At 30.7% G+C, this 54944-nt stretch carries 61 protein-coding genes and 2 pseudogenes (1 of these 63 only partly in view); 4 read left to right on the top strand and 59 right to left on the bottom strand.

Translation table 11 applies throughout. The features are described from left to right. The 26 genes from BUB36_RS05090 to BUB36_RS04970 all read right to left on the bottom strand — a co-directional run. Nucleotides 1-881 (bottom strand): phage portal protein (locus tag BUB36_RS05090; RefSeq protein ID WP_073147672.1); only part of this gene is annotated, 881 nt, incomplete at its 3' end. Nucleotides 882-954: 73 nt separating this feature from the next. Continuing rightward, nucleotides 955-1365 (bottom strand): hypothetical protein, encoded by a 411-nt coding sequence (locus BUB36_RS05085; RefSeq protein ID WP_073147670.1) that lies wholly within the window; start codon nucleotides 1363-1365, stop codon nucleotides 955-957. Between the two features lie 223 nt (nucleotides 1366-1588). Then, on the bottom strand, nucleotides 1589-3136 hold the full coding sequence (locus BUB36_RS05080) for a terminase large subunit (RefSeq protein WP_073147668.1): 1548 nt from the start codon (nucleotides 3134-3136) through the stop codon (nucleotides 1589-1591). Nucleotides 3137-3155: 19 nt separating this feature from the next. Then, nucleotides 3156-3623 carry a phage terminase small subunit P27 family gene (locus BUB36_RS05075; protein WP_073147666.1) on the bottom strand — a complete coding sequence of 156 codons (468 nt, stop codon included), beginning with the start codon at nucleotides 3621-3623 and terminating at the stop codon, nucleotides 3156-3158. A gap of 115 nt (nucleotides 3624-3738) precedes the next feature. After that, nucleotides 3739-3927 (bottom strand): hypothetical protein, encoded by a 189-nt coding sequence (locus BUB36_RS05070; RefSeq protein WP_073147664.1) that lies wholly within the window; start codon nucleotides 3925-3927, stop codon nucleotides 3739-3741. A 79-nt stretch (nucleotides 3928-4006) separates the two neighbouring features. Next, nucleotides 4007-4783 carry a virulence-related protein gene (locus BUB36_RS05065; RefSeq protein ID WP_073147662.1) on the bottom strand — a complete coding sequence of 259 codons (777 nt, stop codon included), beginning with the start codon at nucleotides 4781-4783 and terminating at the stop codon, nucleotides 4007-4009. A 99-nt stretch (nucleotides 4784-4882) separates the two neighbouring features. Continuing rightward, nucleotides 4883-5200, bottom strand: a complete 318-nt coding sequence (locus BUB36_RS05060) for a DUF6329 domain-containing protein (protein WP_073147660.1) — start codon at nucleotides 5198-5200, stop codon at nucleotides 4883-4885. A gap of 108 nt (nucleotides 5201-5308) precedes the next feature. Next, the gene (locus tag BUB36_RS05055) at nucleotides 5309-6553 is read right to left on the bottom strand and encodes a site-specific DNA-methyltransferase (protein WP_073147658.1); all 1245 of its coding nucleotides are present in this window, start codon (nucleotides 6551-6553) and stop codon (nucleotides 5309-5311) included. Nucleotides 6554-6590: 37 nt separating this feature from the next. Then, nucleotides 6591-7103 (bottom strand): hypothetical protein, encoded by a 513-nt coding sequence (locus tag BUB36_RS05050; protein WP_073147656.1) that lies wholly within the window; start codon nucleotides 7101-7103, stop codon nucleotides 6591-6593. 229 nt (nucleotides 7104-7332) lie between these two features. Then, nucleotides 7333-7710, bottom strand: coding sequence for an HNH endonuclease (locus BUB36_RS05045; RefSeq protein ID WP_073147654.1), 378 nt, complete (start codon nucleotides 7708-7710; stop codon nucleotides 7333-7335). A 184-nt stretch (nucleotides 7711-7894) separates the two neighbouring features. Then, nucleotides 7895-8065, bottom strand: a complete 171-nt coding sequence (locus tag BUB36_RS19605) for a hypothetical protein (protein ID WP_165613032.1) — start codon at nucleotides 8063-8065, stop codon at nucleotides 7895-7897. 260 nt (nucleotides 8066-8325) lie between these two features. Further along, nucleotides 8326-8742 (bottom strand): DUF1492 domain-containing protein, encoded by a 417-nt coding sequence (locus BUB36_RS05040; RefSeq protein WP_073147652.1) that lies wholly within the window; start codon nucleotides 8740-8742, stop codon nucleotides 8326-8328. 2 nt (nucleotides 8743-8744) lie between these two features. Then, a complete protein-coding gene (locus BUB36_RS05035) occupies nucleotides 8745-8975 on the bottom strand; it encodes a hypothetical protein (RefSeq protein ID WP_242655720.1) in 231 nt (76 codons plus the stop codon). After that, nucleotides 8975-9385, bottom strand: coding sequence for a DUF7768 domain-containing protein (locus tag BUB36_RS05030; protein ID WP_073147650.1), 411 nt, complete (start codon nucleotides 9383-9385; stop codon nucleotides 8975-8977). The genes BUB36_RS05035 and BUB36_RS05030 overlap by 1 nt, the downstream gene beginning before the upstream one ends. A gap of 241 nt (nucleotides 9386-9626) precedes the next feature. Further along, entirely contained in the window at nucleotides 9627-11519 is a 1893-nt protein-coding gene (locus BUB36_RS05025) for a DNA primase family protein (protein ID WP_073147648.1), read from the bottom strand. A 246-nt stretch (nucleotides 11520-11765) separates the two neighbouring features. Beyond that, a complete protein-coding gene (locus tag BUB36_RS05020; RefSeq protein ID WP_073147646.1) occupies nucleotides 11766-12443 on the bottom strand; it encodes a BRO-N domain-containing protein in 678 nt (225 codons plus the stop codon). Then, nucleotides 12440-14137 carry a hypothetical protein gene (locus tag BUB36_RS05015; protein WP_084111721.1) on the bottom strand — a complete coding sequence of 566 codons (1698 nt, stop codon included), beginning with the start codon at nucleotides 14135-14137 and terminating at the stop codon, nucleotides 12440-12442. The genes BUB36_RS05020 and BUB36_RS05015 overlap by 4 nt, the downstream gene beginning before the upstream one ends. A gap of 2 nt (nucleotides 14138-14139) precedes the next feature. Beyond that, complete coding sequence (locus tag BUB36_RS05010) at nucleotides 14140-14592, bottom strand: DUF669 domain-containing protein (protein ID WP_073147644.1); 453 nt, start codon at nucleotides 14590-14592, stop codon at nucleotides 14140-14142. Nucleotides 14593-14623: 31 nt separating this feature from the next. Further along, the gene (locus tag BUB36_RS05005) at nucleotides 14624-16213 is read right to left on the bottom strand and encodes an AAA family ATPase (RefSeq protein ID WP_242655719.1); all 1590 of its coding nucleotides are present in this window, start codon (nucleotides 16211-16213) and stop codon (nucleotides 14624-14626) included. Beyond that, nucleotides 16156-16521 carry a VRR-NUC domain-containing protein gene (locus BUB36_RS05000; protein ID WP_073147640.1) on the bottom strand — a complete coding sequence of 122 codons (366 nt, stop codon included), beginning with the start codon at nucleotides 16519-16521 and terminating at the stop codon, nucleotides 16156-16158. Before BUB36_RS05000 ends, BUB36_RS05005 begins: the two co-directional genes overlap by 58 nt. After that, nucleotides 16518-17681, bottom strand: a complete 1164-nt coding sequence (locus BUB36_RS04995) for an SNF2-related protein (protein WP_084111719.1) — start codon at nucleotides 17679-17681, stop codon at nucleotides 16518-16520. Before BUB36_RS04995 ends, BUB36_RS05000 begins: the two co-directional genes overlap by 4 nt. Before the next feature lie 80 nt (nucleotides 17682-17761). After that, entirely contained in the window at nucleotides 17762-17989 is a 228-nt protein-coding gene (locus BUB36_RS04990) for a helix-turn-helix domain-containing protein (RefSeq protein WP_073147638.1), read from the bottom strand. A gap of 29 nt (nucleotides 17990-18018) precedes the next feature. Next, a complete protein-coding gene (locus BUB36_RS04985) occupies nucleotides 18019-18795 on the bottom strand; it encodes a BRO-N domain-containing protein (RefSeq protein WP_073147636.1) in 777 nt (258 codons plus the stop codon). Nucleotides 18796-18810: 15 nt separating this feature from the next. Further along, a complete protein-coding gene (locus tag BUB36_RS04980; protein ID WP_073147634.1) occupies nucleotides 18811-19056 on the bottom strand; it encodes a hypothetical protein in 246 nt (81 codons plus the stop codon). A 20-nt stretch (nucleotides 19057-19076) separates the two neighbouring features. Further along, a complete protein-coding gene (locus BUB36_RS04975) occupies nucleotides 19077-19400 on the bottom strand; it encodes an HTH domain-containing protein (RefSeq protein WP_073147632.1) in 324 nt (107 codons plus the stop codon). A 354-nt stretch (nucleotides 19401-19754) separates the two neighbouring features. Then, nucleotides 19755-21623 carry a helix-turn-helix domain-containing protein gene (locus BUB36_RS04970; protein ID WP_073147630.1) on the bottom strand — a complete coding sequence of 623 codons (1869 nt, stop codon included), beginning with the start codon at nucleotides 21621-21623 and terminating at the stop codon, nucleotides 19755-19757. A 535-nt stretch (nucleotides 21624-22158) separates the two neighbouring features. Here BUB36_RS04970 and BUB36_RS04965 point away from each other — a divergent pair. Continuing rightward, nucleotides 22159-22700 (top strand): annotated as a pseudogene (locus BUB36_RS04965) (HTH domain-containing protein); the annotation flags it as partial. Nucleotides 22701-22716: 16 nt separating this feature from the next. Here BUB36_RS04965 and BUB36_RS04960 read toward each other — a convergent pair. The 10 genes and pseudogenes from BUB36_RS04960 to BUB36_RS04920 form a co-directional block, all read right to left on the bottom strand. Continuing rightward, nucleotides 22717-23256: pseudogene (locus BUB36_RS04960) on the bottom strand (IS3 family transposase); the annotation flags it as partial. A gap of 1027 nt (nucleotides 23257-24283) precedes the next feature. After that, a complete protein-coding gene (locus tag BUB36_RS04955) occupies nucleotides 24284-24535 on the bottom strand; it encodes a hypothetical protein (protein WP_073147626.1) in 252 nt (83 codons plus the stop codon). Between the two features lie 32 nt (nucleotides 24536-24567). Next, the gene (locus BUB36_RS20130) at nucleotides 24568-25281 is read right to left on the bottom strand and encodes a hypothetical protein (RefSeq protein ID WP_242655718.1); all 714 of its coding nucleotides are present in this window, start codon (nucleotides 25279-25281) and stop codon (nucleotides 24568-24570) included. Between the two features lie 326 nt (nucleotides 25282-25607). Next, nucleotides 25608-26012 carry a hypothetical protein gene (locus BUB36_RS04945; protein WP_073147624.1) on the bottom strand — a complete coding sequence of 135 codons (405 nt, stop codon included), beginning with the start codon at nucleotides 26010-26012 and terminating at the stop codon, nucleotides 25608-25610. A gap of 27 nt (nucleotides 26013-26039) precedes the next feature. Continuing rightward, nucleotides 26040-27287: a hypothetical protein gene (locus BUB36_RS04940; protein ID WP_073147622.1), complete on the bottom strand. Its 1248-nt coding sequence runs from the start codon at nucleotides 27285-27287 to the stop codon at nucleotides 26040-26042. Between the two features lie 343 nt (nucleotides 27288-27630). Continuing rightward, a complete protein-coding gene (locus BUB36_RS20345; protein ID WP_278247804.1) occupies nucleotides 27631-27759 on the bottom strand; it encodes a hypothetical protein in 129 nt (42 codons plus the stop codon). Between the two features lie 140 nt (nucleotides 27760-27899). Continuing rightward, entirely contained in the window at nucleotides 27900-29267 is a 1368-nt protein-coding gene (rlmD, locus tag BUB36_RS04935) for a 23S rRNA (uracil(1939)-C(5))-methyltransferase RlmD (RefSeq protein ID WP_084111715.1), read from the bottom strand. A 227-nt stretch (nucleotides 29268-29494) separates the two neighbouring features. Next, entirely contained in the window at nucleotides 29495-30139 is a 645-nt protein-coding gene (locus BUB36_RS04930; RefSeq protein ID WP_073147618.1) for an HAD family hydrolase, read from the bottom strand. 314 nt (nucleotides 30140-30453) lie between these two features. Further along, complete coding sequence (locus BUB36_RS04925) at nucleotides 30454-30879, bottom strand: thioesterase family protein (RefSeq protein WP_073147616.1); 426 nt, start codon at nucleotides 30877-30879, stop codon at nucleotides 30454-30456. Between the two features lie 153 nt (nucleotides 30880-31032). Continuing rightward, entirely contained in the window at nucleotides 31033-31740 is a 708-nt protein-coding gene (locus BUB36_RS04920; RefSeq protein WP_073147614.1) for a PrsW family intramembrane metalloprotease, read from the bottom strand. A gap of 522 nt (nucleotides 31741-32262) precedes the next feature. Between BUB36_RS04920 and BUB36_RS19600 the strand changes: the two genes are divergently transcribed. Further along, nucleotides 32263-32433 carry a hypothetical protein gene (locus BUB36_RS19600; protein WP_165613031.1) on the top strand — a complete coding sequence of 57 codons (171 nt, stop codon included), beginning with the start codon at nucleotides 32263-32265 and terminating at the stop codon, nucleotides 32431-32433. Nucleotides 32434-32544: 111 nt separating this feature from the next. Here BUB36_RS19600 and BUB36_RS04915 read toward each other — a convergent pair whose 3' ends face one another. From BUB36_RS04915 to BUB36_RS04870, 10 genes are all read right to left on the bottom strand, one after another. Continuing rightward, nucleotides 32545-33102 (bottom strand): DUF6648 family protein, encoded by a 558-nt coding sequence (locus BUB36_RS04915; protein WP_073147612.1) that lies wholly within the window; start codon nucleotides 33100-33102, stop codon nucleotides 32545-32547. 92 nt (nucleotides 33103-33194) lie between these two features. Then, a complete protein-coding gene (locus BUB36_RS04910) occupies nucleotides 33195-33521 on the bottom strand; it encodes a DUF1904 domain-containing protein (RefSeq protein WP_073147610.1) in 327 nt (108 codons plus the stop codon). Between the two features lie 12 nt (nucleotides 33522-33533). After that, nucleotides 33534-34223: a metallophosphoesterase gene (locus BUB36_RS04905; RefSeq protein ID WP_073147608.1), complete on the bottom strand. Its 690-nt coding sequence runs from the start codon at nucleotides 34221-34223 to the stop codon at nucleotides 33534-33536. Nucleotides 34224-34227: 4 nt separating this feature from the next. Further along, nucleotides 34228-34965 (bottom strand): tRNA lysidine(34) synthetase, encoded by a 738-nt coding sequence (locus tag BUB36_RS04900; protein WP_073147606.1) that lies wholly within the window; start codon nucleotides 34963-34965, stop codon nucleotides 34228-34230. An 81-nt stretch (nucleotides 34966-35046) separates the two neighbouring features. Continuing rightward, a complete protein-coding gene (locus BUB36_RS04895; RefSeq protein WP_073147604.1) occupies nucleotides 35047-35853 on the bottom strand; it encodes a GTP pyrophosphokinase in 807 nt (268 codons plus the stop codon). Between the two features lie 123 nt (nucleotides 35854-35976). Then, entirely contained in the window at nucleotides 35977-36669 is a 693-nt protein-coding gene (locus BUB36_RS04890; protein ID WP_084111711.1) for an HAD family hydrolase, read from the bottom strand. Between the two features lie 298 nt (nucleotides 36670-36967). After that, nucleotides 36968-37975, bottom strand: coding sequence for a type I glyceraldehyde-3-phosphate dehydrogenase (gene gap, locus BUB36_RS04885; RefSeq protein WP_073147602.1), 1008 nt, complete (start codon nucleotides 37973-37975; stop codon nucleotides 36968-36970). Nucleotides 37976-38464: 489 nt separating this feature from the next. Beyond that, nucleotides 38465-39430: a TIGR01212 family radical SAM protein gene (locus BUB36_RS04880; protein ID WP_073147600.1), complete on the bottom strand. Its 966-nt coding sequence runs from the start codon at nucleotides 39428-39430 to the stop codon at nucleotides 38465-38467. Nucleotides 39431-39674: 244 nt separating this feature from the next. After that, nucleotides 39675-40085: a universal stress protein gene (locus BUB36_RS04875; protein WP_073147598.1), complete on the bottom strand. Its 411-nt coding sequence runs from the start codon at nucleotides 40083-40085 to the stop codon at nucleotides 39675-39677. Nucleotides 40086-40218: 133 nt separating this feature from the next. After that, a complete protein-coding gene (locus BUB36_RS04870) occupies nucleotides 40219-41490 on the bottom strand; it encodes a M14 family metallopeptidase (RefSeq protein WP_073147596.1) in 1272 nt (423 codons plus the stop codon). 170 nt (nucleotides 41491-41660) lie between these two features. Here BUB36_RS04870 and BUB36_RS04865 point away from each other — a divergent pair, with 170 nt between their 5' ends. Beyond that, entirely contained in the window at nucleotides 41661-41903 is a 243-nt protein-coding gene (locus BUB36_RS04865; RefSeq protein ID WP_073147594.1) for a hypothetical protein, read from the top strand. Between the two features lie 253 nt (nucleotides 41904-42156). Here BUB36_RS04865 and BUB36_RS04860 read toward each other — a convergent pair whose 3' ends face one another. The 5 genes from BUB36_RS04860 to BUB36_RS04845 form a co-directional block, all read right to left on the bottom strand. Next, entirely contained in the window at nucleotides 42157-42567 is a 411-nt protein-coding gene (locus BUB36_RS04860; protein ID WP_073147592.1) for a hypothetical protein, read from the bottom strand. Between the two features lie 140 nt (nucleotides 42568-42707). Continuing rightward, nucleotides 42708-43751 carry a 23S rRNA (adenine(2503)-C(2))-methyltransferase RlmN gene (rlmN, locus tag BUB36_RS04855; protein WP_073147590.1) on the bottom strand — a complete coding sequence of 348 codons (1044 nt, stop codon included), beginning with the start codon at nucleotides 43749-43751 and terminating at the stop codon, nucleotides 42708-42710. Between the two features lie 29 nt (nucleotides 43752-43780). Beyond that, nucleotides 43781-43912, bottom strand: coding sequence for a hypothetical protein (locus tag BUB36_RS20340; protein ID WP_278247803.1), 132 nt, complete (start codon nucleotides 43910-43912; stop codon nucleotides 43781-43783). Then, nucleotides 43909-44658 carry a phosphatase gene (locus BUB36_RS04850; RefSeq protein WP_073147588.1) on the bottom strand — a complete coding sequence of 250 codons (750 nt, stop codon included), beginning with the start codon at nucleotides 44656-44658 and terminating at the stop codon, nucleotides 43909-43911. Before BUB36_RS04850 ends, BUB36_RS20340 begins: the two co-directional genes overlap by 4 nt. A gap of 254 nt (nucleotides 44659-44912) precedes the next feature. Then, nucleotides 44913-45257: a PilZ domain-containing protein gene (locus BUB36_RS04845; RefSeq protein WP_073147585.1), complete on the bottom strand. Its 345-nt coding sequence runs from the start codon at nucleotides 45255-45257 to the stop codon at nucleotides 44913-44915. A gap of 472 nt (nucleotides 45258-45729) precedes the next feature. Between BUB36_RS04845 and BUB36_RS04840 the strand changes: the two genes are divergently transcribed. Continuing rightward, on the top strand, nucleotides 45730-45975 hold the full coding sequence (locus BUB36_RS04840; RefSeq protein ID WP_073147583.1) for a hypothetical protein: 246 nt from the start codon (nucleotides 45730-45732) through the stop codon (nucleotides 45973-45975). Nucleotides 45976-46237: 262 nt separating this feature from the next. Here BUB36_RS04840 and BUB36_RS04835 read toward each other — a convergent pair whose 3' ends face one another. The 8 genes from BUB36_RS04835 to BUB36_RS04805 all read right to left on the bottom strand — a co-directional run. Next, entirely contained in the window at nucleotides 46238-46585 is a 348-nt protein-coding gene (locus BUB36_RS04835; protein WP_207550758.1) for a hypothetical protein, read from the bottom strand. 183 nt (nucleotides 46586-46768) lie between these two features. Beyond that, on the bottom strand, nucleotides 46769-47587 hold the full coding sequence (gene larB / locus BUB36_RS04830) for a nickel pincer cofactor biosynthesis protein LarB (protein ID WP_330390416.1): 819 nt from the start codon (nucleotides 47585-47587) through the stop codon (nucleotides 46769-46771). A gap of 7 nt (nucleotides 47588-47594) precedes the next feature. Beyond that, entirely contained in the window at nucleotides 47595-47762 is a 168-nt protein-coding gene (locus tag BUB36_RS20125) for a hypothetical protein (RefSeq protein WP_330390415.1), read from the bottom strand. Nucleotides 47763-47774: 12 nt separating this feature from the next. Further along, nucleotides 47775-48593 carry a nickel pincer cofactor biosynthesis protein LarC gene (larC, locus tag BUB36_RS04825; protein ID WP_073147579.1) on the bottom strand — a complete coding sequence of 273 codons (819 nt, stop codon included), beginning with the start codon at nucleotides 48591-48593 and terminating at the stop codon, nucleotides 47775-47777. A 99-nt stretch (nucleotides 48594-48692) separates the two neighbouring features. Further along, nucleotides 48693-49865 (bottom strand): aldo/keto reductase, encoded by a 1173-nt coding sequence (locus BUB36_RS04820; RefSeq protein WP_073147577.1) that lies wholly within the window; start codon nucleotides 49863-49865, stop codon nucleotides 48693-48695. Between the two features lie 403 nt (nucleotides 49866-50268). After that, nucleotides 50269-52263, bottom strand: a complete 1995-nt coding sequence (locus tag BUB36_RS19215; RefSeq protein WP_073147575.1) for a glycosyltransferase — start codon at nucleotides 52261-52263, stop codon at nucleotides 50269-50271. Between the two features lie 60 nt (nucleotides 52264-52323). Beyond that, complete coding sequence (locus BUB36_RS04810) at nucleotides 52324-54114, bottom strand: TPR domain-containing glycosyltransferase (RefSeq protein ID WP_165613030.1); 1791 nt, start codon at nucleotides 54112-54114, stop codon at nucleotides 52324-52326. Nucleotides 54115-54415: 301 nt separating this feature from the next. Beyond that, on the bottom strand, nucleotides 54416-54944 hold the 3' portion of the coding sequence (locus BUB36_RS04805; RefSeq protein WP_073147571.1) for a DUF6385 domain-containing protein. Its footprint extends 212 nt past the window's final position; the window shows 529 of its 741 coding nt (coding positions 213-741); its start codon lies off the right edge, out of view; the stop codon is at nucleotides 54416-54418.

Below are 54944 nucleotides of genomic sequence, written 5' to 3'. Positions count from 1 at the left end.
GCATGTTCTAAATCTCCAATAAGATGAGGAGGTACTCTATAAATTCTACATATTTCATTTATCTGAAATTTTCTTGTCTGTAGAAACTGTGCATCCTCTGGTGGTATTCCTATTTCATGGTATTTCATTCCTTCTTCTAGTACAGCTACTTTATGTGAATTTCCTACACCCCTATATACCTCTTCCCACTGTTTTCTTAGTTTTTCAGGATCTTTTAAAACCCCCGGATGTTTAAGTATTCCTCCTGGTCTTGCTCCATTTCCAAAGAATCTTGAACCAAATTCCTCAACTGCAAGGGCTAATCCTACAGCTTCCCTAGCAGCAGATATTGGAGATATACCAGTAAGTCCATTAAAAGAAAGTCCTGGTATATGAAATATTTTCTCTTTAGGGTAAATTATCTGTTTGCTGTCAATAAAATATTTATATTTAATTTTCTTAGTTTCTTTATCTCTTTCTACTACCATCTTATCTGGCTGTAGGGGATAAATCTCTACTATATTACCTGCTCCATCTCTTACTATTTCAGCGTATGCATTTCCCCATAGTAGAAGGTGAGTCATCATTGTTTCCCTAAAAGAAAAGCTGGTCATTTCTTCATTAGGTAAATCATGAAGGATTAAATACAACGGGTGATTTATAGCCTTTTCCTTTCCTTTAGTTTTTCTAATATATAAAGGAAGAGGTAAGCTGGCCAATGTTTCTGCAATTACTCTAACACATGCATAAACTGCTGTTGATGTTATAGCGTTGTATTCAGATACGTTTTTTCCAGCATTAGACTGAAGTCCAATATCTTCAGACATTAAAAAAGCCTTGATTTTATCATCAAGACTTATGTTTCTTCTTTCAAATAGTTTTGATATAAAAGGAATTTTCAATGATTCACCTCCTCTTCAATAAAAAAAACAAAGTGATAAAGTTATTTCTTCATCGCTTTGTTTTTTTCAAAAATTATTTATTACCTAACATATTTCTATAACCAAAACCTTTAACATTTTGAGGATTTTCTTTTAATCCTTGTCTAAATCCTCTTCCTCTACCAAATCCTATACCTAGTCTTTCATTTTTATCTCTATTTTGTCCTGGTGTTGTACAATTTTCCATTCTTTCAGTAATTAATTTCTTATAGTTCTCACCAGCTTCTTCCGTTAATTTTCCTTCTCTTACCATTTGATCAATTATATTGATCTTTTCCTTTAATAATTCTTCAACTGAAAGATTTGATCTGTAAAGCATCATACCATTTCCTCTTCCAAAGGTAGTACTTGTATCTACTGTACTATCATCTGCTGCGAAGGCAAATCCTATACTACCTAATACTAAAGCAGCTCCTAAAGTTAATGTTAATAGCTTTTTCTTCATATCTCACATCTCCTTTTTTTATTTTTATTTGTTTTGTTGATTTCATTATATAGATGCGTTATGAAGAAAATATGAAGAACTAAATTTTCTTTTATATTTTAAATTTGAAAAAAGGAATTCTATTAACCAATATATATTATAAGGACAAATTTAAGATTAATAAAAATAATTTTGATATGAAGGATATTTTCAATGAATGCCTTCTCTCTTTGAATCGAGATAATTAAATCATTATAATCCCTCTCTCATCATACACAGACTCCCTATTCTCATTCCTTATAGCTCTATCAAGTGCCATAATCATCGCAACAGCACCATCAATTTTTTCTGTACTTTTCTGTTTATCAGGCTTTATGTTTCCTGCTGGGTCAGTTCTGACATGTATGTTATCCATCATCCACTGTAAAACTGGATGTCCACCATGTGCTATTTTCTTTTCTAAGGTAAGTTTCATAAGTTCTTTTGTTGGTGGAGACATATCTTTATAACCTTGTCCAAAGGGAACTACTGTAAACCCAAGTCCCTCTAAGTTTTGCACCATCTGTACAGCCCCCCAGCGGTCAAAGGCTATTTCTTTAATGTTGTACTTAGTACCTAGTTCTTCTATAAATTTTTCAATAAATCCATAGTGTATTACATTTCCATCTGTTGTTTTAAGGTAGTCTTGCTGCTCCCATATATCATAAGGGACATGGTCCCTTCTAACTCTAAGCTTTAAGTTTTCTTCAGGTATCCAAAAGTATGGTAGTATATAGTATTTATCATCTCCTGGTATTGGTGGAAAAACTAATACAAAAGCTGTTATATCAATACTACTTGAAAGGTCAAGTCCACCATAGCATATTCTCCCTTTTAGCTTTTCAGGATTTACTTCGAAGGAGCACTTATCCCATACATCCATAGGCATCCATTTGATATTTTGTTTTAACCACATATTTAAACGTAGCTGTTTAAACAAAGCTTCTTCTACTGGATCTTGTTTTGCTTGCTGAAAATGCTCCCTTACCCTTTCAATCTTAATAGTATGGCCTAAACTAGGATTAGCTTTGTACCAGTTCTTCTCATCTGTCCAATCTTCTCCTTCTTCAAGACCGTAAATTATAGGAAGAAATGTAGGGTCTACTCTTCTTCCCGATAAGATGTCTTTTGCTTTTTGGTGCATGTCCCAACCATAACCCCTTAGCTGATCACCTGCAGTAGTAAGATATATAAACAAAGGTTGTTCCCTTGCATCTCCTGAACCAGTTGTCAGCATTCTAGCAAGGTCTGCATTGGGATAAGTCCAAATTTCATCCAGTATTACACAGGAGGGGTTAAGACCTGATTTAGATTTTACATCAGAACTTAGTACCTGATAAAAACTACCGGTTCTTGGATAAACAATTCGTTTGGTTGACATTACAGTTTTGGTAACTTTAGATAATATTTTATTCCCTTCAACAAAATTTACACTTGTGTTAAAAATAATACTGGCTTGTTGCCTGTCACAAGCAGCTACATAGACTTCTGCATTGGACTCTCCATCAGCTGTGAGCATATAAAGAGCGATGGCTGCTGCAAGTTCAGATTTTCCATTTTTCTTTCCTATTTCTACATAAACATTTCTATACTGCCTTGTGCCATCTTCTCTTACAGTTCCAAAAGCTTTTTTAATTAAATCTATCTCCCAAGGAAGGAGGATAAAGGGCTTACCTGCCCATTTTCCCTTAGTAAGCTTTAGCTGCTGGATAAATTGAATTACTCTGTTTGCTTTTTCTTCTAAATAAGGCATCTCCCCACCTCCATCGGTTTTATATATTTAGGAGTTCAGCCATAGGGTCGTACTCGGCCTTTTCTTCTATATCCACTCTTATTCTTGCCCTTGCAGAAGGTGTAAGCCCAAACTCAGAGCAGAAATCCTTCATTATTTTAAGGTATGTCTGAGCTATGGATACCTGTGGTACCTGCTGGATATATCCTGATGGTGTTTTAAAGATAGTACCATGCTTTGATAAAAACTCCTCTGCTTCCTTCCACCTTGCATAAGCTTGACAATATCCTGCAAAAGCTGCTGCGTCTATTTGTGTTAGTACTCCAATAGTCTCTAAAATTTTGGCCATTCGTTTCCATTCTTTTTTTGCTTCAGGTTCAAGCCATGACGGACATCTTGGTGCCTTCTTCTCTGGCTTGGGTTCGTTATTATTAAGTGGCCTTTTTCCTGGATTTCCTTCAAGTACCTTTAGGGCAGTTGGTTTTGGTTTTCTTCCTCGTGTCGCCATGGTATCACCTCCATTTCCCCTGCATTTGCCCTGTAAGGGGTTTTTATCTTTATTTCAATGGATTATGCCTATAACATGAAAAAGAGCCTTTGTGGCCCTTTTCCTCTTTACTTTGTTAGCTTTCTACTTCCTTTCCAAATTCATCTATTAGGCTTTCATCTAGTTCCCAAAATCTGATTAGTTCTTCATACACTTCTTTAATCTTATGTATATCTTCTTTTGCATCATCACCAAGCACACACTTCTTTTCCTTTGCTGTAAAAATCAGCCCCTCAAGAGTTGATATTATAAGCCATTTATTCATCCTTTACACCTCCCTATGTTTTTGTTATTACATTAATCACTCTATACATAGGGAATTGCAAGACTTTTATCAATCCTTTCTAGTTATTTTTTTCTACTTCATATTTACCTTTAGGTTTTACTTTTCTAAAGGCTCCGTTGCCTGATAAGTTCTTTAGAAGTTCTTTCCTTGCCATTTTATACTCATCACCAATCATTCCAAGTCTTAAAAGCCATGTCCTGAAAGTGTATTTTTCATTATCTGTAGATTTTACTTTTGCTGAAGCATGTTTTAGCTTTTTAGCATTTTCATTTAGAATATAAATAAACTGCTTAAAAACTTCTTGCTTTTCAAGGTTTTCTTCTTGCTCAAATTTAAAGGTTATTGTTTTGTCATAAAAATCAAATTCAATTCCCGGGCAGCTATTTTCCCCTATATCTTCAAGGGCTGTTTTAAAATCTTCTAAGGTTTTAATTTTAACTTTATTAATACCTATGATAAAGTCTTCTCTTATTAAATCTTTCTCAATTTCTAATGCTTTTTTAATCAGTTCCTGCTTGCTGTAAATCATGTTAACTAGATTTCTTAAGGTTCTACCGCTGTGTCCTTTCATTGGTAAAGTAACTACTGCATCTTCAACTAATGTTTCATTAGCTTTATCAATTCCTATTTCCTTATTAATTACTTCTTCAGCTCCTTTTAATAGTTCTTCAAATTGTACTTGTTCTCCTGATGCTGTTATAATCTTACCTTCTCTATCAATGGTGTATGTTTCATCTTCTGTTTCCACCTGGTATGCAAAACTTGGTGCTCCTAAATATTTAGATTTCACTCCAAAGTGCTCACTTAATTTTTTCACTAGTTCCTTTCTATCCATTTAAAATCCCTCCTGTGTTTTTTGTTACTACATACATCACTCTAAACACAGGTGAAGTCAAGTTATTTATTTACATCACTAAAAAAAGGCCTAATGGCCTTAATCTAGTTCTAATGCGGTGTATCTTGAATATTTATATCCTTCAGAGTTTACCAAAATTTTTTCTCCGGTTTTTTCATTTTTAACCCTTATGCATCTTATCTGACCGTTTTTGTTCATCCCACCATCTTCGCCCTCTGTAATCCAAGATTGATCTTTTAAAAAAATTTCGCTAAAATTTTTAAATTCATTATCGCTAAGCTTAACTTCTTTTGTTACTTCATACGAAACCCCTTTTCTTCCTATTTTTAAGTCCATTTCAGTTATTTTTTTTAATTCTTCTAAGTTAAATACCTTCCTTATAAATATCGCTTTCATTTTAAATCCCCTTTCTGTGTTTTTGTTACTACTATATATCACTCTAAAACACATATAAATCAAGGGAATTAGCAATAAAAATTAATTTTTCTTATGCCAAAATATCTATCACTTATTTTGTTTTATTAATGCTTTATAAGATATTTTATCTCCATCCCTAACTAAAAAGACTTCTTCATCTGTTTCAACATACTCTATATATCTTTTAACAATAACATCCACATACTTTTCATCAAGTTCAATAGCGTAGCATATTCTGTCGAGTTGTTCACAGGCAATAATTGTTGATCCACTTCCTGCAAAAGGCTCTAGAACTATACAGTTACTAACTGAACTGTTTTTTATAGGATATGCTATTAAAGGTATAGGTTTTGTAGTTGGGTGTAGTTTTGATTTTGTTGGTCTATCAAAATTCCAAACAGTAGTTTCTTGTCTTCCTGCATACCATTTGTGTTTTCCTTTCTTTTTCCAACCAAAAAGGCAGGGCTCATGTTTCCATTGATAAGGACTTCTTCCTAAAACTAATGAATTTTTAACCCATTGGCATACTCCTGATAAATAAAATCCTGCATCTTCAAAAGCCTTTCTAAATATAAGTCCTTTAGTATCTGCATGAAATACATATATTGATGCATCATCTGCCATTACACTTTCGATGTTTTTAAAAGCATCAAATAAAAATTTGTAAAAGTCATCATTGTCAAGGTTGTCATTTTGTATAGTTCCTGCTGCTCCTTCGTATGATACGCCGTAAGGGGGATCGGTAACCACTAAGTTTGCCTTCTTCCCTTCCATAAGCTTCTCATAGGTTTCTTCTTTAGTACTGTCCCCACAGATAAGTCTATGTTTTCCAAGTACCCATATATCTCCCTGCTTTGATATTGGTTCTTCTTCTAGTGCTGCATCTATATCGAAGTCATCATCAGTTACTTCTTTATCGTGGATATTGGAAAATAAATCATCTATTTCTGCTGCATCAAATCCAGTAAGGTTTATATCAAAATCTAGTTCTTTTAAATTCTCAAGTTCAAGGGCCAATAATTCTTTATCCCAACCAGCATCTAATGCTAATCTATTATCTGCTAAGATATATGCTTTCTTCTGGGCCTCGGTTAAATGCTCCACTAATACGCAGGGTACTTCTTTTATTCCTTCTTCTTTTGCTGCAGCTATTCTGCCATGCCCTGCAATTATATTTTTATCTTTATCGATAAGTACTGGACTAACAAAACCAAATTCTCTAAGGCTGCTTCTAAGTTTATTTATCTGCTCTTTGCTATGGGTTCTAGCATTATTGGCATATGGGATTAATTCATCTATAGGAACTAATGTTAACTTCTCTGTTCTTTTCAAGCTTTCCACCTCCAACTTTCTACATTAAAAAAAGCACCTATTCATCTAAATGGGCGCCATCATTACTTTTGCTATTTTTTTCTAATCTAGTTTCATATCCAGTTTTTTCTCTATATGAACCATACCTATAATCCCTTGCACACTTCCTAGAGCAGAATTTTCTATTTTTATTTCCGTATGCTTTAAAATCTTTACCGCAATATTTACAAACAAATGAATACCAAGCTGTATCTCTACGGTCTTTCTTATCTTGATTTTCATTCCACCAAGTTCTTCTGCATTTATCAGAGCAGAACTTTGATTTTCTTCCTCTGCGCATTTTTGTATTTATTTCTTCTCCACAGTATAAGCATTGTTTTTGTATCTCTTTCTTTTTAGGTACGTCATTCTTTAGTGACTCTCCATATCCTAAATACCCAGTAAGTCCATACTTTTTACACAAATCTCTAACATCATCCCTCTTAACTTTTAAAATGCTAGCAATACTTTTATAACCATAGCCTTTTTTACGAAGCTTTAAAATCTCTTCTTTTTGCTCTTTTGTAAGCATATTTAACACCTCTACTTTTCATTTCAACTAGCCTCTTAAATTAGCTGTTTACATTAACTTTAATCATTTCGCTCATTTTCCCCTCCCGGCCTAAGAATACTGCGAATTAATCTGTGAAGGGCCCGCCCCGTTCCTGTGTTTGTAAAATGTTGAGATGTTATACCCCCTACCCCTATGTAAATTATCCACAGAATATCAACGGTTTATCCACAGGGTTATCCACATATATTTAGTAGGTGTACACCTTATTTTTCCTTCCCCATCTTCCATCTTTTTTTGCTGTTTTCCTATCGTGACATGATTTACAAAGAGGTTGAAGGTTATCTTCATCCCAAAACAAAGCTTCATCACCATGATGAGGTACAATGTGATCCACTATTGCTGCAGGAGTAAGTCTTTCTTTCTTTTTACACTCTACACAAAGAGGGTACTTAGCTAACACTTTTTTCCTTAACCTTTGCCATCTACTACTGTTATAGAGTTTTTTATATTTTCTGCTTCTGTTATATTTCTTCGTCTCTTCCTTCTGATGTTTCTCGCAATACCTTCCTTCCGTCAGCTCTGGGCAGCCTGGGTAGCTGCACATGCGTTTTGGTTTTCTTGGCATAAATATTCTCCTTATCTATTTTTGCTTTAAAACAAACAGGGAACATGCAGTACACCTTCTTTGGTGTGAGCCATGTTCCCCAAAGGCATTTTTTACATTTCATTATTTTTCAGCTCCTAATTTTAGGCATTATAAAAGCCCTGAAAACATTTTTTGCTTCAGAGCTATCGTTATGTATTAAATCCTAGAATCTTATTTTATTACCACATTCAGTACAAGTAATTAGAATTTCCTTTGTATCACTTACAATTATATTGAATTTTTCAGCTATCTTATCATATTCTAAAGCATTTTCTAAAGTTAATCTTTGTCCACAATTACTACAGACAAGAATAAATTCTCCTTCTACCGCCATATTTATCACCTCGTGGTTTCTTCTAATACTGTTGTATGCAAACATGGGTTCGTTGTAAAGATAAATTTATCTATTTTTACAGGCATAGAAAAAGCCCTCTAGAGTTTTAGCTCCAAGGGCCCATTATCAAGAATGCTGCGTTTCCTTGGAATCGAATCGATATAACCTCGGCCTATTCAAACAGCATATGGTACTCTTGATTTTTCTATACCTTTACACTTTATATTTTACTACATTTTAATAGTCGCATTCAATCGCATTTAGTCGCAACTTTTTATTTTTTGAATTTCTTTTAATGCTTTTCCATGAATTCTAAATATTGTGCTCCTGTCATAACCCATAGCACTTGCTACATCTTCCCAGCTTTTACCGCATATATATCTCATTTCTAAAAGAACTTGGCAAGTAATATCATTTACCTTGTTAATAGTTTCTAGTATTTCTTTTTTTAAATCAACTAACTTATCAATATCATCATTTATTTCATGACTTAAATCTATAAGCTTAACAATAGCATTTTCCATAGGACTTGTTATTTTTCCGCCACTTACTTTTTCTTGTGTAACATCCACTGTGACTTTTTGGGCCAAACTTTCTAGCCTTTGTTTCTCTTCAAGCTTATTGTTAATCTTTTTGTCAAGCCAAATAGCTTGTGATAAATATTCCTTAGCTTTCATAGCTATACCACCTCTATTTTTCCACCATAGTAGGTTTCAATTATATAATCTCTTTTATCTTTATCCAAAGAGAGTATTCTCTCAATTGCCTTCTTCTGTCCTAGCTTAAATTCTTCTTTTGTTTTAAAAAATCCACAATCAATGCCTTCACATTTATTTAATTTTAAAATAGTGCATTTTTTATTTTTATAAGCAAAACAATCTTTAGCATCACTTACATCCATATTGTTCATTACTTCATCCCTCCCACTGGTATACAATGGGTATTGAAATATCTAATAGGTATATTAATACTTTTTGCTTTTTCTATCTCAACAGCCATTCCTGATGTAACTTTACTACCAAACACCCACAGTTCATGACATTTTGATAAAAGTACTAATCCCATAGATATCCCTAGCTCTCTTTCTTCAGGGTCATCCTCACATAAAAACTGTGGGTACATGAGATGGGGTATAATTGGTATAGCATTTCTAGTTACAGCAAACCTTCCATATCTTCTGGCCCTTTCAGTATTTCCTTCAATATCTCCAGCAAATGGACTGCAAATAAATACTAGTTTTCTATGTTTTTCTATATTTTTAAGGGCTTCATACGCAGTCAGATCCAAATAACCCTCATGATTATACGAATTTATACCCATGTTGGACTCCTCCTTATATGCTCTAAGCCTTTTGTTTTCAAGGCTTTGATTGGTTTTTATTTACCTAAAGGGGTACATGATCTATAGATATTTCTATATTTTATTATTTTCTTTATATATAATATCTTTTTATATAAAGTCCTTATAAAAAGATATAGTATCTTGAACATCTTTCACACCTTTGATATTACTAGCTTAAAAAGTTGAACTGATATTGGACATAACTAGAACCTATGTTGGACTATTCATTTTTCACAAAAATCCGATATTTTTTACCATTTATTCTTTTATCGATAATTTTAAATTCAAATCTTTTATTAATCTGCCTTGAAAATTCAATATGACTAAGTGGCTGAAAGTTATTATTTAAACAATACTCTAAATATTTTTTATACACCTCACCCGTTATCTCATTTTCTATTTCTTTTTCATATTCTTCATGAAATCCAATGATAGGGTTGTTAGTCTTTTCATACTCTTTTAGTTCCTTTTCTACTTTGGATGACTTTGTAAAACAGCGGTTTTTTAACACTCGTTTCAGTCCTTTAATTCCTAGCAGTATTAAATATTCCATAGATTCTCTTGACCTTAATTCATATTTTATATGTGGCTTAAAATCCGGATCATCAGGAGAAAACTTTGCATTAAAAGGAACAATTAAAAGCCTTCTCTGCACAGCTCCTGTTTTATCCTTCACCCTTGGAATATTGTTGGCTGAAAATAAAAGTTTTGAATAGTTATTAAAATCAAAAGGGTCTTGGCCTTTCTTTTCAACATTAATTCTTTCTCCAGTTACTAGCTTTTTGAAAATAGATGGATTTGCAATAAATTCATCTCCTATATCGTCTCCAATGTTGGCCAGTTTTCCAAATAATTCTGCTGTTTTAAATCTTTCTCCTAGTTCTTTTAAATCAAGTGCAGCTATGTTTTTTATACCGATTAAGTTAGTAACCATATCAAGGAATGTGGATTTCCCGTTTAATTTTTCTCCTGTAAGAATGAAAGTTTTTCCTATCTCATTTCTCCTGTAGAAAGTGTATCCGATAAGTTCTTCTAGTACTGCTCTGATTTCACTATCATTACAGCTAATTTTATCTAAGGTTTTATCCGTTAATTCCCAGTAAGCACTCGGATTATAATCCCAGGGGATTTTATTGGTTATAATATACTCAGGAGAATGGTCTATAAAGGAATCGTTTTTTATGTTATATATGCCATTATTAAATGCAATCAAGTTATAGTCTTCATATTTTGGCTTTACTTCCTTTGCTATAAGCCTTAAATAATGCATTGTCTCATTTCGTTTGGACTGGGTCAGCTCCGGCAGATGTTTAATCATAGCTGTTTCAATTTCTTCTAGGTCATTTTTATAAATTCCATCTTTATATAAGTGGAGCTGACTATTTATTTTTATAATGTGCTCCTCATTCTTTAGAAATTTGGCAAATTTATCATGTAGGAACTTGGATTTAATATAAAAGGTCTGCTTTAAGAATGCTTCATCCCTAAGGATAGTGTCTACTTCTTTATCTGATAGTGGTGTCTTTAATACATATTGATTTATAATTTTTATAATATTTTTTATTGAATCTTTACTAAACCCCTCTGATTGGAGAGTGAGGATATAGTTAAAGAGAGCCTGGTTTCTTCCATCTCCTTCTTCTAAAGATTTAAAATCTGGAATACTCTTTTTCTTAAGGGGTTTTAACCACTCTGGCAGAAAATCAATTTCTTCTACGGTATCAATTTTATTAAGCCACCTTCTGGTTTTTCCATTGACTTTAAGAGGTACTAGTGCATTTTGCTCTCCTACTGCAACATCTACTTTAACTCCTATTGGTGTCATAAGCTTTGTCTGTTTTCTTTTAACCTCCGTGTTTCTAAAATAGAAGTGAATACCTCTATCAGTTTTTAAGATAGCACTTTTTACTCCTAGCTCTGCCACTATTTGTTTTACAAGCTTTCCTTCTTTTTCATCATCTATATCAATCTGCACCATTCCATCTGCTAGAATACCTGCAAAGTCTCCACCGGTTTTACGGATGTAGTCGTAATTGTAGAATGATTTTTTATTACGATAAGGCTCAATTGGTTTCTTGCCTTTTGTTTTAATGTATCCTTTTAAAATTTCCAAATTACGCACCACCTTTTTCGATTTTTCATCTGTATTTTGGGAGGTTTATATACCAAAACAGAGGTGTTTTGGAGAGAGTTGGGATGTATTTTTACCTAAATATTGGTAAAACAAGTATAAAACCTCCCAAATCAACATCAATTTTTAATTATTTTCTATTAAATTTCCTCTGTTTTAGGGCTGTTTTGGTGATAATCCCCAAATTAGCCCTAATTTTTAATGAAATTTCCTCAAAATCACCAAATCTTATTCACTCCAGCCTTCTTTTAATGCTGTCTCATAGTAGATATTTTTAAGTCTTTGATATGTTTCTTCACTAATTTCATTAATTTTTCTTCCTAGAAATACTTGTACAGCATCTCCACTTGTCATTTGGTAGGCAAATTCATCGGTATAAAGAAACTGGAGAAACCTTTCTTCAAGGTCTGTTAATTTCAGAAACTCCTCCGGAAGCTGAATCTGAAACTGCTGACAGATGTTTTTCACTGTTACAGCAATACTTCTATCACTACAGTTTTGAGATTTCATAATGTCTTTTATAAACCTTAGAAATCTTATGATTTCACTAAGACTAGGCTCTTTTCTATCAATAGAATAACTTCCAGTTTTTCGTAATGTTGGCAGTACTTCTTTAGTAATCCATCTTTTAAACTGCTTCGCCTTTGAAAGTTTTGAAGATAATATCAAAGCATACAGACCGCTTTCGTTAATCACTATCACTTCTTGTACTCTTCCTAAATTATCGATGATGGGATGTTTCATCCCGTCATCTTCATCAACGTGTCTTGAGATAGCTTTATGTGGTTCCTTGTAAGCTAAAACTTCAGCTACATCCTTCCCAACAAACCATGGTTCATTATTAATAATCATACTTCTTACTTCGCCAAAATCTTTATTTTTAAATACTTTCACCACTTCATTCATTGTTTTTCCACCTTTCCTATAAAATCAAATAACCGTTTCCTTGCTACCTGAATATACCATTCTCTATCTAATCTTTTAGGAATTCTTTTGCCTATTACACAGTCATTTACAATAAAGCATCTTTCAGGAGTATTAGCTATTTTTTCTACTCTACCATTTTCTTTTACTTTATAAACTCCGTTGTCATCTTCTTTCTTTGAAGCAAATACCCTAAGGCACTTTTCTGATAATTTTTTATTACCATAAAGGGCGTGGGAATATTTATAGCTTATCTTTACTACCTTTTGAAACATCATAAGATTTTTACTGTTTCTTATGGTTTCCTCTACTGGTACTCCATTAATGAAATATTCTTTTAATGCCATATTTACAATTGGTAGGTCATTATCAATACTATTTAATTTCTTGACATAGGCTCCTTTTGACTTATAGCTGCCATCGTCTTTAATGATGATATAGTTATTGACATCCTTTTGATAGATTTTATGAAAGAGTTCAAAATCCAGTTTCATACGAGTTCTTTCTTCCCACTCTTTACATATGGATTTTATTTTATTAAGGTCTCGTTTCCTTTTGATTTTCCCTATTAATCCATCAGTATTAGATTGAATTAAAGTCCAGTGGGGTTCTAACTTTTCTATTAAATCTAAAAGTAATAGCTGTCCGCCTACGCACACATTATTGGCCTGTCTTGGGTCATAGAGGTTATTATATTTATATTTCATGGCCCCATAGGTACTGTTAAGGACTATTTTATAAGGAAGCTGCATAGGGTTCTTTTCTGCTTTAAGTCTAAGACGTTGTTCATAGATTTTCTTGTATAAGTTAGGATCTTCTACGTTTCTTGATAAAAAATCATATTCAAGCATAAGAGATGGATAAAAGGAAGATACATCAACATTTACAAGAATACCTTCATCCTGATACTTGTCCCTTGCTCCATGGAGTCCTCCCCATGCAAATACATGGGGCACTCCACTTATAATTGTTTCTAGGGATTTTTCATAACTATGATTACTATGGTCCTTATACCACTCTACTACATTTTTATATTTTTCAATTTTTAAAGTGTTTGGCAGGATTAAATCAAATTCATCAGAGCGATTTACCTTATCAGCCTTTAAAATTACCGCTGCAAGTTGCGCCTTAGTTTTACTTATATATTTTAGTGGTAGATTAAAGGCCTTTAGCAGAGCCACATGGGAGTTAAATTCTTCTTTTCTATGAAGAAAAATCTCCATAGTCTGCTCTACATCATATGTGCAGTAACTAACTACTTCCTGTAATTCATTTTCAGTTAGTTTTCTATCTATATTAAAACTTACTGTCGTTTCTCTGATATCATTTCCCATAAATCCTTCTAGTTCCTTTAGGCTATTATGGGTGGTCATTACATCATATTGATACAGTTTTATTTTTTGAAATAAAGAGCTATACTGCCATCCCTGCTTTTTATCTGTTATAATGTACTTGGAGATACTATGGGGATCAAAACCTAAAAGGATACCTTTTAGAATATACTGGTCATAGTGACGGCTGTTATAACCTATCCAGATATGTTCTTTATGTTTTTCATAAAATGATGCTAATTTCTTAGCATCATTTATGATTACATGTTTTTGATGATTTGTGGGGTCAATTATGACGAGAAGCCAATCGTGGGGAAAGACTTCTGCGTCATAAAATAAAATCATCTCTACTCAACCTCAAATACTTCAACTATTTTAAAGGTCTTAAATCCTTTTTTGGTTTCCCCATACTCCACTGCATACTCATAAGTTTCATCAACGGCTTCATGGATATTAAGGAGCATATTATGGTATTGAGTAAAACTTTCAAATTCTACTTCTAAACAAGATTCTAAAGACCTTAAAAATTCATTTGCCATATGAAGTCCATAGGGAGTATGGATAACTTGATTCATAAACAGAATAGAGTTTTTATATTCTCCTTCTAAAATTCTCATCCAGCAGCTAACCATAGGTTTGCCTGTTTTTGATTCTACAAGCTCTAACTTTTCAATCTTTACTTCATAAGTTCCAAGGGGTACTTCTTTATACTCACTATCGCTAGCACTAATATTTTTTAAATCTTCTATTAATCCCTTCACATCAAATTCCTTATCAAATTTTGCAAATACATTACTCATGATAAATTCCTCCTTTAGATTTTAAATTTTTTTATTTTCTAGAGCGTCTGCTCTTTTTAACTGTTTTTTCAGGTGCTACTTCAGGTGTTTCAGTAGCTGTTTCTTTTGTTTCACTAAGTTTATCTTTTACTTCACCTTCTGCAGTAGAATCTTCAGTTTTTTCTACTTTTGAATAGGTTTTAATACCTTCTTGTGCTGCTTTTAATGCCTTTATAAATTCTTCTTTATCTAGTTTTACTCTATCTTCTTTAAACTCGAATCTTCCGCCACCAAATATATTTTCTTTCTTTTCAAGCTGTAAAAATCTTTCCTTACCATCTATATAAGCCCTAACAGTCAAATCTACCGTTCCTGCCAGTACATTTGCTACTTTATCGTTGATGTTAGGCTTGATGGTTGTAATTTTATTGCCATTTTTAAGAGTTATCTCAGAGTTTAGTTCCTTTGAAATATAGATGATTTGATATCCTAAATTCTTAAGCCTTTTCATAGCTGATAGAAATTCAGTCCTTACCATATCCCAGCCTTTGCCAAAGCCAGCGTCTTGTTCGTGGTCTATGTTTAATTTTTTATAAATATATAGTCTACAGTGTTCATATAAATCCTCTACTAAATCAATACAGACCCTTTTGAAAGTATTATCTTTCTTCTCTAACTCGCTAACAGCATCTAGAAACACTTCCCAGGCCATTTTTACTTTTTTAAGCCTTCCTTCATAGGTTACTTCATCGGCAATTTTTATAACTGGAGATGTTGTATTGTCTGTATTCCCATCGGTATTTAAAAACAGTAGGTCATCAAACTTATCTACAAAGGTTGATTTTCCCACATAACTATCGGCATATAACCACATATCAGGATTTACATCAATCTTTTTCTCTCTTCTTTCATTTTTAGGTAGTAGCATGTAATCAATCTCCTCCTCACAGTATTTTTGAAATTCACACCAATTACATAATCTGCTTGGTGATTTTTCATAGATTTTTTCACTTTCAATATCTAAACAGCTATTAAAAAATTCCTCCACCTTCTGGTGGTCATAGTCTAGTTTTATAACCTTCACTTCCATTCCAGATAGGGTTTCTTTAAGTCTTTTTCTAAATTGATATAAATCTTCTGTTTTTTTCTGCCTTATAGAAGTTTTAGGGATAAAAATAAAACCTAACCTTTTTACTTTAAATCCTAACTTTTCTAAGTAATACTTATATAAATGAAGCTGCTTTGACTGAAGGTAGTGGTCAATATTGTTGCTATATTTAAAATCATAGATGTCTACTGTACTGTCCTTATTATGAATAATCAAATCTACAAATCCCTTAAATTCTGGAAAATCTATCTCGTATTCAAAGGTAACTGGTTTATCACGTATTAAGTCCTGCATTACCTCTAATGCTTTTTCTACCAATATCATTAATTTAATCATTTCATTAATGTGTTTATCACTTATAACTGGATATTGGTAATAATAATATTTCTCCATTTCATCAATGCCTTTTTCTAACCCCAAGTGCATTGCACTTCCAACAATCAGCGGACTATCTGCACCCGGAGGAATAATAGTGGTTAGTCCTTTGATATATCTAAGATAGAACTGAAACTTGCATTTTTCAAAGCACTCCACCCGACTGTGGGAATATTGCACGAGTTCACCTCCTTTATAAGTTTTTTAAATTCCTTAAATCCTTTTGGATATAAAATCACTCCTATACCACCAGCAGCATTAATATTTTTAATATTCATCTTCTGTAGCTCAGTGGGTTTTCCATTATCTCCTTTAAGTTCAATGGCAATGAATACTCCATTAATGCAGCAGATTAAATCTGGTATACCTGCTCTTTGATATCCACCTCCAAATACTTTGAAAAACCAAGTGTTGGGTTGGAATTTTAAGAACTTTATTACTTTTCTTTGAAGTTGTTTCTCTGTCATTTATCCACCTTCTCAAATAAATCTAGTGTGAAGTCTCTTCTTTCCTTTAGAACCTCTAATATTTTTTCTTCTACACTATTTTCTGTTATAAGGTAGTAGTAAAAACATGTCCTGCTTTGGCCTATGCGGTGTATCCTTTTCTTTGACTGCATCCATAATTCACTGGATAAAGGTAAGCTGTGATAAATAATTTTGTTGGCTCTTTGAAGGTTCACACCTGAAGCTCCTGCTTGATATTGAACTAATGTTACTGTATTGGATTTAGTTTTATAGGTTTCTAAATTGCTACCTTCTCCGTTGATATAGGATACCGGCTTTTCTAAATCTTTACAGATGCCTTTGATGATTTCAAACTCCTTTTTAAAGTTATAGAAAACTACCACTCTATCTTCTGTAGATGCAAGTAAATCTTTAAGTGCCTGATGTTTGTGGGGATTGTATATAGATGATAATTGTCTTAGGTATAATAGTTTCGTTAAAGAGGTATCTCCTACTAATGTTTGATATCCTAAAGTAATAACTCTATCTTTTTTAAACTTCCTGTACTCCTTGGTGTTTTTCACTATTACCATATTTTCAATCTGTTCTGGTAGGTCAAATACTTCTTCACTTTTCATAAACACTGCTCCGTATTCTTTTAATTTCTCTTTTAATCTATCTACATTTTTATATCCCTTTACAACTGTAATTTGAAATCCACCCATATCAAGTTTTTCTGTGATAGTATAGTGTTTATAAAATAGCTTTTTACTAATATTCCATCCTAAAAGTTTTAACTGGGACCATAATTCCTCATATTTTCCGCCTGTAGGAGTTCCTGATAGTAAAATTACATTAGTTGGATTTAAACCTAAAATAAATTTAGCTCTATTTGATGTTTCATTTTTTATATACTGGGACTCGTCCAACATCAGTGTAAAATCCCTTAGTTCCTGTAATTGTTTCCTTCGCCATATTAGGTCGTAGTTTATGATTATAACGCTATGTGGTGGAATACTTTCTATGGATTGATTCTTGAAAATTATTACTTCATAGTCATAGTAGGTTTTAAAGTGCTCGGCCCAGTCTTTGATTTTGGACTTTTGGCAGATAATTAAGTTATATGGAGCATTTAATTCTTTAAGTTTCTCTGAGCCTATGTGAGTTTTTCCTAGCCCCATGTCCAGGTAGTAAGCTACTCGGTTTATCTTTTGAGTTTGTTTTAGAGCTTGTCTTTGATGTGGGTATAGATTTATTTTTATCACCTGCCTTTTTTCGTTTTTATACTTTTACTTAGAATAAGATTCTCTAATTTTTCTTCTGGAAACGCTCTAAGTAGACCAGAGATTACTTTTCTACCTGCACCACGTCTACCAGATAAAACATTACTAAGTGTTCCTTTAGGAATATTCATCCTTCTTGCAAGTTCGTTTTGTGACCATCCTTTTGCCTTTAGCTTTTTCTGAATTATTTCATGATTAATTTGCATTACATTCACACCATCTAATTTTTAAATCCTTATATGTCAAACTCATATCCATATTCCTGCATTATGGAGTCAATAAACTCTAACGATTCAGGTAACCATACATTTGTTTTAATCTTTACTCCATTTTTTAAAGTATCAGTAATAACCTGACAGTATCTTGTATGGCTATACTTAGCCGTCATAACGTAATATGAATTACGACCATAGAAATTGTTGTCAACTTTTTTAATAACTCCTGCATCTTGCATTATTCTGTTAAACTCCTTTGCAGTTATTCCATAATACATACCAATATCAGAAGCTCTAAGCATTTCATTCAAACGCTGAAGATTTCTAAATAGTTGTAGTTTCTTGTCCTGTTCTTCTACTTTTTCAGTTAACACTGCAACCTTTTCCCTTTCAGTTTTTAATTTCTTAAGGGCTGTAATCATGGTATCCGGATCATTTAGCATTTTTTCAATCATATCGTTAGTGGCATAAATACCTTGTTTTCTTATGTCTTTTAAAATATGTTTAACTTTCTTTTTGAATTTCTTTGCTATAGGTTTACGTGACTGCATCAAAACTTCGTATAGACCATCTTCTGTTAAAAGCCACATTTCTTGCTCTCCACCAAGGGTCGGAACAATCTTCCGAACCTTTTCATCATCTTCCACTTTGTTCACTAGTTTATTGATACTGGACTTGTCGTACTCAATCCACTCTGCCACATCTTTGGCTAAAAATAGAGGTTCTTCTGGTGTTCCGTAGATTTTGAAACTTTTTCCTAACACTTCTCTTTCATCAATCAATTTTAATTGATTCATAAATTTTTCCTCCTTCTATAATCTTTTTGCTTCATTAAAAATAGCTTCATAATCTTCTGGTTTAACTTCTACAAGCTTCTCTGCACCATATTTCTTTAATAGTGCTTTAATTGCTGTTATCTTGCCTTTTTTCATTTTTTCAGACAGTACAAAACTTATATCTTGAATACTTATCTCATCAGTTTTTATTTGACTCTTGGCACGATATACAGCTGCTAGCTTTTCTAGTTCTTCTGCTAATGCAAGATGTATGTCATTCATAATCTACACCTCCTTTCCTATTAGTAATTCAGAGCAAAATCTTTGAGAATGCTATTCATTACAGCGAGGTCATTACCAGATAGGCTCGTCCTAAGTCGTTCCAGTAATTCCTGCTGTTTAGGCTTCAGGTACTTCCTGTTAAGATAATAACCATCTGCTACTTTTACCCCTCCGCCATAGCGACCTCTAATGGTTTCTATTGGGTAAGAAAGCGATAGGATATCAATATCATTTTTAATAGTTCTGATACTAACACCAAACTCAAAGGCTAAGTTAGACATAGTATCTTGTCGCCTTTTGCATAAAACTTCTATGATTTCCATTCGCCTTTCATTTGGCCCCATCGCTTTCTCACCCCCTTTCCTTTGCTCTGTGATTTAAGAATAAAAGTTAAATAGGAAGGTTTATTTCTTATTTAGAAAATTTTTTTAATAAATTTTTAAATAAAATATTTCATCTATCTAATTAAGTGCTACTCTCTTTGCTTCTATTAATAGTTTAGAAGATTAAATAGGTGCTGTGGCGGACACCTCATGTCCAGTTGTTACTGTATAAAAACAATGGTTTCTTAAAACTACAAATAAAAAAGAGCCAAATAAAAACCCTGTAAATTGGGTTAACATTTGACTCTTAAGATATTCTTATCTTTTTAAAAAAAGGACATCTCGTGTCCGCTTTTCAAGAAAATTTTTTAATTTTTATAATGGTTCTGCACCATATTGATGTAAAAACTGTCTTATTTCATCTATGGATTTTGTGTAAAGGTAGGTCAGTGCAAAATCATACCATTGGTGATTCTTATCGTTAATATTTAATGAATGGGGAGAATTATCAATAATGTGTCTGCTTATCTTAGGTGGAAGATGAAGTCCTAAGCAAATTAGTACTAAAGAATTAATAGAACCTTTGGTTTCTCCATTAACAATTCTTCTTACTGTTTTCTCATTAAGCAATATTCTTTCTCCAAGTTCTTTATATGTAACTCCTCTCCATTCAATTACTATCTCGAGAGATTTTGTATAACTGTTTGGTAATTCACTATAAATTCTTACTTCCTCTGCTAAAATATCCGCAAGTATCTTTGCTTTTCTTTCTGGAGTCGCATACTCAAAACCGTTACAATATTTTATATCGAAATCAATGTTCGATGTCTTATCACGGTTGAGAAAACATTCACTATAATATCTTTCTCTACATCCAGACTTTACTGATAATTCGAAAATCAGACAGCACTCTTCCATGTGAGTTCGTGCATAGTCCGTAAGTACAGTGTTTCCATATATATCCTTTGTCAAGTATTTTGGATGATTTAAAACAAAGTGTGAATCAACATATAAATAACTACCATCTCTTACTAGAGACCTCATTTCAGGATTAGCTAAACTTTGAATTGCAGCATCTACTACACCAATAGAAAAAGTTTGATTTCTTTGTAGAATACCCTTTTTAAATCTATGTGGCTTAACATAGCGACCATCAATGTATGTGAAAGTCCCAATAGCTTCTTCATATCCAGCATCTATCATTCGTATTTTAGCTGCTAAACGAGAAACACCAAAGAAAGTAGCAAGGGCATCAATAACTGGCTCCATTACATCTATAAGTTCATCGGTACCCTTTTCTTTTTTATATTGCTTAATAAATTCAAAAGCTTTTTTCTTAAATGTTGAAATTGGCATTTGAATCCTTGGAGCAAGAGCATTTGCCTGCCATTCCATCCAATCAGTAGCATCTTTATTACTATCTTTTATACCACCTACTACCTGGCACTTAATTCGTGTGGCACTGCTGTTATATAACCTTTCCAATTCAAATGCTTTTCTATGTAAATCCCAATGAACACACTCATGCACAATGGTGTTGTTAACTGATCCTAAGTTTCGAAGAAAATATGCCTTTGGATCCACAAATATAGTTCGGGCATCCACATTGATCTGTACCATTTCATCGCTGTCTTTATCATAAACTTCTGCTTCGCAATCGTGAAAGAATATCTGTCCAAAAACAGAGAAATCTTTTGTAATTTCTCTCATTTCAACTCTAAGACCCATTTTTTCTGCCAATACTTGTGGTTCAACTGCCATTGGATTTTTTAATGCTTCTGGGTAATATCTGCGCAGAAAATCTGTAGCAACAGATTCTAAATGTTCCTTTCTAATAATTGGAGCAAGAGAATCTGACATAGGTTTTGGCTGCTTATTTTTACCGATATACTCAGTTACACTAGAGATTGTAAAATCATCCAAATTACTATCCAAATCTCCTAAGCATTTCAACATAAACCACTGACTGCAATATTCCAATTCATCATAGTGATAATCTGACTCACGAACTACAAGATCAGCTTCTACAACGACATCAAATTCTATTTTCATACCTGGCAAATCATTTACAGATACAAGCTTTACCTCTATATCTGATAATTCTATGTCACCAATGTTTCGAACTTTATATAACCTCAAATCCAAATTATCATAGTTTTCTTCAATGTAATTTTTTACTGCATCAAATAATTCATTTTCAAATCTGTTTGCCACATAATCTTTAAATGAACGATTACCTGCCAATATAGCATCCCCCTTCCGAATAGGCAGTATAACAGTATCACATTTTATTTGCCTCTTTTAAATAAATCTTTGAACAAAGTAATTATAATCGTACCAAAAAAAAACTAAAGGAAAGTATAAATATTTAATAATTTTTAAATATTCTTTATTTGTCTTTAGGTAAATTATAACATTATTTGTCGGTTAATTAAGTCAAAAATTGTCGATTAATTTAGTGGTACATATATTTTTAACTACTGCAGCGATTTAGAAAACTGTACATATTCTAACCCTGGTAATGCTCGATTCTGTGAAATGTATGGTAAGCCTACTTATTATTATGAGAAGGGGTTTTTCGAAGGTGTTGATAAGATAGATGAGTTTAGGATTGTTGCTGGTCGTATAGATTCTGCTAATTTATTTTAAATGAAACAAAAAGCACCTATTCATCAAATCTGTAAAATGTACCCAATAGAGTAGACAATGAAAAAAAGTCTACCCTATTGGGTATTTTCTTTTATAATAAAACAAAAGACATTAGAGGGGTTGAAAATTTATGAGTAATAAAATTTTTACAGAAAAGGAAGTTAAATTATTATCTCAAAATAAATACGTTAAAAAAGTAAGCATGAAAGCAATAACTTATACTGATGAATTTAAACGTATCTTTATTAGTGAAAATGAGAAGGGAAAATTGGCTAGAGATATTTTTGAAACCCACGGTTTTGATATAGATATTCTTGGTATAAATCGTGTTAAATCTGCGAGTAAAAGGTGGCGCAAAGCATATAAAAATAATGGTGTTATAGGGCTTAAAGATACAAGAAAACAGAATTCTGGAAGACCAAGAGAAAAAGAACTTTCACTAGAAGAAAAATATGAACGGCTGAAAGCTCAAAACAACTTACTTAAGGCAGAAAATGAACTGCTAAAAAAGTTAGATATGATAGAAAGGGGAGCGATAAAGAAGAAATAAAATTATCTACTAATCAAAAATTCATGCTTATTAATTCTATAGTTAAAAAATATAAACTGAAAAACATGATTAGTTATTTATGTAAGATATCAGATGTATCTCGTTCTGGTTATTATAACTATGGATTGTCAACACTTTTTAAGACACTTTTTTGTCGGACATTAACATTCTATACTCTACAGGGGTAAGATAATCTAAGGAGCCATGAATTCTATGGTTATTATACCAGTTTACATAATCAAATAATTGATATTCAAGCTCCTCAAAGCTTTGAAATATTTTATTAAAAGCAAACTCTGTTTTAACAACCTTAAATGCAGCTTCTGCTACTGCATTATCATAAGGGCAGCCTTTTTTACTTAGGGAGCGTTTTATATTAAATGTAGTTACCAAACCATCTATGAGATTATTTTTAAATTCATTACCCCTATCAGTATGTAATATTTTAATGTTTTCTAAAGGTCTGTTAATCTTTGTAAAGGCTTTATAAACAAGGTTTGCATCCTTATTCTTACCAGTAGCATATCCAATGATTTCACGATTATATAGGTCTAATAATATGCATATATAATTCCATTTTCCATTAACATTTACATATGTTAAGTCGCTTACCACTACCTCTAAAATTTCTTCCCTATCAAACTCTCTATTAACTATATTTTCAATCTTTTCCTCATTACTCTTTAGCTTTAAAAGAGCCTAATGTAGTATAGTCTTTAACCTACTTATTTACGGTAGATCTTGTACATTATATTCTTTAACTATTTCGCTTGGACTTTTTCTACTCTTGACAAATTCAACTATCTGTTTTTTTAATTCTTAATTATATATTTTATATTTTGATATATATTAGACATGATTAATCTCCAGATTAATTTTATTAATTATATCGTGTCCGAGTTTTTACTGTATAATTATTATAGACTATCTAATTGTTTATAATATCCATAAAACTACACCCCCTGCTAAATCTAAAAAATACATTTCATAATATATTCATATTTCAACATTCATTTACATTTTCCTTCAATAAAGATGAATCTAAAACTAAAATATTTTTAGATTAAGTAATTTAGTGATAAAATTATTATGCACATGTTAATATGCCTCATTTCGGTATTTGTCTTCGTAAACAATAACATAGCAGACATCTTTAACAGGTGCAATATTTTTTTTGCAAAATAAAAAACTAAGATTTAATACACCAACATTTATTATAGAACTATAAAACAAAAACCCTACAATCAAATGTAGGGTACTGTTTTCTATCCTCGTTCAAGTAAACATATTCATTTTTTATAAAACCTCTATTATTATTGAAATTTCAACATTTCTTAGCTGTATTTTCTTTTAATCAATACTACGCACTCAACATGTGTTTTGATAGAATAATGATAATATTTCGCAGAAAAATAAGGGAGTATTTTAATTTTACCCCCCTATGAATTCAGAATGAATGCTTATGACTTTTTCTCCAACAGAAAACATTTTATATATTTCTATTGGAAGTACTATTGGAAGTATTCTATTTTTTATTCTCAGACTCTATTAGTTCTATCATTCTAATAAAATAATCATATACTTCTGTACTTTTATAAAATAAATTTTCCTAAATAACCAGAGTGACAGTCCCTTTATTTGTTCTCCTTTGGTTATCCTTTAGATAATTTGATACAGAGAGACTGTGCTCTTGTACTTTTAAAGACTATAAAATATATAAACTTTCATATTCATTTTGTTCAAATATTTCTCTAAAGTACTTGTTACATATTTTAACTTGTTCAATATAATTAATTAAATAATTTATATCTTCAAAGTAATTACCTATTATCTCATTATTATGACACAAAGCCCATCCTTTAGATGAATTAGATATTGAATATAATTCTCCGTTATATTTAAATTCAATTTCTCGACCTACTAGTAAGTCTTTTTTAAGGTCTTTAAAACTATACATAACTCCCTCCTGTCTAATACATACTTATTGGATTAAAACGGTACTGCACTACCTCTTGAGCCATTATTCCAGTAATGTCTATGTGGAAATTCATGTCCAACTCCACCGTGTTGATAGTCGATATCCATATCAGCATCTCCATTTTTATCGTAATATCTTCTTTGTTTTAATTCACCATCTGAATCTAATAAATCCTTGGAAGAATATGAGTCTCCTTTTGTTGGTAGGCTACTCTCTCCCTCTACATTTTCATGATTATCTGTTTTTTCTCCTTTTTCTTTAGCTTCCTCATATTTTTCTGCTTTCGCTCTAGCTTCAAACCAATCAACAACTTTGTTATATAACCAAGTACCTGCTGCTATTACTGTACCACCTATAATTACTACTCCCGCAGCAGTAATCACTACTTGTCCAACTCCTGGAATCCACCATGTACCTGCAATAAGAGCTCCAGTAGCACTTTGCACACCTACACTTCTCATTACACTATTATTCTTAATAGAATCGTTTTTAAACTCAGTTTTATCAATTACAACTGCAGTGTCAAGAAGTTTGACAAACTGTTCTTGTGTATAATAAATATCATTAATATATACACCATCATCAGTAATAACAATATTACATTTATTAATATTTGAATTTTTAAAACTTGATTCAGTTTCACTTGCAAATGCTGAAATACTTATATTAGATATCATCAGTATCATAAGTATAAAACTAATAATTTTTCTTGTCAATTTTTTCATATTTTAATCAACCCTTAAACTTTTCCTTAGATATTTCTATCAAATCTATAAACAAGCTTGTTTATAGTAATTATTCTACCCCTCATTCCAAATTTGTCAATAATTTCTTTGTAAATATTTTCCGACATGAATTGACATATATCAAAGGGACGGTTCTATTGGTATATCTATTTTGTATATCAACAGAACCGTCCCTTTGATATGTAAAAAGAATAGAACTCTACTCTCATCCTCCACTAAACTATTCTTTCAAACCATCGACTCGGTAACATGCCTCGCACAACATAAAAGACCAAGTTGAAATTTCAAACTTGGTCTTTAAGACATTATTCATTCATATACAAATCAATATCTATAAAATAATACTTATAATCTTCATCATACTTCACTTCTGAAATTATGAAATCAGTGCCGTTATAAGTCACTATATTTCCGTTGATACTATATTTATTGCTTTCATAATAGTCTAAGAATTCATCATATGACAATTTACTATAATAAGTAACTGCACTGTCAGAATGCTTGAAAGCGAATGCTGTTGCTGGTGGTAACGGCAAAGTAAAAACTTTTGTTTCTGCTCCTGAGTCAGAAAGGTATGATTTATGTTCTTTAACAGTGTTAAAATTAACATCAAAATTGTATCTAAAAACAGGATTGATGAATCTGACTACAAAGACTGCCACAAATAATGTAAATAGGACTATAATTATAATGCTAATCTTTTTTTTCATTATTAACTCACCCATTTCAAAATGAAATTAATTCATTTTCATTTTAGTAACACTACCTATCTCATCGATCATTTGTTGCCAGTGGATGTATCTTGTAGAAGTAGTCCAATTATCTTTAACCATTAAGAAATCTGCCACATCATACTTTTTATATCCAAATACTGAAATTGAATGATTTGAATAGTAGCCCGTTGCTAAATTATACATCAAAGGTCTGTTAGCATCAATCTCGTTTGTAAATGTGCCAAATGACCAAACATAAATGTTACTTGCATTTACACTATATCCCCATCTACTAAATGTATCTTCTATGATATTATCAATTTTAGTAGGATTTGTTCCACCTGAAGGTGTATAACCATTATTAAGTGCTTCAGCCAATACATCATCATAAATATCACTTGGAGAACTAGGTATTTTAGTGAACCCTTGCTTCTGATACCAGTTTGCCATAGTTGTAATTGATACTAAAGAGCAATCATTATCACCACCATAATTATCCATGTCCAATCCATCATATCCAGATAATGATTTACCTCCTTGATATGTATAACTACCATATCTATCTTTCATGTAAGCAAACCTATCAGTAATCACATAACCACTTTTTTGACCATCATAAGTTCCACCCATGTTTGCCTTCAATTTATGACTGTTTTTAATAAGTTCCTTTAATTCTTTATTTTTCTTACTTGCTGTTAAGTTCTTTTTCGATTTGGATTGTTTTTTGATATTACTAACTGATTTTATCACTTTTTTATCCATATCGTAGTATTTTCCTTCAGAATTTATGTAATACTCAAGTGGACCATTATGGATAATTTTGTTTTCTTTGATAGCTTTATTCTTAGTGTTTTTAGAAAAATCATTAATTTTTACATTTCTTAGTAACCTAGCTTCTACATTAGTTTCAAATATTGGTTTATCATGAAAAGAGAACTCTTGTATAGGCATCTCATATTCATTAGAAGATACTGTAATATACCCACTATAAACTCCAGCAGTGCTTAAATTAAATGTATATCCTGTGATATCCCCTTCAAGGTTGTATAAAGTATATACCTTATTGATCATTGTGTTAATGTTCCAGATATTCTCTTCTGACATGTTTTCTAAAACAAAAAGTAAAGCAATATCCGCTGCTTCTTGTTCACTAAAATACGGCTTCCCTGATTCTCCTTTTGTTACTACTGTATTCATGTCATTTGCATATGATGTTACTGTCATGGAAAATGTCATAACCACTACTAATGCTAAAAACAAAATTTTCTTCATTATATTATCCTTCTTAATTAATAGGTATTGTCAAGAATTTAATTATAATCTTCAACTTAAACCATTGATTTTACTTTTAATTTATATCAAAACTTCACCACCCCCTCAAAGTAGGGGTGTTTTAAAAAAATCAATCTATCTCTTTGCAATGCCCTCTTTTAAAAATATTTTTTGTGATAGTTCTATCAACTACATAAACAAGCTTGTCTACAGTTATTATTTTACCCACCCATTCCAAATTTGTCAATAATTTACTTGTTAATATTTTCCGCCATCAGTCGACAGAATATTATTGTTTTAAACAAAAACAGCCAAATCGACTCTAGACTATCATATTCATAATTTATTCAATTACAACTTCAACCTCTGTTTTATCAAGCAGACTTACAATAATTTTCTCTCCTTCAAGCACCGTCATTTTTTCAGTAATACTAAAGAATAAATCTATCTCGAATCTTTCGTAAACCTGCAATAGCCCCCGCCTTGAATTAAAGATGAGGGCTATTTAAAGCTTTTTCCTTTTAGTTTTAAGCTTACTGTTTTCAGTTCTTGTACATGGAAACATATTTATTTTTTATAAAACCTATGTTTTTATTGATATTTCAACATTTCCTAGCTGTGTTTTCTTTTAATCAATACTACTGCCTCCACATGTGTAGTGTGTGGAAACATATCTACACATTTTATTTTCTCTACCACATACCCTTTTACTTGTATTTGTTCAAGGTTTTCTGCTAGTGTTTCAGGATTGCAAGATACATATATGATTTCTTTTGGTGTGAATTTTAATATTTTATTTAATGCCTTTGGATTAACTCCTGTTCTTGGTGGATCTAGTATTATTATATCAGGCTTTTCATTTAGTTCTTCAATCTTCTTTAGTACATCTCCTGCAATAAAATGGCAATTGTCCAAGCCATTCATAGCAGCATTTTCATTGGCAGCTTTTACCGCTTCTTCTACTATCTCTATTCCTATTACCTTCTTAGCTTTTTGAGCAGCTATCTGTCCTATTGTACCTGTACCACAATATAGATCAAATATTGTTTTATTGTCCGCAGATTCTATGAAATCTAAAGCGGTTTTATATAATACTTCTGCTCCTAAGGTATTTGTTTGAAAAAATGAAAATGGATATATTTTAAATTTTAGTCCAAGAAGTCTATCATGGAAATAATCCTGTCCATATAAAGTCTCCATCTTTTCACATTTTATTGCATCAGCTAAATTATCATTATATACATGAATTATTCCCTTTATTTCTCCTTCTAGCTTAAGCTCAATAATACTTTTAACATAATCGGTAAGATCAATATCTAGTTGCGTTGAAGTAACTAAAGCTATTAATATTTCTCCTGTATTTAAGCCTTTCCTAACAAGAAGGTGTCTCAAATATCCTTTATGTAACTTATTATTATAATGAGGAATTTTTCTTTGTCTAAAATATTCTAGGCTTGACTTTAAGATACTATTAAAATCCTCATCAACCAATTTACATTGATCTACCGTTACAACAGAGTTAAACTGTCCTCTTTTATGCATTCCAAGGGTCATTTCTCCACCCTTCATTTCATCTCCAAAGGAATATTCCATTTTATTTCTATATCCATATACTTCAGGACTTTTTTCAATACCTAAAAATTCGTAATTCTCTATTCCTGCATCATCAATCAATTTTTTTACTAAGTCAGCCTTTATTTGAAGCTGCTTATCATAGGGTACTGTCTGCCTAGCACAGCCTCCACACAATCCAAAGTGAGAACAAAAGGCTTCTGACTCAAAGGGTGCCTTCTCAACAACTTCAATTAATTTCCCATGTGCATATTCTTTGCGATTCTTCTTTATTTTAGCCTTTACCTTCTGTCCCTTCAAAGCATTTTTAATATATATTTTTTTTCCTTCAATTTCTCCTATACCCTTGGCTGGGAATTTCATATCCTTTATTTCAACTTCTACTATCTGTCCTCTTTTCAATATCATACACTCCCTAATATAGAATACATTTATCTTAACTTTATTTTTCTTCTTATGATATAGATTTCCTAAAACTTAATTTATATACATATCAAAATATCCAAAGCTTTTGGAGATTTTTGATATGCATAAGTTAATTTTTTTACTAGAATATCTATATAATATATGCTTAATTTAATTTAGTAAAGGGTATTTTTACAAAAACAAAAAACTGGGTAAATCCCAGTTATACCTTAAGCAATATCTATATAGTCCTCAATATAATTTTCAGCTAAATCACATATTTCCTTTTTATATGGTAAAGATAGTTCATCGGATATGGCTATAACTCTCATTCCAGCACGTTTAGCTGCTAGAACACCTGCATAGGTATCTTCAAACACTATGCAATCTTGAGGCTTAACACCCAAATCCTCTGCAACCTTTAAAAAAATATGGGGATGAGGCTTTCCTTTTTCAACTTCACAGGAAGTTCTTATAGTGTCAAAGTAGTCATATATATTATGTTTTTTTAATACTTCTAAAGCAAGCTCTCTTGAATTACTTGTACCAATTCCTAATTTAATATCTTTAGATTTTATTAACTCAATAAATTCTTTTACTCCATACTTTAAATTTATCTTATTTCTATAAAAATCATATGCCATTAAATTCCACTCTTCTTTTATTTCTTCAATCGTTTCCTTTAAGCTAAAGGTTTTTTTAAAATATATGGCTGTTTCTGTAAAACTCATTCCTTCTATTTCTTTTTGAAGACCATCAGGTAATTTAATCCCCCTCTTAGCAAGGTACTTAATATCAATTTCTTTCCATATCCACATCGAATCAACGATGGTACCATCCAAATCAAATATTACTGCTTTAATACCTTCTAACATCTCAACCTCCATAAGCTTTTATATTTTACAAAGAAAAAAAGTCGGTATTTCCCTCCGACTATATTTTAATCTTAGATCATATATTAGTCAAATATATAGATTTCCAATAGTAAAACTTAATTTATGCATATCAAAATATCCAGAGCTTTTAAGGATTTTTGATGTGTATAAATTAACTGTTTTACTGGAATATCTATAGATTTCCAATAGTAAAACTTAATTTATGCATATCAAAATATCTAGAGCTTTTAAGGATTTTTGATGTGTATAAGTTAACTGTTTTACTAGAATATCTATAAAATCATGACTACAAATTAAAAATCTATATTCTTAAGCTTAGCAGCACGCGTATTTGCTTTTTCTAATAGTGCTTTTTTATTTACTATGATCCTTTTATGGCTTCCCCTTCCAATAGTTCCAATCTCATCGTAAGCAATCATTTCCAGTATAATATTATTGCCATCAAATTCTTTTACTTTGACATTTACACTAACAGTCTCACCTAGTACCGTTGCTTTTTCATGAACTACCTCTGCAACTTTTCCAACCGTTATAAATCCTTCAGGTAGCTTATCATCTATTAGCTTAACTGAAGCTTCAATCATTAATGCTACAAGACTTGGAGTAGCAAAAAGCTTTTCTAATTTCCCACTACCATAATTTAAAGCAGTATCCTCCTGTCTTACAACTCTTTGAATAGTAATGCTACTTCCCACTTTAACCTTAGGAACATCTATCATAGCCTCAGCTCCTTTAATTAATAAGTTGTATATATTACATGTATACCAAAAATCCATATGTATATTCAGATTTTTTTGATGATTTGCATTTTTAATTTTTTATATCAAAAACAAAAGCTATGGTCTTTTTTTTACCATAGCTTATTTAACATCTTATTGCAATCTCATATCCTTTTTATATGTTATCTTTGATTCAATATAATATTCGTTTAATTTTCTTAAATTCACTATCCATAGATAAATTACATAAGGTATAAAAAACACAAAAGCAAATGAAATCTGAGTCATTAATATAAAATTAAAAATACCATGTAAAACGGCTGGAACAAACCAAGATTTTCTTAAATATTTTCTTCTTTCTCCTTCACCATGGGAAAATTTTGCCAACGATAGATAGTATCCCATTGTTACAGCAAAGAGCATATGGGCTGGTACTGAAAATATACCTCTGTAAATTCCTATATGTGGATTGGCTGTAAATCTAAAAACTACATACATTATGTTTTCTACAGTAGCAAAGCCTAAAGCTGAAAAAACTGCATAAACTATTCCATCAAGTTTTTCATCAAATGCTCTGCTTTTAAAAGCTGTAATTAATACAACCCCTCTTTTGAAGAATTCTTCTGTTAATCCTGCTACTATAAAAGCAGTAAATGCTGCACTCAATAATCCTCCAAAAAAATTAAAATTCAATAAAAGCCTCTCCACAAATGCTGTTGGTATTACTGATAGTGCCCCTAAAACAAAGACCTTTATGAGTAATGTTAAAGGCTCTTTATCATATCTATCGGTAAAATAAACTGACAATGCAAGAGCAATTCCTGGTGTTATTGCTATAATAAATAATCTTGTATTCATCATAAGCATCCTTTCAAATGTCTTATGCTATTAGTATTTGTAGAAAAAAATATTTTATTTTTCCATTTATTATCATCATTAAGCTACAAGCTAAACTTTATCTATTTTAATTTTTTCAATATATAGATTTCCCATAGTAAAACTTAATTTATACATATCAAAATATCCAGAGTTTTTAAGGATTTTTGATGTGTATAAATTAACTGTTTTACTGGAATATCTATAGATTTCCCATAGTAAAACTTAATTTATACATATCAAAATATCCAGAGTTTTTAAGGATTTTTGATGTGTATAAATTAACTGTTTTACTGGGATATCTATAATATTTTAAATCTTTCTAGTTTTCCAGGGAAATATATCTTGAAGAATAATATAGCAATCATCTTAAACTTGATTTTACATAAAATAATATAAAGCAAGGAAAAATATATTACTAAATATATACATTAATTTATGTAATATAAGTAGTTTTTTTATAATTATATGCTAAAGCAAAGCTTAAATGATGAAGGAGGGTTTTAAATGAAAAAAGAAAACAAATCTATTAATAATAAATATTATACAGGTACATTAAATTCAAATATTAACTTCAATAATAAAGTAAAATACAATAAAAATGATAAAAACATTATAGAAGAGAACACATTTGAAAGCAAAAAAGATCACTCTAACCCATCAAGCTGGATAGACTAAATAGGTCTTTTATAAAAAATTATGAGGCTTGGTTTTTCTTCAAGTCCTTAAAAGTTATTATAGGGTCAAGCCCTAGTAGGCTTGACCCTAGCTTTTAATGTGGTCCACTAATTAATACCTTTGATTTATATAATCATCTATTAAGGATTTTCTTACTTCTTCTTCAAAAACTCCTTCATATCTTAATCGTTCTAGCATATATTCACTTTTTGAATGTAATATAACATCTTTAAAATCCTTCAATACTATTTCATAAAGCTTATTCTTTAATACTCTAGATTTAACCTTTATAAAATATGCCTCTACATTTTCAAAATCTATATGTTCAAGAAGCTTTAAAGTAGACCAATCTTTTTGATTATAATAATATACACCCTTCTCCTTATATTTACGAACAACATTAGGATGCTTTTCAATTAACCTTCTATCCTTGGCTTTCATATAGCAATATTTTGCAAGCATATTATAGTATTGGTAATTATATATACCTTTTTCAAAGGAATCTATTCTATGTTTAAATGGTTTTAGGTTCATCCTTTGTATAAAATAATAGTGCTCCTCTATAAATTCCCTTTTAGTAATATCTCCATTGTTGAATTGTATAAACAATGAATCCCTATGTTGAAAAAATTTATCAAATACGTTTTCAGGAATCTTACGTCCTACCATTATTACACCCAATCTAAATCTAATTTAATACCTTCAAAATACATAATAATATTCAAAAATTTAAAATATAATTCATTCATCTTTCAATTATTTTAAAAATGTTCTCCATTTTCATAGTATCTATTTTTTTGGAATAAAGTAAATGCTATATCTAAATCCTTTACTCCTAATTGATTAACATATTTAGTTAATGTTTTAGCTACCTTATCTTGTATATCTTGTTCTCTATCAAACCAAACTACCTCAATAAAAGGATATGTCTCAACTACTTCTCCATCAAAAATAGAAGTAGTTTCTATACATTCTATAGTAAAATAGTCTCTAGGGCAACCTACAATTTGTGTTAATTCATCAACTAATTCTTTACTTATACTGCGTATTTTTTCGGCTCCTATACCTCTTATTTTAATCTGGGGCATTTTTTCACTCCTTTACATTATTTTAATCGGATTAAAATCAATATAATCACTCGATGTCAGTATGTATTCTATACCATTATGAATTCCCTTTAATCCCATTTCAAAAGAATCTTTATTGTGTAAATGTCCATAAATTACCTTTGATACATTGTACTCTTCATAAATCTCCATAAAACCTGACCTTTCAAATTTTTCATTTGTTGGAGGGTAATGAGTCATAACAATATACTTCTTAAATCCATCCTTCCTTGCAGCTTCCAAGGAAAGCCTTAGCCTATGAATCTCCCTATTATAAACTTTTTTATCATGTTCACTAAACTTTATTTCATTAGGACAAGTCCAGCCTCGTGTACCACATAAAGCATAATCGTTATATATATAATAATTATTCTGCAAAAAAAATAAATTGTCAAATAAATTACTCATTTTTGATGGAGAAGACCACCAATAGTCATGATTTCCCTTAAGTAATATTTTCCTACCAGGAAGTCCATCAATCCATTCCAAATCAGTCATGGCTTCATCTAATCTCATAGCCCAAGATATATCTCCTGGAATTAAAACCGTATCTTTATCCGTGACTTTATTTATCCAGTTTTCTTTAATCTTGTCTTCATGTTTAATCCATATATCACCAAAAATGTCCATAGGCTTATGGTTTTGAAAGCTCAAATGTAAATCTGCAATTCCATACAATGCCATTATATCACCAACAATCTCTTCTTTGTCTCCAAATATTTTTCATATCAATATTACTTAAGGAAGTTATTATTTTCTCTTTTATATCTGGATAATTCTTTTCCAAGGTACTTATCAAAAGCTTCATTTCTTGTCTGCTTGTACATCCATCCTTTGGACATCTTGAGGTAATCACAGGAAGCTTTAGGATTTCAACAACCTTCTTAATATTTTCTTCTTTTACATAAACTAAGGGTCTTATGGAAAATATATCTTTTTTAGGCTCATAAATTTTGGGATGAAATGTCCCTAGCTTTCCAGTGTAAATCATATTCATAAAAAATGTTTCAACTACATCATCCATATGATGCCCTAAAGCAATCTTTTGTACCCCAAGCTTTTTTGCTATTCTTCCAAGGGCTCCTCTCCTTAATCTACCACAAAGATAGCAAGGATTCTTATCTCCTTCAAAGTTCAAGTAATCTATAATATTCGTTTCTTCAATATAAAGTCGTATATCCTTTTCTTGGCAGAATCTTTTTAAGGGCTCTATATTCATATCAAAGCCACAATCTAGGTGTACTCCTATTACCTCAAAGCTTTTATGGGAATATTTACTTAGTAGGTTAAGGGCAAATATCAATAATATACTATCCTTTCCTCCAGATAATCCTACTATAATCTTTTCATCTTTTTTAATCATATTATAATCATCTATTGCCCTTCTTATATCATTTAAAAATAATTTATTATACCATTTCTTCATATGGAAATCTCCCTGATTAGATAAGTATTTTCATTATTGCATTTAAAGATTGAAGCAAAAATTATCCCTGTAGTTAATATACTAGTCAAATGCTTGATATTTTTGAATTGCATATTTTATGACCTTGGAAAGCTCCTGAAGTTCCTCTAAACTCCCATTTTTCCATATTATATCGAATTGCCTCTGAAATTCCCTAGCTTCGTCCTTATAGCCAAATAGATTTAATAGGTGTATATTATTTGAAATCTCATATACGCTATTTGATTTTTCTTCAAATAGTTTTTGAGCATTAATTATTTCATTTCTAATTTTATACATTTCTTTATCTAATTTGTATGCTGCTTCTGCTGCTTTCCTTAATCTTATTCTAACATTTTCTGGGATATTCTTTTTATATTTGTAATTTAAAGAATGTTCGACAGTTGCCCAGAAATTCATAGCTAAAGTGCGTATTTGTATCTCTGCCAATATTTTCTTTTCACCTAGAGCTGTTTGTACAGGATATCTAATAATCACATGATAACTCCTATATCCACTTTCCTTATTATTTTTTATGTAATCCTTTTCATAAACAATATCTAAATCCTTACCATTCCTTCTCCTAATAAGCTCTACAACCTCATAAATATCATCAACAAATTGACACATTATTCTTATTCCTGCTATATCCTCAATTTCTTCCTCTATTCTGTCTTCAGGAATATTTCTTCTACTGGCTTTCTCTAATATGCTAGATATTTTTTTAACTCTACCCGTTACAAACTCTATAGGAGAATATTCATTCATATCTCTAAATTCATATCTAATAGATTTAAATTTTACCTTAAGCTCCTCAACAGCCTGCTCATAAGGTAATAATATTCTTTTCCACTGTTTTATTCTTTGCAATTATACCACCCCAAATTCAAAACCCTATATATTTTTTATATATAGATAACCAACATAAAACCTAGTATGAATTTCATAGAAGATAATGAATTCTTCTACATTTTTTCTATGAATTATATTACTTTAGAGTTGTTCATCTATAGTTAGTATGGATAGAAATTCCTCAAAGGCTTCAAAGCTTTGGAATAAATGATCAGGTTTATACTTATTAAGTTCTTCATAACTATATCCACCAGTTGCAACAGCTACAGATTTTAATTCTAAAATCTTTCCACACTCAATATCTAATGGTGTATCCCCTATAACATAAGTATTTCTCTTTTTAAAATCAATATTGTAAAAGCTTTTAGCCTTTTCTATAGCTTTTTTTATAATCTCCCACCTTTCGCAATCCTCATCTCCGAACCCACCAATTTTAAAATACTTATTTAATCCTAAATGTGATAACTTTAGTCTTGCTCCCTTTTCACAATTACCTGTGCCTAAAATATGAAACAAGTTCTTTTGTTTTAATGTACCTTCTAAAATCTCATTAATACCAGGCAAGATTTCAGAAGTTTCACTACATTTCAATTCTTCCTTTAACATCTCTTCGTATTTATCAAAAAATATATTAATATTATCTTCTGTTATTTCATTTATCTCAAAGGCTTTCTTCACTATTTGATAATCCAATCTACCAGCCATACTAACATTTTTAAATCCTTCCTTTATATTATAAAGGTTGAACAAGGTTTTATCCATGGCTTTTCTTCCTATGCCTTTACTATCTATCAAGGTTCCATCTATATCCCAGATTAAAAGTATATTTTCCATACTGCCCTCCTATATTCCTCATTTTTCATTTATATTATAAACTTTTTTTATATTAAAAATAAAGTGTTTTAACTAAGTAAAATAAGAAATACTATAAATATCTATATGTTACCATCTAAAAAGTTCCTACTTGAAAGGCAGCTACTTATACTATATCATATTTTATTAATTCCATATACATATATAAATATAGTATCTTTTATTCTATTAAGAAAATCGAATAATTGTTATCAAGTAAAATAATAGAATTTCTTTAGTTAAGAATAAAACTTCCTGTAATTTTACAGGAAGTTTTAGGTTACATGAATTTGGCAATATAATCCGCTAAATCTATTATTCTATTTGAATAACCCCATTCATTATCATACCATGAAATAACCTTAATGGTTTTTTCTCCAACATTCATTGTGGATAAGGCATCTATTATTGATGAGCTTGGATTTTTTTTGAAATCAACTGATACTAATGGTTCTTCACAATATTCTAGTATTCCCTTTAAATGGGCTTTAGATGCTTCTTTTAACTTTAAATTCACTTCCTCAACAGTAGCTGTCATATTCAAGTTTGCTACTAAATCTACTACAGATACCACTGGAGTAGGTACTCTCATAGCCATTCCGTTTAATTTTCCTCCCATATCTGGTATAACCTTTGCTATAGCCTTTGCTGCTCCAGTTGTAGTTGGAATGATAGATTGAGCCGCCGCCCTTGCTCTTCTTGGGTCTTTATGGGGCAAATCAAGGATTCTTTGATCTGCAGTATATGCATGAACAGTAGTTATTAATCCATTATCTATTCCAAATTCATCATTTAAAACCTTAATAACAGGTGCTAAACAATTTGTTGTACATGAAGCATTGGATATAATATGATGATTTTCATTATCATATTCTTTTTCATTCACTCCCATAACTATAGTTTTATCTTCATTTACTCCAGGTGCAGATATAATTACTTTTTTAGCTCCTGCTTCAATATGCTTCGATGCTTTTTCTCTATCTCTAAAAACTCCTGTTGACTCGATAACTATATCAACACCCATTTCCTTCCACGGTATTTGAACAGGATCTCTAAAGGAAGTAAATCTAATCTCTTTATCTCCAATAATAATTGCGTTTTCCTTTGTTTCTACCTTCTCCTTAAAAATTCCATATAAAGAATCGTATTTAAAAATATGGGCATGCTTTTCTGGTCCACTACCACTATTAATCCCTACTATTTCTATTTCTTTATTACTTTCTAGCCATGCCTTTACCACATTTTTACCAATTCTTCCAAATCCATTAATACCTACTTTTATAGTCATATTGACCCTCCATAATTTATATAGTATATTTTATTTATATGTATATGTTATTCTGTTTATTATATTATCATATATGTTACATATTATTCAACGTTTTTTTTATATGTGCTATATTAATAAATTGAATTTTTTATAATAATAATTACTATAGGAATTTAAGTAAAGACTTTAATTTATACATGTCCAAAATGCCCAGAAGCATTGCATATTTGCACATGTATAAATTAAGTTTTACTATGTAAATCCTATATAAAAAAATTTTTAGTTCTTTTGCAAGAACAAAGGTGTATGATAACGCATTTTAGTTGCAAGTACTAGAGTCTTTATATTAAGTTTTAGAAGAAAACAATTTGTATCAACATTTTAATGATAATAGTTTTCATTTGATTTCTATTATTTGGATTTGCTTAAATTAAAACATACAATTTATTGTAAAAAATCTTTGAACTCCTTAGGGATAAAATAAAAAAAGGCTTTCGCCCTTAGAATTTACTCTATTATAAATTTTTTTACTGCTTTACCATTTAGATAATCACACTTTTTACCTTGATATACATTTAGCTCTTCTAATCTTGCTTCTATCATATCTCTTATTCTCCACCAACTCATACCCCAATTACAAAACAATGTGTCTTCCTTCGGTGCTCTTCCAGCTAGCCTTTGAATTGCTATATTAGGACTTAAATAATTTATAAAATTTACCACCCTCATAATATATTCTTCAGCAGAAATTAATTTAATCTGTTGATTTTTAAACATTTCTCCAAGTTCTGTGTTTTTTAATATATATAAGGAATGAAGCTTAATCTGACTTACTCCTAAAGCCGATACTATCTTTGATGCTTCAATGACATCATCCATATCATCCCAAGGAAGATTTAATATCAAGTGACAGCAGCTTTCAAATCCAAAGTGATTTATATTATTTATTGCATTAATAAACTCAGCTAATGTATGCCCACGTTTAATTTTCTTAAGTGTCTTATAGTTAACAGTTTGCAATCCTAATTCTATAGTTATTTCTACCCCATATTTTTGCCTTATGTCACCTAAAACTTCTAAGTATCTTATATGAATACAATCTGGTCTTGTGGATACACAAATTTCTACTATGCTTTCTACCTTTGCCGCCTCTTCAATATAATCTTTAAAGCTATCAATAGTCATATATGTATTAGTAAAGTTCTGAAAATATGCAATAAACTTTTTAGCCTTATATTTTCCTTTAATATACTCAATATTTTTATCTAGCTGCTGCTTTACTGATAATTTATTCTCTAAGCTTTCAAAGCCCGTACCTATTTCTCCACAAAAAATACATCCACCCATTCCCAATTCTCCATCTCTATTAGGACAAGTTACTGGAAGATTAATAGGAATCTTATATACCTTTTCTCCATATTTTTCCTTAAGGTAACTTGAATATTTTCTATATCGCTGTCTATTTTGCTCCATATTTCTTTCCTTCTTTCATAATATATATAGATTTCCAATAGTAAAACTTAATTTATACATATCAAAATATCCAGAGTTTTTAAGGATTTTTGATGTATATAAATTAACTGTTTTTCTGGAATATCTATATCAATTTATTTTATTTTAATATACTATCAATGTGCATATTTACCATAAAATACACCTAAGATGTCTATATAATTATATAAGAATAAAAATGCAGGCGCTTGTAACGCCAGCATTTTTATACAGCTCTTTCATTTACCTCCTCAATAGGTACTATATCAAGTATAATATTTCTATTTAATTTTTTCTTAAACCTCTCTATCATGTTTTGTTGTGAAGATTTTTCTAGGGATTCACCCATTACTACTATTTGTATATTATTTTTTTCAGCAAAATTCATTAGTGTTTCTTCAATGTCTGGAGCCTTTATAACTGTTAAATCTGCACCATGTGATTTAGAGATATCAAACAAATATTCTAAGGCATCAGATTCTTTGAGCTTACTAAAATATTTCCATCCATCCTTTACAACATGTATTACATGAAGCTTTCCGTCAAAATTATTACTTACTTCAGCTCCTCTCTTGATGAGTCGTTCACAGGATTTTTGCTGTGTAACACAAACCATTATATCTTTACTTTTCTTCATATCATACCCCTTTCGAAGTAGATTACTGTAAATTTAGGTTAAGATAATCCCTAATATTAATCTCTATATATATTATACTACATTTTTATATGGTTTAAACACCTCATAAAAATTGTTAATTAATTGTTAATTTTCAGACCACTGAAGCTATTAAAAGCAATTCTTCATTATCATTGTAAATTTTACTAAATTGGGATAAAGGTAAAGGATTTTTGCCTTTGCCAGCTTCTATTGTATATCCAGGCCTTCTATATTCTTGAATAAACCAATCCTTCATCCCTGCATAGGAAGCTATTCCATATACTTCCCCTAATCTATATCCGCTAACCTTAGAAAATAGTTCTCCTATTTTTTTTGCTTCTGGAGGTTGTAAATTATCAAACTTCCAAAAAATAACTTCTCCTTGGGTATGATATGCAAGAACCAATCTGAAATCGTGATCCCTAACAAACTGAGTTACTGCTTCTGTTTCTGGCTCTGATAGAGGAAATGGCCCTCCATACCTAGTTGGACTAGGACCAACAATCCCCATTGCTATTTCAGCGTCTTTAGATTCTTGCCATTTAGCAGGATAGTTATGATTTAAATCTACACCTCTATTATTTGCCTGCCATACCTGAGAAAAATCTGTGCTCCCATTATTCCAGGTAATAAGTTCTTCATAATAAGGATTATCCTTACTAAGTCCATTTAACACTAGATCTACTCCATCAGGATTGACCATGGGAATTATATATATACTGCTTTGATTCCAGATTTTCTCTAAATCATAACCCCTTATATTTTTTCCATTGGCATAACTTTTTAAAAAGTTCTCAATAAATTTCATGAGTAACGGTGCTGTTATCCATTCCAATGAATGGTGTACTCCGTTGTAGAAAACTTGATTTAAGCCTTTTCCAAGTTTGATATAATATAATTTTCTTCCAAGTACGCTTTCTCCTGCCGATCCAACTTCAATGAAGGGATATCTTGCTTTCAATCCTTCAATATCTCTTTCCATTATTTCATAGGTGTAATCTATATCTGTATCCACCACATCAATCCCATATGGTACGATTATCCTTTGACCTATCTGAAGCTGATATGGATTAATGCTTGGATTTGCTGTAACAATTTTATTGACAGTCGTATAATAATTTTTAGCTATTTTCCATAACGTATCTCCTGGTTGAATATAATAAGTGTCATACCCCCTTAGTAAGATATCTAAAATCTTGTAGGTCTGGGGACCGATTATTCCATCTGCATCTAGATCATTATCTTTCTGAAAAGCTATTACTGCTTCCTTGGTCCTAGGACCATAGGACCCATCTATAGGACCTGGATTATATCCAATCTTTTTTAGTAATGATTGTATTTCCATTACATCTGTTCCTTGGGACCCTAATTTTAAAATTTTCAATTTAATACCTCCTAAAAATATCTCTCTATACTATGATATACACTTCAAAATAGTTATGTGTCATATTTATAATAGTATTATGTAAAAATAATTGGCCTTTAAGACTTTTTATAAAGGTTATATGGTATACTAATTTATATGCCCTAATAAGTTTTTTAGGAGGTAATTATATGGAGAGATATACTAAGGTTATAGACCTTATGGGATCATATTTTACAAAGGAATATAAAAAAAAGAAAAATCACAAGAATAAAATTAGAGAGGTCAAGGAGGATACCGTAAGAAAATTCTTTCTTCAAGGTAAAGCTGAAGTAATGATCATAATTGAAGAAAGTCAAAAAGAATTATTATTAAATATAGATAGTAATACTGAAGATATAGAAAAATATTTAGGCAGATCCTTCCTGCCATAACAAAACTTTAAAAAGGACCTTTAATATTCATCTTAAATAACTTTTATATAGAATTTACATAGTAAAACTTAATTTATACATATACAAATATCAAATATTTCTGGGTGTTTTGGAGATGTACAAATTAAAGTCTTTATTTAAATTCCTATATTATAGAAATATTAAGGGTCCCCTTTGTTAATTTTTAATTAATCGTGAAGATTTAAAAACAAGAAAGAGTAAAAGGACACTTCAATCCCTTTACTCTTTTCTCCTATACTAAATATTTATGTAAATCTTCACTTAATTGATCCTTTCTACAGCTGATCGTCATGAAGAAATCGATTTCATATTTATCAGACAACTTTTCTAACTTACTAACTAATTTTGGTATTTCATTACAATTTGAATCCATTACTTTCAATAACCCATCAATATAAATCTTGTCAATGTCATAGTCATTTGAAATTATTCCACAAAGGAATCCAAAAAATTCATCAACATTACTTGTAGGATATTCATCCATACTTATAAATCTTAAGTCATGCTTCAAATCATACATATGCCTTTTGTCATCATCTACAAATATAACATTCCCCTTTGCTTTTTTAACCTCTTCATTTGCTAGGCTAATTATCTTTTTTGTTTTCCCAGTACCCTTTGAGCTTGCCAATATACTTATCATTTTAATCTCCTCCCTTAAATTTGTTAGAGAAAGAACACTATAACCTTAAAGAATATTCTAAATATTCTTTAGTAACTAATTCTACGATTTTCGATAAATTCCTCCAAAAACATTTATTTTATTTTTACCTTTAACATTCGTCATTTATTTTCATTTTCCATATATCTTTTCCTTAGCTGTCCACAGGCTGCATCTATATCACTGCCTAATTCCCTTCTTATTGTTGCTTCAATGCCATTTTTCCTTAATATCTTTTGAAATTCATATGCTCTCTCCCTAGTAGAACCTTTGAATTGTTTTTCTTTTACTTCATTTAAAGGAATAAGATTTACATGGCACAATATATCCTTTAGTCTTCTTGCAAGTTCAATTGCACAATCCTCTTTGTCATTAAACCCCTTTATTAAAGAATATTCAAAAGTTATTCTACGATTAGTCTTTTTTGAATATTTTTTGCAAGAATTTAAAAGTTCTTCAATATTGTATTTTTTATTTATTGGCATAATCTTATTTCTAAGCTCATCGTTAGGAGCATGAAGGGAAATCGCTAGGGTTATTTGCAGCTTCTCCTCTGCCAATTCAAGTAACTTTGGAACGATACCACATGTAGATAATGTTATATTTCGCATACTTACATTTAAACCTAACGGATCGTTAATCAATTTCATAAATTTTAAAACCTCTTCATAATTATCGAGTGGTTCTCCACTACCCATTAGAACAACATTTGAAATCCTCTGTCCAATATCCTTTTGAATGGATAATACTTGTCCTGTTATTTCCCCTGAATTTAAATTTCGAATAATTCCATCAATGGTTGATGCACAAAAGCCACAGCCCATTTTACAACCTACTTGTGTAGATACGCAAATGGTATTTCCATGCTTATACCTCATTAATACACTTTCAATAATATTTCCATCCTTAAGAAGTAATAAATATTTTCTTGTTCCGTCTACTTTAGATTCTAATACCTTTAATATATCCATATTATTAACATATGATACCATTTTTAGTTTGTTTTTGAATGTTTTAGGTAAATTAGCCATTTCGTCAATATTATCAATACCCTTGTTTATCCAATTAAATATTTGTCTACCTCTAAATTTCTTTTCTCCCATCTGAACAGACAAGTCTTCTAATTCTTCAATGCTACAGCTTCTAAGATCGATCATTTTCTTCATAAAATATTCCACCTGTCCTTAATCATTTATTACCCTATTTTTGTGTTTCTAATCTTTATTTTTGAGTTTAAATATACACCTGTAATTATTATTATCTCACTAATCAATTTTATTAGTGTAACCTTCTCTTTTAAAACAATAGCTCCTATGTTAATAATCATTTTATCGGACCTACAGCTTTTTCTTCTAATTTTTTACCTTTTTCCTTTAAATATTTTTTTAGTTTTTCTTTAGATGTATTCATTATCAATTCTTCAGGCATTTCGACTAGTTTAAAAACCTCAATTGATTTCTGAAAGCTACCAACATCAAAGGAAATATGGGCATCACTACCTGCCACAACAAAAACTCCATGCTCCTTTGCCTTTCTAGCAATCATAATACAATTATCTCTACTTCCACTTCTGCCAGGATTTGTGAAGGTGCTATTATTTATTTCTATTATTTTATTATTTTTTTTAGCTGCCAAAACAAACTCATTAATATCTATTGGAAATCTTGGATTTCCAGGATGGGCAACTATATCAACATATCTATTATTCATCACTTTTATAAATGCCCTAGTATTTTCTTCCCTTGTTCCTGGCTGAATACATACATCATGTAGACTTGCAAGGACTAGATCTAATCTTTCTAAATAAAAATCAGGTATATCTATGTTACCTTCAAAATCCATAATATTTGCCTCAACACCTCTTAAGATTTCAATACCGTCTATCTCCCTAGGTATTACTCTTTGATTTCCTATATAAAAAATATTAGGTCCTCCAGGCATAGCAGGTCCATGATCTGTAAAGGCAACCAGCTCTAGCTTTTTTTTCTTTGCAACTTCTATATAGTCATGTATGGTACTATACGCATGTCCACTTGCTATAGTATGTGTATGTGTGTCTAACACAAACTTCATTGTTCCACCTCCTAAAATATCTATAGCTGAAACATATAATTATTATAATATATTTAATTTGTATCACCAGCATTAATGAAGCCATAATCTTATATATAATATTTTTAGTATTATCAATTATTGAATGTATATGTAGAATTTTAAAGTTAATGTTTGATTTCAGCCTCAATACAAAATCAAACTTTCATAAATAGTACAAAAAACAATTAATCTCTTAGCTATAAATATATAAAGCTACTGCTAGGCAGTAACTTTTAATCAAATATTTCATGCTCATATTCATCAATACTTTCACTAAGGACATCTGCCAGCCCAACAAATTCACAACCTACAATAAATCCTTCATTTATTTTCTGATTTCTTACTATCCTAAGTACGCTATAAAAGGTTTTTGCTTCATCAATAGTTATTTTTGCATTAAAATAATAATCAATAGGCAGCTGTACTTTACTAATAAATCCTATACCTGTTTTAGAAAGATTTATTACGATAACTTCATCATCAATATTTCTTATAGCTTCATCTCCTGTTTTATACAAAGAATCTATTTTTAATTTTATGTTTACAGGTAATCTCTTATACTTTCTTCTATCCTCCATATAAAAGCCTCCTTATTTACAATATTAATTCTATTATATCATATCCACTATAAGTTCAATTATGACCCAAGTTATAGGTAATAGTAAAATAAATTAATTTAATGACAGGTATAAACATATGTAAACATTCCAGTAAAACATTTAATCTATATACATCAAACTCCTAAAAAATTCTGGATATTTTAATATATATAATTTAAATTTTATTATAGGAAATTTATATAGGGATTTACATAGTAAAACTTAATTTATACATGTACAAATACGCAACGTTTCTGGGCGTTTTGGATATGTATAAATTAACTGTTTTACTGGAATATCTATAATCAAATATTTTCCAAATCCATATCATTAAAATACATTGTATCATAAACTATAATATAAGTATCAACTCTGCGATAACTTTACATATTATATATTTCTTATTATCATATTTAATCCATATCTCATAAAATAAAAGCGGGGTATTATAATGTCAGATAAATCAAAGGATTTTTTTACTATTTTAAAATCTCAAACCTTTCTTTGTTTAATAAAAGCAGATAAAATTAAAATTGCAGAGCTTAATGCAGCTATTGCTTTACTGATTAAATGCAATATTGACTTTGATGTGTTTTTTACTGCTGGAACTAATCGAAAGGACCCTGAAGCCATACTTACTGTGTACATAAATCCAAATACTAATATCGATTTTAAATTCGAATTTGATAGGTTCTAATCCTATTAATACCTTCCTTTACCATTAGTATATAAACAAAGGCGCCTTCGATGCGTTTTAAGTTGCAAGCTCCATGTTTCAAGTACTAGACCTTTCTATTAAGTTTTAAAAGAAAATAATTTTCACCAATATTTTACTGGTAATAGTTTTGATTTTTCTTCTAGTATTCTATTTTATTCTTTTTTAGCTATACAATTTTTTTGCAAAAAAGTTTGAGTTTATTAGCAACAAGCAAATAAAGAAGTGCATGGGCACTTCTCTTTTAATAACAAATAAAAGATTCTATGTTTTTCAAGTCTGTTCCAAAATAAACCCATCTAAATCCTATCCATCTATAACCTGCAACTGACCTCCGTCCTACAAATGTTAAATAAGCCCAAAACTCTCGACGATTTTTTAACCATAAGTAAGTAAATCTAAATCTACATCTTCTTATAGAACCTGGATCTACAGCCATGACCGTTGGAGATTGCTGTGGAGTAAATGAAGGCGGTCTACCAGGAGGACTAGATGGCCTATCTGAATCTGGTCCTAAAGGTGGCCTAAAGGATGATCCATGTTGAAATAGGAATGGTAGCCCTCCAAAGGGTGGTCTTGGAAATCTATACATAATTCTATCATCACCTCATTTGCTAAAATTGTTTTTAAAAGCTGTATTACATAATATGCTGGATAAAATGATATGTGAATAAAATTCTTCTTGGAAAACAGCTTAAGTTCTAGAAAAAAAAATAGCATACATAATAATTTTATATACACTATCTTTATCCAAATAATTACCCTATATCATTATTTATAATTTATTAATAATACTTGCATTATAAGCTGCTCCAAATCCATTATCTATATTTACTACACTTACACCACTTGCACAGCTATTGAGCATAGATAACAGGGAGGATAAGCCTCCAAAATTAGCACCATATCCAACGCTTGTTGGTACTGCTATTACAGGCTTATCAACTAAGCCGCCAACAACACTAGCAAGGGCTCCCTCCATTCCAGCCACAACTATTATAACTTTAGCTTGCCTTATTATATCAAGCTTTGCTAATAACCTGTGTATTCCAGCCACACCCACATCTATAATCTTTTCTACTCTATTACCTAAAATTTTAGCAGTTTCATAGGCTTCTTCAACAACAGGTAAATCCGATGTGCCAGCAGAGACTATGGCAATATAGCCCTTGGTGTACTTTTCTTCTTCTTTTCTAATGGTAATAATTCTTCCAAGTTTATTATAATGGGCTATTTCGCATATTTCTTTTACTGCTTTATACATCTCTTCATTAGCACGGGTTGCGATTATGTTTTTTTCCTTAGTAAGCATAAATTCAATTATTCTTTTTACCTGTTCAGTGGTTTTGCCTTCACAATATATGACCTCAGGGTAACCAACCCTTAACTGCCTATGATTATCAATAGTGGCAAATCCCAACTCCCTAAAGGGAAGGTCCTTAATCTTATTAAGGGCATTATCTATTTCTATCTTTCCTGACTTAACTTCCTCTAATAGTCTTTTTAAATCCTCAGAATTCATATGAATTCCTCCTACCTCCATTATAATTAATTCGATAGTTCCATTAAATCTTCTTGTTCTATAGCCTTCCATATGGTATTTATGGAGCTGCTATAGTAATAGCTTTCATATTTTTACCTAATGCTTCCTTAGCAGCCATAAGTAAAAATGTGCTATCAACACCACCAGAAAAGGCAATCAAGACCTTTTTTAAGTCCTTAATATATTTTATAAGTTTTGAATTCATATCATCTATGTTTGTCTCCACTATATATTGCTCTTACTTAAATCCTTCATTGGTTTTTTCTTTAGCTATATATACTCTAAGAACATTTGGTATATCCAAATCCCTTGATCCTAGTCCATATCCAATCTTCTCTATAGTAAAATCCAATTTATCTTTGAATTCATCTACATTTGAAGCTATTATTGCTGCACCAGTTGGTGTAGTCATTTCATATGGGGCTATATCTGATCTAATTGGTATATTTCTCAAAATCTCCGTAGTAGCTGGTGCTGGAACAGGCATAAAGCCATGGGCGCATCTGACAAACCCTCCACCAACCTCAATAGGAGATGCCATAATCTTATCTGGTTTTAAATAATCTATGCAGATAGCAGCACCAACAATATCTATTATAGAGTCAACAGCACCTACCTCATGAAAATGAACATCATATAAGTCTTTACCATGAACTTTAGCTTCAGCCCTTGCAACCTTCATAAACATATCCAGACTCAGCTCTTTAACTGCTTCACTTAAATCGCTTGTTTTGATTATTTCTTCTATGTCCTTTAGATTTCTATGTGCATGGTTATGCGTGTTTTGATGACTGTGAACATGGCTGTGATGATGTGCTTCATGCTGATGCTCATTTCCATGGTTATCCATAAAAGAATTATTTAATATTACATCCACCTTTGTTCCATGTATTCCATTCTTGCTTCTTTTTTCTATTTTGATATCATATTCTGCTTCTATTTTTAACTTTAATAATTCATTTATAAGATATTCTTTCTCAATTCCTAAATCTATCATAGCTCCTAAATTCATATCTCCACTTATACCAGCAAAGCAGTCGTAATACAATATTTTCATTATTTATCTCTCCTTGCAAATTAAACAAAACTTTTTTGTAAATTATATCATGTAAGAAAAAAAGGTACAAGGATATTTCCTTGCACCATTTTAATACAATTAATCAATAACTCTCCACTGCATTCCTGAAAAATCCTTTACTGAACTTAAGACTTGGTCAACTTCTTTCAGTGCTTCACTAATTTTAATGCCCTGTGGACATTTTTCTTCACATTTTCTACAGCCTATACAATTAGAAGCTCTTAACTTTTTGTTGAATGTATTTTGATAATTATAAGCTACATTTTTTAAATCACCATAAATAGATGCATTGTTATAATAGGTGAAATTTTGAGGTATATCAACACCAACAGGACATGGCATGCAATATTGGCATTTTGTACAATTGACCTTTATTTTCTCATAATATTTATTTTTTACCTTTTCAATAAGCTTAAGCTCATCTTCTGTTAATGAATCAGGCTGGCAATTGCTAACTATTTCAATATTCTCTTTAATGTGGCTTATATCATTCATTCCACTTAATATAACCTTAACCTCTGGAAAGTTAGCAAGCCATTTAAAGGACCATTCTACAGGTTTTCTTTTGTTTTCAGCCGTATTCCACAATTCCTTAATATCCTCTGAAGGATTAGCAAGTAACCCACCCTTTAATGGTTCCATTATTGCTACAGCTACACCCTTTTCTCCAGCATACTTTAATCCCTTTAATCCAGCTTGTATATCTGTATCTAAATAATTCAATTGTATTAAACACATACTCCAATCATAGGAATCGATAATTTCTTTAAAGGTTTCAAATTCATCATGTATGGAAAAGCCTGCATACTTTATTTTTCCTGATTCCTTTGCTTTATCTAAGAATTTTAGTACATCCATTTTCTTTATTTTATCCCAGGTTTTCTTGTTTAAAGAATGTAAAAGAAAAACATCTATGCAATCAACATCAAGTCTGCTCATCTGCTCATCTAGTAGCTTTTCAAAATCATCATATGTTTTTGCTAACCATACAGGTAGTTTAGTAGCCACCTTTACTTTATCCCTATAACCACCCTTAAGAGCTTTACCAACAACAACTTCACTATTGCCATCATGATAAATATATGCACTATCAATATAATTTACGCCATTATCTATTGCATATCTTAAAAGATTGATAGCTTTTTCTTCATCGATTTGGGAGTTTTTACCATTTACAACAGGCAATCTCATGGTTCCAAAGCCTAAAAGGGAAGTATTAAAATCTTCTTTGCCAAATTTTCTATATTCCATAACTTATCCTCCTCACAAAATACTATCTAAGATACATTTTATATAAATGGGAGTAATATAGTCAAGTTTACCTTTTATAATAAGTATGTTTTCTTCAAAAATTAACCCTTTACCATAAATTGAAGTCTTTACTTAAATTCCTATAGTCTTTGCAAGATTTGATTTTTCAATAAAGAAATTTGGAAGTACTAAGGTCCTTCAAAAATGTATACCAGTATAATACATATGATTTTAAATATCAATCAAGAATACAGAATACATATAATAAAGCTCAAAAAGAAAATTCTTTTTTGCAAAAGAATCCTCTTAAAGTATTTCAATATTAATAATTAAATCATACTAAAACTAACTCTCATACTTACTTTTCTATTTTTTTAATATGACAAATATCCCCATGGCTTATTTATCTCATATCCCATTTTATAAGCCTTGGATTTTTATCTAATATTGTTCTGTACTGATTCATACTTCCGTATTTTCCTTTAGGATCTAATTTCATATACCTATTATATTTTTCTATTCTTAATGCTTCATTAGACCATCCATAATGCTTTAACCTTAAATTACACTGACATCCATTAAGTTTGTTTATATTTTTCGGAAATCTTCCGCAGTGTTGTGGTGTTTCATTCCATATATAATCAAAATTGGGCTGATATCTTATCAAGAACATTCTATAGTATTTATGTGCTGTCCAATAAGTATCTTCTCTGTAATGGGATTCATTCCACATATCGTATAGCCTAAAGCCATAATAGTCAAATTCAGATTGATTTATCAAAGGATGTATATAATCAATAATTTTATCTTCAAAAATTTCATCAGCATCTAAACATAAAATCCAATCGGGATTCGTCATTTCTGTTATCTTCCATAATTGTTTTCGTAAAGAAACTTCATTTTCAAAGCTGGAAACTTTATTTGAAACAATATTTACAAGCTTATTCTTTAATATATTTTTACAAACCCTTACAGTATTGTCTTCACTTGCATCATCTAAAATTACTGCATTATCTATATACTGAGCTGCATGGGATAAAACTTTATTTAAAAATTTATTTTCTTCATTCCTTACCAGCATCATAAGAGTCAATTTGTTATCTTTACTTTTAGCTATCCTTTCCTTTTCTTTTAAAAGACTATCCAAGGAATAACCAAGTATATTTATATCTTTATCATTTTTTAATGAAATAAAGTTTATCAACCACTTTGATTCTCTATTCTTCATTAAATTTAAGCTGCATGAAAAGATTCTCTGTCTTTCCCTATCAGATATAACAAATCTAGCTTTGACCTGTGCTTTTTTTTCATCAAACTCTACAATATTTAAATTTAAAAGACTAGCTGTAACTTTTACTTTATTATCTATCAGATATTTTATTATTTCATTATTTGTTTTTGTCATTTTTCCTGTATAGTACGAAGATAAATATTTTAATGCTTCAAATCCAGTAACAACTCTATAATCGCATGAATAAAATTTTTCTATAAATTCCTTTACTGTATTGATAATATTTGATTCTACAGAAGAGTTCTCAAAGCTACTTATATCTAAACTATTATCTTTACGGATTTCTTTTTTATATTTTTCCACACCTTCAATATCACTTTGTCTATATATATGATAGGCTGGATAGGTTGTATCAACAAACAGCTTGAAACCTAAAGAAGCAGCCCTTATGGAAAAATGTCTATCTTCTCCCCAAAAAGACACATTATAGATTTCACTATAATTAACTCCATTGTCTAGAGCATTTTTACTTATTAATGTACAAGCTCCAAGTCCTCCAACTTCATATATCCCTGGCTCCTTTAATTGCTGTATAAAGCTATTGAATCTCTTAGCTGCTTCTTCCTCCGTCAATTTTTCTTCTCTACCCTTCTTTATTAGTGAATATTGGTCATACAACCATATCTGTGGAAGTGGCTGGGACTCTGGATGCCATTTTGTCCAGAAAATTTCAGAGATAATATCCTTTTTGGTAGAAATTAAATGTTCAAGGGTCTTTGGATGCAAAACTATATCCGAATCTATTAAAAATAGATAATCGTAATTATTTTTTTTACAATAATCAATGATAATATTTTTATAGTCTGCAACCTTCCATATTAAGCTTTCCTTCCAATGATGAGTGTTTTCATTGCAAACATATTTTCCTTTCTTATTTCCTTTTTGAATTATAACCTTTTCCTTTGACTTTTCATTAAAATCTTTAAGTAAATTTTGAGATAGTATTTCATCATTATCATCAATGAAAAAATAATCTGCTATAATATCGTTTTTATAAATACTATCTAAAGACTCTAAAAAATGCTTTAAGATATTTGATGCCTGACGTATAGGACTTCCTATCAATACTTTTGGCTTCCTTTTTGGTGCTTTATTATTACTATCCACTACCAATACCCCTATTCATAAATAATAATTGAATTAATATTTTAATTTTGTTTTATCATATCATCTAATTTCCTTATATAGTATCTCTACTCCTTTAGCATCAATAGCATTTAATTCTTTAATAGATCTCAATATCTCTTTTACTGCCATTTCTTTAAATCCATTATTGTGATACATTGCTGCAAGCTCTAGTAGAACTCTATTTGACTCCAAATAATTTAATACATGTAGCAGCTTTTCAAATAACTCAAATTCCTGTGCTTTTAATACTTCAACTATTATCTTCATTATTAATTTCAATGCCTTCTCATGGTCATCTTCTTCCAACAAAATAGCTTTATTTTCACCTAAGAAAACATTATAAAGCTGCAAATATACTCTATATAAAAAGCTTTCATTTCCATTTTTTATATAATTAAGAACTTCCTCTGAATAATCTGTATCTGTAATTAGCCCACAGATAAAAATATATTTTAAGCTTTCCTTATATTCATTGCTTTTTTTAGATAATGTATTAAATCCACTCAAAGCATCTGTATATTTTTTTTGATAAAACAATATTCTATTAATTTGAAAATTTACCTGTTGGTTATTTTCTTCTAATTCCTTTGCTTTTTCTAAATACCCCTTTGCTAAGTCATATAGTCCTTCAGTAATTAATACATCTGAAATTAATAAAAGATTGGATACATGCTCTAAATTGAAGTATTGGGATAGCTTATATGACACATATCTTTTATTATCATAAAGTTTATTTAATAGAGCACCGATTTTATAAATTGGATTTTGCAGATATGGGTTAAGTTTTAAAACCTCCTCAAAACATTCTAAGGACTTGTAATAATCCTCAAATTGAAAATATATCTCTCCCAATGCCTGATAAGGTCTAAAGGTTCCACATCCATTAAGAAATTCCAGCTGGCTAGGTGCTTCTCCCAATTCTAAACATTTATTAAAGCTATCTATGGCCAAAGTATATTTCTTATTTTTTAGATGTATCCATCCCCTTATTAATTCCAAATCAGTAAATTCAGGATATATTTTTAAACCTTCTTCTATGGCCTGTAATGCTTCTCCATATTTCCCCAATTCGTCTAGGCACATAATTCGTCTAATGACTAGCTTTGATGCAAATCCATCATTCCAATTCAAATTATCATAAACTGAATTAAAAAGCTTTAATGCCTTTTCTTTATTACCCATTGCAAAATACTCATTACCTAGATTGAATAAATGAAATGGATTATGTGGATTTGCCTTTAGCTCTTCTTCTATAATAGAAATATTTCTATTACGCTTATTTTTTTCAATAGCAACATTATTTAAATATCCATAATGGAAAATACGGATATCTTCCGTGGAAAAATTTTTATAATCCATTTTATCAGTTACACAAGTAATTTGTTCGTGAATAGCTCCTATAAATTTATACTTCTTATTGTTCCTAAGAAGACGAAGATTTAGATTGGAAACTACATCATTACTAGGTATATTCCCTACAAAGCTTAATGTTTTAAAATAATGTCCATCTTTTTTTGAGTCATTGATGACTTTAGTATACTTTTCATAGTCTTCCTTATTAAACTCATCATCTCCATCCATTAATAAAATCCAATCTTTAGTTGCATGCTGTATTGAGAAATTTCTTGCATTACTAAAGTTATCATCCCAATCATAATAAAATATCTTTGCATTAAATTTTTTGGCAATCTCTACAGTATTATCCCTTGATCCAGTATCTACAATAATCATCTCATCAACTAATTCTTTTACACTACTTAAGCATCTTTCCAAGTGCTTTTCCTCATTTTTTACAATCATACATAAACTAACAGTTCTATTACGCTTCAAAATACTCCTCCTTTCTACATCATCATCTAACATAATTCTAAATCAACTCATTATTCTTTATACCACGGAGGTTTAAAACCCCACAGGCTATATAAAAACAAAAATTTTGTTTGCAAGCCTGTCGAGTTAAATTATTGAAATTACACGCTCTTAATAAATAGATATTCATATAGAACATGTTTTGATACTATTGCTTTAAAGTCTTAAATGGGATTGTATTATAAAAAGGCTAGGGAAAAACTTAACTAGAGAATCCTAAGTTTTTTCCTAACCTAAAAATTTTATTATCATCTATTACTTATTAAACTTGTGCATTATAATATACATCAAATGAGCATTCTTCTCCTCCAGTGTCATAATATAATCTTGTATATCTTAGATATCTACCAGCTACAAGGACAGTCTTATCTCCTGATGCTAAAGCTACTGCACCACTTGGATCATCCATAAAATAACTGTCTGTGTTTATTGGACTAATCTGTAATTGAACTGTAAGTGTATTGGATCCAGTATTGAATACATAGAAGGAATATTCACTTTGTTCTCCAGTATTCTGAACAAATGTAGCAGTTGCAGCAGTAACATCGTCAAATGAAGCACTTTCTTCAGTGAAAAGTCTTGAGGATAGCTGTATACTATCTGTTGCTCCTGATAATGGTCTTATATCAAGATTCTCTGCTGTCACTGTTACCGTTTCTTTGATAACTACACTGTCCGTTACCCCTGATAACTGTCTTATGTCAAAGTTTTCTGCTGTCACTGTTACTGTCTCTTTGATAACTACGCTGTCTGTTACTCCTGATAACTGTCTTATGTCAAAGTTCTCTGCT

The sequence above is a fragment of the Paramaledivibacter caminithermalis DSM 15212 genome (assembly GCF_900142245.1).
In the GTDB taxonomy this organism is placed as follows: Bacteria; Bacillota; Clostridia; order Peptostreptococcales; family Caminicellaceae; genus Paramaledivibacter; species Paramaledivibacter caminithermalis.
The sequence above is the reverse complement of the archived record's forward strand: the minus strand, read 5'-3'. Positions and strand labels throughout refer to the sequence as shown.

Bases quoted from the DNA above. Each gene is read 5' to 3' on its own strand.
- BUB36_RS05085 (WP_073147670.1), bottom strand. From the start codon at position 1,365: ATGAAGAAAAAGCTATTAACATTAACTTTAGGAGCTGCTTTAGTATTA.
- BUB36_RS05080 (WP_073147668.1), bottom strand. From the start codon at position 3,136: ATGCCTTATTTAGAAGAAAAAGCAAACAGAGTAATTCAATTTATCCAG.
- BUB36_RS05075 (WP_073147666.1), bottom strand. From the start codon at position 3,623: ATGGCGACACGAGGAAGAAAACCAAAACCAACTGCCCTAAAGGTACTT.
- BUB36_RS05070 (WP_073147664.1), bottom strand. From the start codon at position 3,927: ATGAATAAATGGCTTATAATATCAACTCTTGAGGGGCTGATTTTTACA.
- BUB36_RS05065 (WP_073147662.1), bottom strand. From the start codon at position 4,783: ATGGATAGAAAGGAACTAGTGAAAAAATTAAGTGAGCACTTTGGAGTG.
- BUB36_RS05060 (WP_073147660.1), bottom strand. From the start codon at position 5,200: ATGAAAGCGATATTTATAAGGAAGGTATTTAACTTAGAAGAATTAAAA.
- BUB36_RS05050 (WP_073147656.1), bottom strand. From the start codon at position 7,103: ATGCTTACAAAAGAGCAAAAAGAAGAGATTTTAAAGCTTCGTAAAAAA.
- BUB36_RS05045 (WP_073147654.1), bottom strand. From the start codon at position 7,710: ATGCCAAGAAAACCAAAACGCATGTGCAGCTACCCAGGCTGCCCAGAG.
- BUB36_RS19605 (WP_165613032.1), bottom strand. From the start codon at position 8,065: ATGGCGGTAGAAGGAGAATTTATTCTTGTCTGTAGTAATTGTGGACAA.
- BUB36_RS05040 (WP_073147652.1), bottom strand. From the start codon at position 8,742: ATGAAAGCTAAGGAATATTTATCACAAGCTATTTGGCTTGACAAAAAG.
- BUB36_RS05035 (WP_242655720.1), bottom strand. From the start codon at position 8,975: ATGAACAATATGGATGTAAGTGATGCTAAAGATTGTTTTGCTTATAAA.
- BUB36_RS05030 (WP_073147650.1), bottom strand. From the start codon at position 9,385: ATGGGTATAAATTCGTATAATCATGAGGGTTATTTGGATCTGACTGCG.
- BUB36_RS05020 (WP_073147646.1), bottom strand. From the start codon at position 12,443: ATGAATGAAGTGGTGAAAGTATTTAAAAATAAAGATTTTGGCGAAGTA.
- BUB36_RS05015 (WP_084111721.1), bottom strand. From the start codon at position 14,137: ATGATTTTATTTTATGACGCAGAAGTCTTTCCCCACGATTGGCTTCTC.
- BUB36_RS05010 (WP_073147644.1), bottom strand. From the start codon at position 14,592: ATGAGTAATGTATTTGCAAAATTTGATAAGGAATTTGATGTGAAGGGA.
- BUB36_RS05000 (WP_073147640.1), bottom strand. From the start codon at position 16,521: ATGACAGAGAAACAACTTCAAAGAAAAGTAATAAAGTTCTTAAAATTC.
- BUB36_RS04995 (WP_084111719.1), bottom strand. From the start codon at position 17,681: ATGGGGCTAGGAAAAACTCACATAGGCTCAGAGAAACTTAAAGAATTA.
- BUB36_RS04990 (WP_073147638.1), bottom strand. From the start codon at position 17,989: ATGCAAATTAATCATGAAATAATTCAGAAAAAGCTAAAGGCAAAAGGA.
- BUB36_RS04985 (WP_073147636.1), bottom strand. From the start codon at position 18,795: ATGAATCAATTAAAATTGATTGATGAAAGAGAAGTGTTAGGAAAAAGT.
- BUB36_RS04980 (WP_073147634.1), bottom strand. From the start codon at position 19,056: ATGAATGACATACATCTTGCATTAGCAGAAGAACTAGAAAAGCTAGCA.
- BUB36_RS04975 (WP_073147632.1), bottom strand. From the start codon at position 19,400: ATGGGGCCAAATGAAAGGCGAATGGAAATCATAGAAGTTTTATGCAAA.
- BUB36_RS04955 (WP_073147626.1), bottom strand. From the start codon at position 24,535: ATGTATAGTTTTAAAGACCTTAAAAAAGACTTACTAGTAGGTCGAGAA.
- BUB36_RS20130 (WP_242655718.1), bottom strand. From the start codon at position 25,281: ATGAAAAAATTGACAAGAAAAATTATTAGTTTTATACTTATGATACTG.
- BUB36_RS04945 (WP_073147624.1), bottom strand. From the start codon at position 26,012: ATGAAAAAAAAGATTAGCATTATAATTATAGTCCTATTTACATTATTT.
- BUB36_RS04940 (WP_073147622.1), bottom strand. From the start codon at position 27,287: ATGAAGAAAATTTTGTTTTTAGCATTAGTAGTGGTTATGACATTTTCC.
- rlmD (WP_084111715.1), bottom strand. From the start codon at position 29,267: ATGATATTGAAAAGAGGACAGATAGTAGAAGTTGAAATAAAGGATATG.
- BUB36_RS04930 (WP_073147618.1), bottom strand. From the start codon at position 30,139: ATGTTAGAAGGTATTAAAGCAGTAATATTTGATTTGGATGGTACCATC.
- BUB36_RS04925 (WP_073147616.1), bottom strand. From the start codon at position 30,879: ATGATAGATGTTCCTAAGGTTAAAGTGGGAAGTAGCATTACTATTCAA.
- BUB36_RS04920 (WP_073147614.1), bottom strand. From the start codon at position 31,740: ATGATGAATACAAGATTATTTATTATAGCAATAACACCAGGAATTGCT.
- BUB36_RS19600 (WP_165613031.1), top strand. From the start codon at position 32,263: ATGAAAAAAGAAAACAAATCTATTAATAATAAATATTATACAGGTACA.
- BUB36_RS04915 (WP_073147612.1), bottom strand. From the start codon at position 33,102: ATGGTAGGACGTAAGATTCCTGAAAACGTATTTGATAAATTTTTTCAA.
- BUB36_RS04910 (WP_073147610.1), bottom strand. From the start codon at position 33,521: ATGCCCCAGATTAAAATAAGAGGTATAGGAGCCGAAAAAATACGCAGT.
- BUB36_RS04905 (WP_073147608.1), bottom strand. From the start codon at position 34,223: ATGGCATTGTATGGAATTGCAGATTTACATTTGAGCTTTCAAAACCAT.
- BUB36_RS04900 (WP_073147606.1), bottom strand. From the start codon at position 34,965: ATGAAGAAATGGTATAATAAATTATTTTTAAATGATATAAGAAGGGCA.
- BUB36_RS04890 (WP_084111711.1), bottom strand. From the start codon at position 36,669: ATGGAAAATATACTTTTAATCTGGGATATAGATGGAACCTTGATAGAT.
- gap (WP_073147602.1), bottom strand. From the start codon at position 37,975: ATGACTATAAAAGTAGGTATTAATGGATTTGGAAGAATTGGTAAAAAT.
- BUB36_RS04880 (WP_073147600.1), bottom strand. From the start codon at position 39,430: ATGGAGCAAAATAGACAGCGATATAGAAAATATTCAAGTTACCTTAAG.
- BUB36_RS04875 (WP_073147598.1), bottom strand. From the start codon at position 40,085: ATGAAGAAAAGTAAAGATATAATGGTTTGTGTTACACAGCAAAAATCC.
- BUB36_RS04865 (WP_073147594.1), top strand. From the start codon at position 41,661: ATGGAGAGATATACTAAGGTTATAGACCTTATGGGATCATATTTTACA.
- BUB36_RS04860 (WP_073147592.1), bottom strand. From the start codon at position 42,567: ATGATAAGTATATTGGCAAGCTCAAAGGGTACTGGGAAAACAAAAAAG.
- rlmN (WP_073147590.1), bottom strand. From the start codon at position 43,751: ATGAAGAAAATGATCGATCTTAGAAGCTGTAGCATTGAAGAATTAGAA.
- BUB36_RS20340 (WP_278247803.1), bottom strand. From the start codon at position 43,912: ATGATTATTAACATAGGAGCTATTGTTTTAAAAGAGAAGGTTACACTA.
- BUB36_RS04850 (WP_073147588.1), bottom strand. From the start codon at position 44,658: ATGAAGTTTGTGTTAGACACACATACACATACTATAGCAAGTGGACAT.
- BUB36_RS04845 (WP_073147585.1), bottom strand. From the start codon at position 45,257: ATGGAGGATAGAAGAAAGTATAAGAGATTACCTGTAAACATAAAATTA.
- BUB36_RS04840 (WP_073147583.1), top strand. From the start codon at position 45,730: ATGTCAGATAAATCAAAGGATTTTTTTACTATTTTAAAATCTCAAACC.
- BUB36_RS04835 (WP_207550758.1), bottom strand. From the start codon at position 46,585: ATGTATAGATTTCCAAGACCACCCTTTGGAGGGCTACCATTCCTATTT.
- larB (WP_330390416.1), bottom strand. From the start codon at position 47,587: ATGGAAGGCTATAGAACAAGAAGATTTAATGGAACTATCGAATTAATT.
- larC (WP_073147579.1), bottom strand. From the start codon at position 48,593: ATGAAAATATTGTATTACGACTGCTTTGCTGGTATAAGTGGAGATATG.
- BUB36_RS04820 (WP_073147577.1), bottom strand. From the start codon at position 49,865: ATGGAATATAGAAAATTTGGCAAAGAAGATTTTAATACTTCCCTTTTA.